The organism is Agrobacterium sp. 719_389 (genome assembly GCF_900188475.1).
Classification (GTDB): Bacteria; Pseudomonadota; Alphaproteobacteria; order Rhizobiales; family Rhizobiaceae; genus Agrobacterium; species Agrobacterium radiobacter.
On record NZ_FYEM01000005.1, the window covers coordinates 227,514 to 282,089 of the forward strand.

62 protein-coding genes (2 of these 62 running past the window's edge) are annotated in these 54,576 nt (G+C 60.6%); 30 read left to right on the forward strand and 32 right to left on the reverse strand.

What is annotated here, in order from left to right; all coding sequences use genetic code 11:
• The 3 genes from CFB10_RS11730 to CFB10_RS11740 form a co-directional block, all read right to left on the reverse strand.
• A protein-coding gene (locus CFB10_RS11730) for an FAD-binding oxidoreductase (RefSeq protein WP_026363690.1) crosses the window boundary here: on the reverse strand, window positions 1-918 show its 5' portion. It extends 516 nt beyond the left edge of the window; 918 of the gene's 1,434 nt are visible here — the first part of the coding sequence; the start codon lies at window positions 916-918; the stop codon falls past the left edge of the window.
• Between the two features lie 49 nt (window positions 919-967).
• Window positions 968-1,945: an L-threonylcarbamoyladenylate synthase gene (locus CFB10_RS11735; RefSeq protein WP_026363691.1), complete on the reverse strand. Its 978-nt coding sequence runs from the start codon at window positions 1,943-1,945 to the stop codon at window positions 968-970.
• 145 nt (window positions 1,946-2,090) lie between these two features.
• A complete protein-coding gene (locus CFB10_RS11740; protein ID WP_020010570.1) occupies window positions 2,091-2,699 on the reverse strand; it encodes a DUF6656 family protein in 609 nt (202 codons plus the stop codon).
• 332 nt (window positions 2,700-3,031) lie between these two features.
• Between CFB10_RS11740 and CFB10_RS11745 the strand changes: the two genes are divergently transcribed.
• From CFB10_RS11745 to CFB10_RS11760, 4 genes are all read left to right on the forward strand, one after another.
• Window positions 3,032-4,276, forward strand: coding sequence for an aromatic ring-hydroxylating dioxygenase subunit alpha (locus CFB10_RS11745; protein ID WP_026363692.1), 1,245 nt, complete (start codon window positions 3,032-3,034; stop codon window positions 4,274-4,276).
• 7 nt (window positions 4,277-4,283) lie between these two features.
• Window positions 4,284-5,366: a hybrid-cluster NAD(P)-dependent oxidoreductase gene (locus CFB10_RS11750; protein ID WP_020010572.1), complete on the forward strand. Its 1,083-nt coding sequence runs from the start codon at window positions 4,284-4,286 to the stop codon at window positions 5,364-5,366.
• Between the two features lie 183 nt (window positions 5,367-5,549).
• On the forward strand, window positions 5,550-6,017 hold the full coding sequence (locus CFB10_RS11755; protein WP_026363693.1) for a BA14K family protein: 468 nt from the start codon (window positions 5,550-5,552) through the stop codon (window positions 6,015-6,017).
• A gap of 225 nt (window positions 6,018-6,242) precedes the next feature.
• Complete coding sequence (locus CFB10_RS11760; RefSeq protein ID WP_026363694.1) at window positions 6,243-6,761, forward strand: BA14K family protein; 519 nt, start codon at window positions 6,243-6,245, stop codon at window positions 6,759-6,761.
• A 58-nt stretch (window positions 6,762-6,819) separates the two neighbouring features.
• Here CFB10_RS11760 and CFB10_RS11765 read toward each other — a convergent pair whose 3' ends face one another.
• Window positions 6,820-7,815: a transporter gene (locus CFB10_RS11765; RefSeq protein ID WP_020010576.1), complete on the reverse strand. Its 996-nt coding sequence runs from the start codon at window positions 7,813-7,815 to the stop codon at window positions 6,820-6,822.
• 223 nt (window positions 7,816-8,038) lie between these two features.
• On the opposite strand from CFB10_RS11765, the gene CFB10_RS11770 reads away from it, so the two are divergent.
• The 3 genes from CFB10_RS11770 to CFB10_RS11780 all read left to right on the forward strand — a co-directional run bounded on the left by CFB10_RS11770 (window position 8,039) and on the right by CFB10_RS11780 (window position 11,190).
• Entirely contained in the window at window positions 8,039-9,823 is a 1,785-nt protein-coding gene (locus CFB10_RS11770; RefSeq protein ID WP_020010577.1) for an acyl-CoA dehydrogenase, read from the forward strand.
• Window positions 9,824-9,833: 10 nt separating this feature from the next.
• On the forward strand, window positions 9,834-10,592 hold the full coding sequence (locus CFB10_RS11775; protein WP_020010578.1) for a crotonase/enoyl-CoA hydratase family protein: 759 nt from the start codon (window positions 9,834-9,836) through the stop codon (window positions 10,590-10,592).
• Window positions 10,593-10,866: 274 nt separating this feature from the next.
• On the forward strand, window positions 10,867-11,190 hold the full coding sequence (locus tag CFB10_RS11780; protein ID WP_020010579.1) for a hypothetical protein: 324 nt from the start codon (window positions 10,867-10,869) through the stop codon (window positions 11,188-11,190).
• Window positions 11,191-11,301: 111 nt separating this feature from the next.
• On the opposite strand, the gene CFB10_RS11785 is transcribed toward CFB10_RS11780, so the two are convergent.
• Together CFB10_RS11785 and CFB10_RS11790 are read right to left on the reverse strand one after the other, a co-directional pair.
• Window positions 11,302-12,552: a class I SAM-dependent RNA methyltransferase gene (locus CFB10_RS11785; protein ID WP_003503079.1), complete on the reverse strand. Its 1,251-nt coding sequence runs from the start codon at window positions 12,550-12,552 to the stop codon at window positions 11,302-11,304.
• Complete coding sequence (locus CFB10_RS11790) at window positions 12,549-13,301, reverse strand: TlyA family RNA methyltransferase (RefSeq protein ID WP_020010580.1); 753 nt, start codon at window positions 13,299-13,301, stop codon at window positions 12,549-12,551. Before CFB10_RS11790 ends, CFB10_RS11785 begins: the two co-directional genes overlap by 4 nt.
• 273 nt (window positions 13,302-13,574) lie before the next feature.
• On the opposite strand from CFB10_RS11790, the gene CFB10_RS11795 reads away from it, so the two are divergent.
• Window positions 13,575-15,596 (forward strand): methyl-accepting chemotaxis protein, encoded by a 2,022-nt coding sequence (locus CFB10_RS11795; protein ID WP_020010582.1) that lies wholly within the window; start codon window positions 13,575-13,577, stop codon window positions 15,594-15,596.
• An 82-nt stretch (window positions 15,597-15,678) separates the two neighbouring features.
• On the opposite strand, the gene CFB10_RS11800 is transcribed toward CFB10_RS11795, so the two are convergent.
• Complete coding sequence (locus CFB10_RS11800) at window positions 15,679-16,641, reverse strand: nucleoside recognition domain-containing protein (RefSeq protein ID WP_020010583.1); 963 nt, start codon at window positions 16,639-16,641, stop codon at window positions 15,679-15,681.
• Between the two features lie 120 nt (window positions 16,642-16,761).
• On the opposite strand from CFB10_RS11800, the gene CFB10_RS11805 reads away from it, so the two are divergent.
• Both CFB10_RS11805 and CFB10_RS11810 read left to right on the forward strand, forming a co-directional pair.
• Window positions 16,762-17,214 (forward strand): Lrp/AsnC family transcriptional regulator, encoded by a 453-nt coding sequence (locus CFB10_RS11805; protein WP_026363695.1) that lies wholly within the window; start codon window positions 16,762-16,764, stop codon window positions 17,212-17,214.
• 89 nt (window positions 17,215-17,303) lie between these two features.
• Window positions 17,304-17,687 (forward strand): ACT domain-containing protein, encoded by a 384-nt coding sequence (locus tag CFB10_RS11810; protein ID WP_020010585.1) that lies wholly within the window; start codon window positions 17,304-17,306, stop codon window positions 17,685-17,687.
• Here the strand turns inward: CFB10_RS11810 and CFB10_RS11815 are convergent.
• Window positions 17,684-17,998 carry a putative quinol monooxygenase gene (locus CFB10_RS11815; RefSeq protein ID WP_003503068.1) on the reverse strand — a complete coding sequence of 105 codons (315 nt, stop codon included), beginning with the start codon at window positions 17,996-17,998 and terminating at the stop codon, window positions 17,684-17,686. The genes CFB10_RS11810 and CFB10_RS11815 overlap by 4 nt on opposite strands.
• A gap of 3 nt (window positions 17,999-18,001) precedes the next feature.
• Window positions 18,002-18,793, reverse strand: a complete 792-nt coding sequence (locus CFB10_RS11820) for a helix-turn-helix domain-containing protein (protein ID WP_026363696.1) — start codon at window positions 18,791-18,793, stop codon at window positions 18,002-18,004.
• 107 nt (window positions 18,794-18,900) lie between these two features.
• Here CFB10_RS11820 and CFB10_RS11825 point away from each other — a divergent pair, with 107 nt between their 5' ends.
• Window positions 18,901-19,263, forward strand: a complete 363-nt coding sequence (locus CFB10_RS11825; RefSeq protein ID WP_020010587.1) for a nuclear transport factor 2 family protein — start codon at window positions 18,901-18,903, stop codon at window positions 19,261-19,263.
• A 42-nt stretch (window positions 19,264-19,305) separates the two neighbouring features.
• Here the strand turns inward: CFB10_RS11825 and dxs are convergent, their stop codons facing one another.
• The 7 genes from dxs to CFB10_RS11860 form a co-directional block, all read right to left on the reverse strand.
• Window positions 19,306-21,225: a 1-deoxy-D-xylulose-5-phosphate synthase gene (gene dxs, locus CFB10_RS11830; protein ID WP_026363697.1), complete on the reverse strand. Its 1,920-nt coding sequence runs from the start codon at window positions 21,223-21,225 to the stop codon at window positions 19,306-19,308.
• Window positions 21,226-21,324: 99 nt separating this feature from the next.
• On the reverse strand, window positions 21,325-22,248 hold the full coding sequence (locus CFB10_RS11835; RefSeq protein WP_003503061.1) for a pirin family protein: 924 nt from the start codon (window positions 22,246-22,248) through the stop codon (window positions 21,325-21,327).
• Between the two features lie 299 nt (window positions 22,249-22,547).
• Window positions 22,548-22,802: an exodeoxyribonuclease VII small subunit gene (locus CFB10_RS11840; RefSeq protein WP_003503059.1), complete on the reverse strand. Its 255-nt coding sequence runs from the start codon at window positions 22,800-22,802 to the stop codon at window positions 22,548-22,550.
• 2 nt (window positions 22,803-22,804) lie between these two features.
• The gene (locus CFB10_RS11845; protein WP_020010589.1) at window positions 22,805-23,740 is read right to left on the reverse strand and encodes a histone deacetylase family protein; all 936 of its coding nucleotides are present in this window, start codon (window positions 23,738-23,740) and stop codon (window positions 22,805-22,807) included.
• 25 nt (window positions 23,741-23,765) lie between these two features.
• Window positions 23,766-24,329, reverse strand: coding sequence for a biotin transporter BioY (locus CFB10_RS11850; protein ID WP_020010590.1), 564 nt, complete (start codon window positions 24,327-24,329; stop codon window positions 23,766-23,768).
• A 5-nt stretch (window positions 24,330-24,334) separates the two neighbouring features.
• Window positions 24,335-24,967: an energy-coupling factor transporter transmembrane protein EcfT gene (locus CFB10_RS11855; protein ID WP_020010591.1), complete on the reverse strand. Its 633-nt coding sequence runs from the start codon at window positions 24,965-24,967 to the stop codon at window positions 24,335-24,337.
• A complete protein-coding gene (locus CFB10_RS11860; protein ID WP_020010592.1) occupies window positions 24,964-25,644 on the reverse strand; it encodes an energy-coupling factor ABC transporter ATP-binding protein in 681 nt (226 codons plus the stop codon). Before CFB10_RS11860 ends, CFB10_RS11855 begins: the two co-directional genes overlap by 4 nt.
• A 113-nt stretch (window positions 25,645-25,757) precedes the next feature.
• Here CFB10_RS11860 and CFB10_RS11865 point away from each other — a divergent pair, with 113 nt between their 5' ends.
• Complete coding sequence (locus CFB10_RS11865) at window positions 25,758-26,972, forward strand: winged helix-turn-helix domain-containing protein (RefSeq protein WP_020010593.1); 1,215 nt, start codon at window positions 25,758-25,760, stop codon at window positions 26,970-26,972.
• Between the two features lie 253 nt (window positions 26,973-27,225).
• Here CFB10_RS11865 and ribB read toward each other — a convergent pair whose 3' ends face one another.
• From ribB to CFB10_RS24020, 3 genes are read right to left on the reverse strand one after another with little or no spacing between them, the layout of a single operon-like run.
• A complete protein-coding gene (gene ribB, locus CFB10_RS11870; RefSeq protein WP_020010594.1) occupies window positions 27,226-28,326 on the reverse strand; it encodes a 3,4-dihydroxy-2-butanone-4-phosphate synthase in 1,101 nt (366 codons plus the stop codon).
• An 11-nt stretch (window positions 28,327-28,337) separates the two neighbouring features.
• Entirely contained in the window at window positions 28,338-29,435 is a 1,098-nt protein-coding gene (gene aroC / locus CFB10_RS11875; protein ID WP_020010595.1) for a chorismate synthase, read from the reverse strand.
• Window positions 29,436-29,440: 5 nt separating this feature from the next.
• Entirely contained in the window at window positions 29,441-29,800 is a 360-nt protein-coding gene (locus CFB10_RS24020; RefSeq protein ID WP_170940900.1) for a hypothetical protein, read from the reverse strand.
• 83 nt (window positions 29,801-29,883) lie between these two features.
• Here CFB10_RS24020 and CFB10_RS11880 point away from each other — a divergent pair, with 83 nt between their 5' ends.
• Entirely contained in the window at window positions 29,884-30,144 is a 261-nt protein-coding gene (locus CFB10_RS11880) for a DUF1344 domain-containing protein (protein ID WP_006309807.1), read from the forward strand.
• A 287-nt stretch (window positions 30,145-30,431) separates the two neighbouring features.
• Here CFB10_RS11880 and CFB10_RS11885 read toward each other — a convergent pair whose 3' ends face one another.
• The 4 genes from CFB10_RS11885 to CFB10_RS11900 all read right to left on the reverse strand — a co-directional run bounded on the left by CFB10_RS11885 (window position 30,432) and on the right by CFB10_RS11900 (window position 33,783).
• Complete coding sequence (locus tag CFB10_RS11885) at window positions 30,432-31,025, reverse strand: histidine phosphatase family protein (protein WP_020010598.1); 594 nt, start codon at window positions 31,023-31,025, stop codon at window positions 30,432-30,434.
• A gap of 30 nt (window positions 31,026-31,055) precedes the next feature.
• Window positions 31,056-31,874, reverse strand: coding sequence for an enoyl-ACP reductase FabI (gene fabI, locus CFB10_RS11890; RefSeq protein ID WP_003509163.1), 819 nt, complete (start codon window positions 31,872-31,874; stop codon window positions 31,056-31,058).
• 131 nt (window positions 31,875-32,005) lie between these two features.
• Window positions 32,006-33,121 carry a DnaJ C-terminal domain-containing protein gene (locus tag CFB10_RS11895; protein ID WP_020010600.1) on the reverse strand — a complete coding sequence of 372 codons (1,116 nt, stop codon included), beginning with the start codon at window positions 33,119-33,121 and terminating at the stop codon, window positions 32,006-32,008.
• A gap of 212 nt (window positions 33,122-33,333) precedes the next feature.
• Window positions 33,334-33,783 (reverse strand): RT0821/Lpp0805 family surface protein, encoded by a 450-nt coding sequence (locus tag CFB10_RS11900; protein ID WP_026363698.1) that lies wholly within the window; start codon window positions 33,781-33,783, stop codon window positions 33,334-33,336.
• A gap of 56 nt (window positions 33,784-33,839) precedes the next feature.
• On the opposite strand from CFB10_RS11900, the gene pdxH reads away from it, so the two are divergent.
• Window positions 33,840-34,460, forward strand: a complete 621-nt coding sequence (gene pdxH, locus CFB10_RS11905) for a pyridoxamine 5'-phosphate oxidase (protein ID WP_020010602.1) — start codon at window positions 33,840-33,842, stop codon at window positions 34,458-34,460.
• 30 nt (window positions 34,461-34,490) lie between these two features.
• Here pdxH and CFB10_RS11910 read toward each other — a convergent pair whose 3' ends face one another.
• Complete coding sequence (locus CFB10_RS11910) at window positions 34,491-35,270, reverse strand: sulfite exporter TauE/SafE family protein (RefSeq protein ID WP_020010603.1); 780 nt, start codon at window positions 35,268-35,270, stop codon at window positions 34,491-34,493.
• Window positions 35,271-35,424: 154 nt separating this feature from the next.
• Here CFB10_RS11910 and CFB10_RS11915 point away from each other — a divergent pair, with 154 nt between their 5' ends.
• The gene (locus CFB10_RS11915; RefSeq protein WP_020010604.1) at window positions 35,425-35,730 is read left to right on the forward strand and encodes a MazG nucleotide pyrophosphohydrolase domain-containing protein; all 306 of its coding nucleotides are present in this window, start codon (window positions 35,425-35,427) and stop codon (window positions 35,728-35,730) included.
• A 53-nt stretch (window positions 35,731-35,783) separates the two neighbouring features.
• Here the strand turns inward: CFB10_RS11915 and CFB10_RS11920 are convergent, their stop codons facing one another.
• From CFB10_RS11920 to CFB10_RS11940, 5 genes are all read right to left on the reverse strand, one after another.
• Window positions 35,784-36,161, reverse strand: a complete 378-nt coding sequence (locus CFB10_RS11920; RefSeq protein WP_020010605.1) for a hypothetical protein — start codon at window positions 36,159-36,161, stop codon at window positions 35,784-35,786.
• 142 nt (window positions 36,162-36,303) lie between these two features.
• A complete protein-coding gene (locus CFB10_RS11925; RefSeq protein ID WP_020010606.1) occupies window positions 36,304-36,969 on the reverse strand; it encodes an HAD family phosphatase in 666 nt (221 codons plus the stop codon).
• Between the two features lie 3 nt (window positions 36,970-36,972).
• On the reverse strand, window positions 36,973-37,410 hold the full coding sequence (locus CFB10_RS11930; protein ID WP_020010607.1) for a VOC family protein: 438 nt from the start codon (window positions 37,408-37,410) through the stop codon (window positions 36,973-36,975).
• A gap of 228 nt (window positions 37,411-37,638) precedes the next feature.
• Window positions 37,639-39,054, reverse strand: coding sequence for a metalloprotease TldD (gene tldD, locus CFB10_RS11935; protein WP_020010608.1), 1,416 nt, complete (start codon window positions 39,052-39,054; stop codon window positions 37,639-37,641).
• An 81-nt stretch (window positions 39,055-39,135) separates the two neighbouring features.
• Entirely contained in the window at window positions 39,136-39,660 is a 525-nt protein-coding gene (locus CFB10_RS11940; RefSeq protein ID WP_003521101.1) for an invasion associated locus B family protein, read from the reverse strand.
• Between the two features lie 432 nt (window positions 39,661-40,092).
• Between CFB10_RS11940 and coxB the strand changes: the two genes are divergently transcribed.
• From coxB to CFB10_RS12000, 12 genes are all read left to right on the forward strand, one after another.
• Window positions 40,093-40,956 carry a cytochrome c oxidase subunit II gene (gene coxB / locus CFB10_RS11945; RefSeq protein ID WP_020010609.1) on the forward strand — a complete coding sequence of 288 codons (864 nt, stop codon included), beginning with the start codon at window positions 40,093-40,095 and terminating at the stop codon, window positions 40,954-40,956.
• Window positions 40,957-40,973: 17 nt separating this feature from the next.
• The gene (gene ctaD, locus CFB10_RS11950; RefSeq protein ID WP_020010610.1) at window positions 40,974-42,674 is read left to right on the forward strand and encodes a cytochrome c oxidase subunit I; all 1,701 of its coding nucleotides are present in this window, start codon (window positions 40,974-40,976) and stop codon (window positions 42,672-42,674) included.
• 397 nt (window positions 42,675-43,071) lie between these two features.
• Window positions 43,072-44,025 carry a heme o synthase gene (locus CFB10_RS11955; protein ID WP_026363699.1) on the forward strand — a complete coding sequence of 318 codons (954 nt, stop codon included), beginning with the start codon at window positions 43,072-43,074 and terminating at the stop codon, window positions 44,023-44,025.
• Window positions 44,025-44,156, forward strand: a complete 132-nt coding sequence (locus CFB10_RS24265) for a hypothetical protein (protein WP_003509137.1) — start codon at window positions 44,025-44,027, stop codon at window positions 44,154-44,156. The genes CFB10_RS11955 and CFB10_RS24265 overlap by 1 nt, the downstream gene beginning before the upstream one ends.
• A gap of 29 nt (window positions 44,157-44,185) precedes the next feature.
• The gene (locus CFB10_RS11965; RefSeq protein WP_020010612.1) at window positions 44,186-44,803 is read left to right on the forward strand and encodes a cytochrome c oxidase assembly protein; all 618 of its coding nucleotides are present in this window, start codon (window positions 44,186-44,188) and stop codon (window positions 44,801-44,803) included.
• Between the two features lie 61 nt (window positions 44,804-44,864).
• Entirely contained in the window at window positions 44,865-45,740 is an 876-nt protein-coding gene (locus tag CFB10_RS11970) for a cytochrome c oxidase subunit 3 (protein WP_003509131.1), read from the forward strand.
• A gap of 240 nt (window positions 45,741-45,980) precedes the next feature.
• Window positions 45,981-46,367 (forward strand): DUF983 domain-containing protein, encoded by a 387-nt coding sequence (locus tag CFB10_RS11975; RefSeq protein WP_020010613.1) that lies wholly within the window; start codon window positions 45,981-45,983, stop codon window positions 46,365-46,367.
• 10 nt (window positions 46,368-46,377) lie between these two features.
• Window positions 46,378-47,112, forward strand: a complete 735-nt coding sequence (locus tag CFB10_RS11980) for an SURF1 family protein (RefSeq protein WP_020010614.1) — start codon at window positions 46,378-46,380, stop codon at window positions 47,110-47,112.
• 75 nt (window positions 47,113-47,187) lie between these two features.
• Window positions 47,188-48,234: a 4-hydroxy-3-methylbut-2-enyl diphosphate reductase gene (gene ispH, locus CFB10_RS11985; RefSeq protein ID WP_026363700.1), complete on the forward strand. Its 1,047-nt coding sequence runs from the start codon at window positions 47,188-47,190 to the stop codon at window positions 48,232-48,234.
• Between the two features lie 89 nt (window positions 48,235-48,323).
• A complete protein-coding gene (locus CFB10_RS11990; RefSeq protein ID WP_020010616.1) occupies window positions 48,324-49,292 on the forward strand; it encodes a homoserine kinase in 969 nt (322 codons plus the stop codon).
• Entirely contained in the window at window positions 49,289-49,729 is a 441-nt protein-coding gene (gene rnhA / locus CFB10_RS11995; protein ID WP_020010617.1) for a ribonuclease HI, read from the forward strand. The genes CFB10_RS11990 and rnhA overlap by 4 nt, the downstream gene beginning before the upstream one ends.
• A gap of 144 nt (window positions 49,730-49,873) precedes the next feature.
• On the forward strand, window positions 49,874-50,182 hold the full coding sequence (locus CFB10_RS12000; RefSeq protein ID WP_003494265.1) for a Dabb family protein: 309 nt from the start codon (window positions 49,874-49,876) through the stop codon (window positions 50,180-50,182).
• Window positions 50,183-50,329: 147 nt separating this feature from the next.
• On the opposite strand, the gene CFB10_RS12005 is transcribed toward CFB10_RS12000, so the two are convergent.
• Complete coding sequence (locus CFB10_RS12005) at window positions 50,330-50,815, reverse strand: peroxiredoxin (protein ID WP_003509120.1); 486 nt, start codon at window positions 50,813-50,815, stop codon at window positions 50,330-50,332.
• 199 nt (window positions 50,816-51,014) lie between these two features.
• Complete coding sequence (locus tag CFB10_RS12010; protein WP_020010618.1) at window positions 51,015-51,863, reverse strand: protein-disulfide reductase DsbD domain-containing protein; 849 nt, start codon at window positions 51,861-51,863, stop codon at window positions 51,015-51,017.
• A gap of 161 nt (window positions 51,864-52,024) precedes the next feature.
• Here CFB10_RS12010 and CFB10_RS12015 point away from each other — a divergent pair, with 161 nt between their 5' ends.
• From CFB10_RS12015 to CFB10_RS12025, 3 genes are all read left to right on the forward strand, one after another.
• On the forward strand, window positions 52,025-52,630 hold the full coding sequence (locus CFB10_RS12015) for a YqgE/AlgH family protein (protein ID WP_003521117.1): 606 nt from the start codon (window positions 52,025-52,027) through the stop codon (window positions 52,628-52,630).
• A gap of 107 nt (window positions 52,631-52,737) precedes the next feature.
• Window positions 52,738-52,929: a CsbD family protein gene (locus CFB10_RS12020; protein ID WP_003509115.1), complete on the forward strand. Its 192-nt coding sequence runs from the start codon at window positions 52,738-52,740 to the stop codon at window positions 52,927-52,929.
• A 168-nt stretch (window positions 52,930-53,097) separates the two neighbouring features.
• Window positions 53,098-54,192, forward strand: coding sequence for a putative zinc-binding metallopeptidase (locus tag CFB10_RS12025; RefSeq protein WP_020010619.1), 1,095 nt, complete (start codon window positions 53,098-53,100; stop codon window positions 54,190-54,192).
• Window positions 54,193-54,388: 196 nt separating this feature from the next.
• Here CFB10_RS12025 and CFB10_RS12030 read toward each other — a convergent pair whose 3' ends face one another.
• Window positions 54,389-54,576: the 3' portion of an EAL domain-containing protein gene (locus tag CFB10_RS12030; RefSeq protein WP_020010620.1), read on the reverse strand. The gene runs 2,728 nt beyond the window's last position; the window shows 188 of its 2,916 coding nt (coding positions 2,729-2,916); the start codon falls outside the window, past its right edge — the gene reads right to left on this strand; its stop codon occupies window positions 54,389-54,391.

The following is a 54,576-nucleotide window of genomic DNA, read 5'->3' on the forward strand; positions in this document are numbered from 1 at the left end:
TTGCATCATCGTGTCCGCCGTCTCCGCCGAATCGGAGGTGGAGATATCGATGAGTGTGTACCAGTCGTGTGGCTGCTCCAGGGGATCGCGCACGCCGGGAATATGCCTGGCGGTGAATTCGACGCCGATTCGCGGCATGAGTTCGAAGCCGGTCAGCGCCGTGCCGCAGAGGTTTGAGGCCATTTCGAACAGCTTCAGCGCATCGTCGGTGGAGGAAAGGCCGGCAAAGGCCACCTGATGGCCGAGCGGCTTCGGGAACAGCTTCAGCACCGCGCCGGTGATGACCCCCAGCGTGCCTTCGGAACCGATGAAGAGATCACGCAGATCGTAACCGGTGTTGTCCTTCTTCAGCCGGCGCAGCCCGTTCCAGATTTCACCTGTCGGCAGCACCACTTCGAGCCCGAGGCACAGCTGGCGCATATTGCCATAGGCGAGAACCGCCGTGCCGCCGGCATTGGTGGCGAGATTGCCGCCGATGCGGCAGGACCCTTGAGAGCCGAGCGACAAAGGGAACATGCGTTCCACCGTGTCGGCGGCCTTGTGGATGTCGTCGAGAATGCAGCCGGCATCGGCGACGATGATATTGGCGACCGGATCGATATCGCGGATGCGGTTCATGCGCTCAAGAGACAGGATGATGTCGGCGCCATCAGCGCGCGGCGTCTGGCCGCCCACAAGGCCGGTATTGCCGGTCTGCGGCACGATGGCAGCGCCGGTCTCGCTGGCGAGTTTCAGGATGGCCGAGACCTCTTCCACCGAACCGGGCTTGAGCAGCAGCGGTGAGGCGCCGCGATAAAGCCCGCGATTCTCCACCAGACGCGGCGCCATTTCCGCCGGGTCGCGCACCGCGTTCTTTTCGCCGACAATGGCGGTAAAGCGGTCAAGGATGTCGGAGGAGGGGATGGCGTTGGTCGTCATGGGCGGCGTCTCGCTGTCTTTTGAAACATGGGCGAAAGGGTGGTTGCCGTCAGCCTCGCGGCGCGGCGGCGCGGGAAAGGCGGTCGTTGATCGCCTCTCCGAGACCATGGGTGGGAATGGCGGTGATGGCGATGGTGTCCGCACCGCTTGCATCGGCGGCTTTCAGATAATCGAACAGATTGGCGGCGGCCTCGGCAAGATCGCCGGAGGGGCTGAGGTCGAGAACGGTGCGCGCGGCCTCTTCGCCTGATATGGCGATGCCGCCGAAGCGGATTAGCGCTTCGCCCGGCAGAACCGAGGTGGCGTGAAGGCGCACGGCGGCGCCCGGCGCATAATGCGAGGCCAGCATTCCCGGCGCTTCAATGGCGGCGGAGGCTTTTTTCGGCCGTTCGAGGCTTTTGCCCGCAACGCGTTCTATGTCCTCGGTGACGATGCCGCCGGGACGAAGCAGCCGCACCCGGCCATCCTCTTCCACCTTGACGATGGTGGATTCGACGCCGACGGAGGCTGCGCCGCCGTCGAGAATGAGATTGATCTTCTGGCCGAGATCCGCTTCCACATGGGCGGCGCTTGTCGGGCTGATCTTGCCGGAACTATTGGCGCTGGGGGCGGCGAGCGGCCTGCCGAAGCGGCGGATGAGATCGCCGGCAAAACCCTGGGGCACACGAATGCCGACCGTATCGAGCCCGGCCGTCGCCAGCGAATGAATGTCGCTTGCCGGTTTCAGCGGTAGCACCAGTGTCAGCGGGCCGGGCCAGAAGGCCTCCGCGAGTTTCCGCGATATCGGGTCGAAAATCGCGTAACGCTCGGCCATGGAGATATCGGCCATGTGGCAGATCAGCGGGTTGAACTGCGGCCGGCCCTTGGTCTCGTAAATACGGGTTATGGCCGCCGGATTGGTGGCGTCGGCGGCAAGGCCATAAACGGTTTCCGTCGGCAGCGCGATGGGCCTGCCGTCCGCAAGCTCGGCAACGGATGCCTGCAGGGCGGTTTCCCGCTCGTTGTCTATATTGATATGACGCGCCATGATGCTGCCTTTCAGGGCGGTCAATAGCGTATTTCAGGGTGGAGTGGGAAGCGCTAATGCATGTCGCCCGAAAGTGGTCTGCGGTTTCGGGATAACGGCATGCATAAAACAAATAAAGATAAAGCGCCGCGGGCGCTTATCGCTTTTATATCGCCTTGATGATCCTGCGCATCTCCTCGGACCGCGCGCCAAGCATGAGCACGTTTTTCAGCGCCACGCGCGGATCGTGGGTCTGGAACAGCAGGCCGCCGCGATGCACGGAGGTGTCGACGGCGATTTCCTGATCCGGAAGCGCGCTGATGGCGACGGCGAAATACATACGCGAATAACGCGCATCGATATTTTCGAAGAAGTTCCCGGCCCCGCTCAGTTCGGCGAAGAAATTCGCGAAATAGAAGGACCAGAGCACATGGCGCTCGGCATCGAAACTCGTTTTCGCCGCCGTGACGTGGCAATAGCCGAGATGCGGGCGGTCATTGAGCAGATGGTGAAAAACCATCTTCGGGAAACGGATGGACTGGTGAAAGGCGTTGAGACGGTTGTGGGTGGCATCAGCGGCGGCTTCCAGCTTTCGCCCGGTCAGCGCAGCCACTTCATCATGACTGTAATAGACGCGTTCCCTCGGCAGCCAGCGCTCTTCATAACGGCTGATGCGCCCCGTCCGCAGGAAATCCGAATGCGCGGTCTTCGATCTTATCGGTGTGACCGAATGCCTGCTCGCATCGAAATAGCGTATGCGTGTCGCCTTCTCCACCGGAAGCGCCCTCGTTGCTGTCGATCCGGCAATATAGTTTAGGGCGCGTTAATACTCCGTTGCGTCGCGCCTCCCGTTTTTTAACGGGTGGGGAGTAAAGCGCGCGACATCGTGCGTCATATTGCGACGTCATTTCCGACATTGAATAGCTGTCGGATTTCCCAGCGGAATGGGCTGCGACGGCGAATTGCGCATGTCGCAATTTGTCGCCAATGCGGAAGCCGATGTCGCTGTTTGTGCTGCCGCAAATGACCGCCGGTGTTTAGATGAGCACATGCTTCCGCAACCCCGCAAATGGTGTCGGGCAGGGCGGTTTGATCGAGGATTTGGCCATGGAATTGCGTGATACCGTATTGCGCCAGCTGAAAAACCGCCGCGAAGGCTTCAGCCTGGAACAGCCCTTCTACACGGACCCGGATTATTTCAGGCTGGACATGGAAACGATCTGGTATCGCGACTGGCTGTTTGTCGGCCATGATTGCGAAGTGCAGAAGTCAGGCAGCTATTTCACCGTTCAGGTCGGGGCTTATTCCGTCGTCATCGTTCGCGGTCGCGATGGGCAGATCCGCGCCTTGCACAATTCCTGTCGCCACCGCGGCTCCCGCGTCTGCACCACGCAGAAGGGCCAGTCGGCGCGCCTTGTCTGTCCTTACCACCAGTGGACCTACGATCTCGACGGCAAGCTGCTCTTTGCACGTCACATGGGTGAAGAGTTCGACAAGGGCGATTTCGGCCTGAAGCCCGTCGCCTGCGAAACCGTCGCCGGTTACGTCTTCATCTGCCTTGCCGATCAGCCGGCGGATTTCGAGCCCATGCGCAAGGAAGTCGAGAGCTACATGGCTCCGCACCGCATCTGGGAAGCGAAGGTCGCGCATGAGAGCACGATCATCGAAAAGGGCAACTGGAAGCTCGTCTGGGAAAATAACCGCGAGTGCTACCATTGCGCCGCCAACCACCCGGAACTCTGCCGCACCTATCCCGAAAACCCGAGCGTGACGGGAACGGATGGCGGCGCGAGCGACCCCGAAATCGGCGGCCACTGGGCGCGCTGCGAGGCCGCCGGCCTGCCGAGCCGCTTCAAGATCGACCCGAAGGGCCAGTTCCGCGTCGCCCGCATGCCGCTGATCGGTGAAGCGGAAAGCTACACCATGTCTGGCAAGCGCGCCGTGCGCCGGCCGCTGTCTGACGATGTCAGCATCAGCCATATCGGCGCGCTGCTCCTGTTCCATTATCCAACGACATGGAACCATTTCCTCGGCGACCACACCATTTCCTTCCGCGTGCTGCCGCTCAGCGCCACGGAAACCATGGTCACCACCAAATGGCTGGTGCACAAGGATGCGGTTGAAGGCGTGGATTACGATCTTGAAGATCTCACCCACGTCTGGAACGAGACCAACGATCAGGACCGCCGCATCGTCGAGGAAAATGCTTTCGGCATTCGCTCGCCCGCCTATGAGCCCGGCCCCTATTCCATGGAGGATGAGGGCGGCGTGATGCAGTTCGTCAACTGGTATTCCGATTTCATGGTCGACCGGCTCTCCGGCGATAAGGCCCGGCTTTCTGCTGTAGCGTGATGCGAAGATGAATATGGTTGTGACCTACAAGCACATAGACGAGATGAAGCCGTGGAGCGACAAGCTCCAGCTGCTGGAATGCATTTCAGTGACGCCAGAGACCTCGGACGTCATGACGTTTCTGTTCCGCTCCGAGGACCAGAACTGGTTCCGGTATCTGCCGGGCCAGTTCGTCACGCTGGAATTGCCCGTGGGTGCGGAGCCGCTCTACCGCACCTACACCTTGTCCTCCAGCCCGTCTCGACCCTATGCGCTGTCGGTCACGGTCAAAGCGCAGGCCGCCAGCATCGGCACGCGCTGGATGTTCGACAATCTGAAGCCCGGCATGAAAATCCGGGCGCTCGGGCCGCTCGGCGACTTTTCCTACGTCAAGCATCCCGGCGACAAATATCTCTTCATTTCGGCGGGCTCCGGCGTCACGCCGATGATGTCGATGGTGCGCGACATGAGTGACCGCGCGCCGCAGAGCGACATTGCCTTCGTCAATTGTTCGCGCACACCCGGCGATATCGTCTTCCGTCACGAACTGGAATATCTCGCCCGTTTCATGCCGAACCTGTCGCTCGGCTTCATTGTCGAGAAATGTGGTCGCACCGACCTGTGGTCTGGCCTGAAGGGCATGGTCGACAAGGCAAAGATCGCGCTTCTGGCGCCTGATTTCATGGAGCGTACCGTCTTCTGTTGCGGGCCGGAACCGTTCATGGCCGCCGTCCGCTCCATGCTCGATGCATCCGGCTTCGATATGAGCCGTTACCATCAGGAAAGCTTCGCGCCGGCTGCGCCGGTCACCGTCGGTGAAAACGTCCTCACCGGTGCGGATGGCGAAGCGCTGTCGATGGTGGGTTTCACCCTTTCCGGCAAGGAAATGCCCTGCCAGCCCGGCCAGACGGTTCTGATGACCGCGCGCGCCGCCGGCGTCCGTATCGGTGCTGCCTGCGAATCCGGCATCTGCGGCACCTGCCGGGTGCTGAAGCTTTCGGGTGAGGTGGAGATGAACCACAATGGCGGCATTCTCGATGAGGAAATCGAGGAAGGCTATATTCTTGCCTGCTGCTCGCGGCCTCTGACTGACGTGAAGGTGGAAGCCTGATACGAGCAGGCGTTTCATTTTATCCGCCTTTCACCGGATAGTTGTCTGGAACCAAATTTCTCTAAACTCGTTTGCACGTCATCGAATTCTTTTCGGGCATAAAGGGGGCTGTCCCATATCTCCGACAAGAGCGACTGTGTGAAAAGGCGCGGTTCAACGCGTCTAAGCAAACGGAGGAAGATCATGATGAATTTCCGGACAACGAGTGTCGCCACGGCGATAGTCGTGTTCCTCACCAGCTTTACGCCATCGCAGGCGTTCCAGGCGCCAGTGCCGATGCCGAAGCCGGCGATCACGGCCGACAATAATGTTGTGCCGGTGCAGTACCGTGAATGGGACCGCAGAGGCGACCGCAGGTACGGCGACCGGATGTATCGCCCGCGCCCGCCGCGTGATGGATATTACAATGGTCACCGTGGTTATCGCGACCGCCGTCCGGGATATCGTTATCACAACGGTTACTGGTTCCCGCTTGCAGCCTTTGCCGCAGGCGCGATCATCGGCGGCGCGGTGCAGCAGCCGCGTCCGGCCTATGGCGGCAGCCATGTCGCGTGGTGTCAGAACCGTTGGCGCTCGTATCGCGCTTATGACAACAGCTACCAGCCCAATAGCGGTCCGCGCCGCATCTGTGTGTCGCCTTACAGCCGCTGATAGTGGTTTTCGAAAGCCCGGATTTTGATCCGGGCTTTTGCTTTCAGGCGGCCGGGCTGGGTAACTGAAGCGTGAATGGATCGTTAATGCTGGGTTCAGGCGAAAACGCCTAGCCTGCAACCGGTAATGTTCCGGCCAGAACCGACAAACTGGCTGAGTAAGAAGAAAAAGGTGTTATTATTCACGTCCAACGGCCTGTCGACCGTCGTGAATGGAGGAAGTCAGATGAGAGACTATATGAAGAATATCTTGGCTGTCGGTCTTTCTGCGATCGTGGTAGCAGGAGCGATTGTTCCGGCAGAAGCAGCGATGCCATTACCGATGGCGCCGAAGAGTGTGGAGACGGCGGGCAACGACGCCAGCAAGAATATCGTGAATGTTCAGTACTGGCGCGATCGTCGCGACTGGGATGGCGGACGTCGAGGCTGGTATGGCGGCCATCGCGGCTATCGTGATTACCGCCCGGGCTATCGCCACCATGACGGTTACTGGTTCCCGCTCGCAGCCTTTGCGACGGGTGCGATCATCGGCGGCGCGCTGTCGCAGCCGCGTGAAGTCTACCGTCCGGTTCCCGAATATCGTCCGCGTCCGGTCTATCGCGAATATCGTCCGGTCCGCCGCGGCGGTATGAGCCAGGCGCATGTGAACTGGTGCTATGGCCGCTATCGGTCCTACGATGCCTATAGCAACACGTTCCAGCCTTACCATGGCCCGCGTCAGCCCTGCTATTCGCCTTACAGCTGATAGAATGCCAGGCTGAAATTGACAGAGCCGTCCGGTTACGACCGGGCGGCTTTTTGCGTTACAGGATTCGTGCGCGCTTCAGGACGAACCAGGCGAGTGCAACCGAAATCACGATGAAGATGCTGGCCGACAGCGTGCCGCCGGTGCCGACGGTAAACGGCAGTTCGTCCGTATTCATGCCGAAGAAACCGGTGACCAGCGATGGCGGCAGCAGGAATGCCGTCATCAGCGACAGGATATAGAGGTGCCGGTTGGTTTCGGACGAGAGTTTGGAATCGATTTCTTCGTGCAGCAGCCTTGCACGCTCCTGCAGGGCATAAACGTCATGATCGACAGCCTCAAGGCGACCCATCAGGCGTGAAGCGACATCCTCGAAACCATCAGGCATTTCGTCATCATCGGCAGCCGAGGCCCGTCGCATCAGGGTCAGTACGGTGCGCAGATGCCGATGCAGGCGAACCACCGTGCGGCGCAGCGGGGCAAGCCGCCGCCGTTCGTCGCGTGTCTCGCTGTCATAGACCAGATCCTCGATGGTGTTCAGTTCCTCCGTCGTCTCCATCACCAGATTGATGAGCGAGCGCTGGAATTCGGCGACGAGGCCTTCGAACACATGTGATGGCGTGAGATAGCGGTTGGAATTCTTGTCGACCGCCGCCTTCAGCCGGTCCACCGAATGCAGTGGCTGCAGGCGGGTGGTGATGATGAAACGGTCGCTAACCGCAAAATGCAGCCAGCCGAAATCGCGCGTTTCCTTGTCGAATTCCCGCTGGAAATCAACGAGCGTGCCATAGAGCGACTTTTCATCGACCACGATGGACGGATGTGTCTCATGGGTGGTGAGGCTTGCGCGCGCTGCCGGATCGAGACCGTCGATGGTCTCGAGAAAACCCGCCACGCGCTGATCGGCGAGATTGAGATGCAGCCAGAAGAAGCCTTCGCACTCGGCCATCTCGTGAAAGCCGGCATCGGGTGCAAGACGGCGGCATGGGGCCGTGCCGGGGTGGAATTGATAGGCCCAGACAAGGCCCGGAATAACTGGCGTTATGAGATCCATCGTGGCAGTCCTGACCGGCTGGATGGGAGGAGGGAGGCGCCCGTCGTTCCGGTGTGGGAGCAGCGGCGTCATCGAGGCGACTTTCAGCGCATGCTGAGCAAATTCATATGACAGTTTTATAACAATCCCGTCGAAATGACGGGAATTTTCAAATTGACGTTTACGTAAAAATCATTTAGCCCGAAGCCAGTAGCAAGATGCCAGAGCTTCGGGAGGAGGCAGCATGTATAGCGCGCCGGTGGATGATATCGCCTTTACACTCAAACATGTAGCGGGTCTTGAAGACGCGCTTTCAAAGGGTGTGCTTGGCGATCTCGGTGAAGACCTTGTGGATGCCATTCTGCAGGAAGCTGGCCGTTTCGCCACGGAACAGGTCGCACCGCTTGCCGATATTGGCGACCGTCAGGGCGCGAAGCTCGCCGACGGCAAGGTGACGACGCCTGACGGTTGGGCCGATCTTTACCGCCGCTGGGCGGAAGCGGGCTGGAACAGCCTGACAGCGCCGGAGGAGTTCGGCGGCCAGAACCTGCCGCATATGCTGAATGTCGCTGCACTCGAAATGTGGAATTCCGGCTCCATGGCCTTCGCGCTGGCGCCGACGTTGACCATGGGCGCCGTCGAAGCTCTCGTCGCCCACGGCAGCAACGATCTCAAGCGTATCTATCTTCCGAAACTCGTTTCCGGTGAATGGACCGGCACCATGAACCTGACCGAGCCGCATGCGGGTTCGGATCTCGGGGTTCTGAAGACCCGGGCGGAGCGCAATGGTGACGGCGCCTACCGCATCTTCGGCCAGAAGATTTTCATCACCTGGGGCGAACACGACGCGGCTGACAACATCATCCACCTCGTTCTCGCCCGCCTTCCGGATGCACCGGCCGGCACGCGCGGCATCTCGCTGTTCCTCGTTCCGAAATTCCTGCCTGATGAAAACGGTGCGCCCGGCGGCCGCAACGACCTTTTCTGCCATTCGCTGGAGCACAAGCTCGGCATTCATGGTTCGCCCACCTGCACGATGATCTTCGGCGATGGGAAATTCGGTGACGAAAAGGGCGCTCTCGGCTGGCTGGTCGGCGAAGAGAACAAGGGCCTCGCCTGCATGTTCACCATGATGAACAATGCCCGCCTTGCCGTCGGCATGCAGGGTGTTGCGATCTGCGAAGCGGCGACCCAGAAGGCGATCGAATACGCCCGGGAGCGCACGCAGGGCAAGGCGCCCGGCTGGCAGGGCTCCGGCATGAGCCCGATCATCGAACACCCTGATATCGCCAGAACGCTTCTGACGATGAAGGCGCTGACTCAAGGATCGCGGGCGATTTCCTTCAGCTGCGCGCACGCCATCGATATGGCGCATGCCAGCGAAGACGCCCGGCAGCGCGCGCACTGGCAGGAGCGCGCTGCCCTTCTGACCCCGATCGCCAAATCCTTCTCCACCGATGCCGGCGTCGATGTCGCCTCCATGGGCATTCAGGTGCATGGCGGCATGGGCTTCATCGAGGAAACCGGCGCGGCGCGTTATCTGCGCGATGCCCGCATCGCGCCGATCTACGAGGGCACCAACGGCATCCAGGCCATCGATCTGGTGCTGCGCAAGCTGCCGCTCTCCGAAGGCGCGCAGGTGCGCGGTTTCATCGCCGAACTGCGCGAGATCGCCGCCCGGACAGCCGCATCGAACCGCGATGATCTTGGTGAGACCGCCCGTTATCTTGAAGCCAGCCTCAACGATCTGGAAACGGCGACGGATTGGCTGCTGGAGCGCATCAAGGCAGGCGAAACCGAAACGGCACTCGCGGGCGCGACACCCTATCAGCGTCTTTTCGGTCTGGCGCTGACAGGCGCTTATCTCGCCAAGGGCGCATTGGTCTCTGTTGATGATGGCAGGGGTGGACATCGCGCCGCACTTTGCCGCTTTGCGGCGGAAAACCTGCTGGCGGAAACGGCAGCGCTGAAGGATCGCGTCATATCAGGCGCGGCAAGCCTTGCCGCCGCCCGCACCGTGTTGGCTTGAGGAGGCTCATATGTCGGACGATCACATTCTCGTCGAGCGGGTCGGCCATGCGCCGGAGGTTCTGACTATCCGCTTCAACCGGCCGGACAAGAAAAACGCCATTACCGATGCCATGTATATGCGCATGGCCGAGGCGTTGCAGGCCGCCAATTCGGACCCGGACATCCGCGTCGTTGCGTTTTTCGGCACGGAAGGCTGCTTTTCCGCCGGTAACGACATGGCCGATTTCCTGGCCTTCGCCATGTCCGGCGGCAAGGGGAAACTCGCAGCCTTGGAACTTCTGAAAGCGCTCGTCGCCTTCGACAAGCCAATGGTATCAGGCGTGGACGGGCTCGCCATCGGCATCGGCACGACGCTGAACCTGCATTGCGACCTGACGGTCGCTTCCAACCGCAGCCTGTTCAAGACGCCCTTCGTGGATCTGGCGCTGGTGCCGGAAGCGGCCTCCAGCCTGCTTGTGCCGAAGCTTATGGGCCACCAGCGCGCCTTTGCGCTGCTTGCCATGGGCGAGGGTTTTTCCGCTGAGCAGGCACTGCAGGCCGGGATGATCTGGAAAGTCGTCGCATCAGAATATGTCGAAACCGAAACGCTGGCGCTCGCCACCCGGCTTGCCGCCAAACCACAGCAGGCGCTGAAGATCGCCCGCGATCTGGTTCGCGGAAACCCGGCCGATATTCTCGCCCGCATCGAAGAGGAAGGCCGCCATTTCATCGCACAGCTGCAAAGTGCTGAAGCTCGGGCTGCTTTCGAGGCATTCATGCGTCGCTGAGTGCCGCTGGAATCGGGAAGCCTGCCGCTTGTTTCTTCTCCCCGCCGGGGAGAAGTCCGCGGCAGCGGGATGAGGGGGCGAGGGTAAAGATATTAGGCAACTTAGCCCCCTCATCCGACCCTTCGGGCCACCTTCTCCCCGGCGGGGAGAAGAAGCCGGCGGCATCGTCGGAAGTTTGAAGCCACTGTGCTTGCGAAGGCGGATTATGTATGGTCGATCAAATCGGTCCGACCAAGACCGGATCGTACAAGCTCTACGCCCGAAAGCCACCCGCATGCGTCACGTCGTTTTCGCCCTGTCCGTCTTCCTCTGCGCCGCCACTGTCACCGAAGCGGCGGCGATAACGCGCCCTCCGGCGGCTTCCGCCGGCATTGTCATTCTGGCGCAATCTGTCATTACCGAAGACGATGGCTCGGATTATTATTCCGGCCGCAATCGCGACCGCCAGCGCCGTGCGCGTTTCGTCTGCGTCATCACCCCGCCGGAGAGCGCCAATCGCCGCCGGCCCTATGTCTGCCCGCTGGAACGGGGGCGTGTGGGTGGGGCTTGCCGCTGCTCGGGTGTGGTCGGCAACGGCACGGTCGATACGGCCTGGTAATAGTAATCCCTCCGCCCTTATTCCTGTGACAGCACAGGAATGAGGGTGGTGCAGTCGCAGGCATATGAAGCGCTGCGTCAGCTTCGCTGAGCGGCTCTCCGTCCGGATTGCTTATTTCTCCAGCGTCGCCACCGCTTCCACATGCGGCGACCACAGGAACTGGTCAACCGGCGTGACGCGGGTGATGCGATAGCCGCCCTCGGTCAGGATGGCGAGATCGCGCGCCAGCGTCAGCGGATTGCAGCTCACGGCAACGATCTTCTTCACCGTGCTGCGGGCCAGTTCCTTGCACTGGAATTCCGCACCGGCGCGCGGCGGATCGAACACGACTGCATCGTAATTCTTCAGTTCGCTTGTCATCAGCGGCCGGCGGAAGAGATCGCGCTTCTCGACGCTGACCGGCTTCAGGCCCTGCGTGTTGCGGGCGGCGAAATCCAGTGCCTTCAACGGCTTGTCTTCCGCTTCCACCGCATGAACTCTGCCGACGCGCGCAAGCCGCAGCGCAAAGGTGCCGGAACCGCAGAACAGATCGGCAATGCGTTTGGATTTGCCGATATGAGCAAGCACCAGCTCGGCCATGGCGTCTTCCGCCTGCTTCGTCGCCTGCGTGAAACCGCCGGCCGGCGGCGAAACGGGAACACCGCCGAATTCGATGATCGGCTTCTGCGGTTCGATCAGGATTTCGCCGGCAAGCGAGACGCGGGCAATGCCGCGCATGGCCAGCACCGTTTCCGTGAGCGTGCGCCGCTGCTTGTCATTGACCGACTTGATGCCCTCGACCGAAATATCGAGACCGGAGAGCGTTTCGAGAACGGTGATGCGGAACGGCTCGGCGTTCGCCACCATGGAAAGTCCGATGGCGCGGATGGCGTCCAGCCGCGAGACGATGCCCGGCGAGGTGACGGGACATTCCTCGATGGCGACGATGTGATGGCTGTTCGCCTGGCTGAAACCGAGCAGCAGGCCCTTTTCCGTCTTGCGGGCGGCGAACACCGCGCGGCGGCGCTCGCCGGGGCGACAGATGACGAGATCGTCCACATCAGGCGTCAGGCCCTTCGATTTCAGCGCCGAAACCACCAGCTCGCGCTTGTAGGCATGGTAAGGCTGATCGGAAAGATGCTGCAGCGAACAGCCGCCGCAGGTGCCGTTCTTGCCATCGGGACCGAAGTGGCGGCAGGCCGGTTCACGGCGCTGCGCCGAGGCTTCCGTTATCGACATGACAGTGCCGTGATCCTTGACCTTGGCGATGGCGACCGTTTCACCGGGCAGCGCGAAGGGCACATAGACCGGGCCGTCGGGACAGTGCGCGATGCCGTCGCCCTGCGCGCCGAGGCTCTTGATGGTGACGGTCTGTGTGCTCATGGCTTTTCGCCTCCGAGAAGAAATTCGATATTGCCGTCGCCGCCGGAAATCGGCGAGGGAATGAGGCCGAGGCTTTTCCAGCCCATGTCCTCCGTCAGCCAGCGCTCCAGTTCGGCCGCCACGGCGGGCGCGGTGTCCGGCTCCTTCAGAAGCCCGGCCTTGCTGATGGCATCACGCCCCGCCTCGAATTGCGGCTTCACCAGCAGAACCGCGAGAGCACCCGGCTCAGCAAGTTGAAGCGCCGGAGCAAGCGCGAGCTTCAGCGAAATGAAGGACACGTCGGAGACAATGAAGCCGATGCGCCGGTCATCGATATCTTCCGCCGTCAGGAAGCGGGCATTCAGCCCCTCCAGATTGGTGACGCGCGGATCGTTCTCGATCCTTGCATGCATCTGCCCGTGGCCGACATCGATGGCAGTGACGTGTCTGGCGCCACGTTCCAGCAGCACCTCGGTAAAACCGCCTGTGGAAGCGCCGACGTCGAGACAGTCATGGCCCGAAGGATCGAGCCGGAAATGATCGAGTGCGGCCACGAGCTTGAGGGCGGCGCGGGAGACATAGGCCTGCGCCGGGTCGCTGATGGCGATCGCGGCATTGCCGGCGACGGTCTGGCTCGGTTTGGTGATGGTCTTGCCGTTGACGCTCACGGTGCCGCGCGCAATCGCGTCGCGCGCACGCGAGCGGCTAGCAAAGTGGCCGAGCGACACAAGAAGCTGGTCAAGCCGTTCATTTTCAGATGTTTTGGACATGGCTCCGTGTCAATGACCGCCAAACTCCGCCGATGCAAGCGATTTATCGCCGAGACGGGCCGGGGAGGCCCGCTGCCGGCCATAATGGCGATGTTGCACCGCAAAGTCAGAATGTTCGATTAATCCAATATAAAGGCTTGTATAGCACTTTGTGCGCAAGGCCCGTGCGGCCACCGGAACCTGCCATGACGGCGCCTCCTCCCATCCACAAAATTGCGACCGTTGCAGCGCAGACGCTTGCTTCGAGGCATCGGGTCGCCGAGAGAGTTTGCGATGTCGCTGAAAAATCTCCCCATTAACCTGAAGCTCATAGCCACCTTCTGTGCCTTGATGAGCGTGTGTCTGCTCGCGTCTGCGGTGGTATTCTGGCAGACGCTGGGGAGCGAGCATGTCACGATCGAAAACAACCGCACCAAGGATATCATCCAGGCCGTGGATGGCGCGACAGCAGCCATGCTGGAACAGGCCGTCAACCAGCGCGGCTTCCTGCTGTTCCGCAGCGACAGCACCTATAATGACGTGTTCGCCCAGCGCGACCTGATGCTGAAGAAGCTCGATGAAGCCCGCGCGCTGGCCGCCGGCCGGCAGGACATCCTGCAATCCATCGACGACATGCAGAAATCCGCCACCGTGTTCTTCAAGGAACTGGCGGAACCGCAGATCGCCGCACGCAAGACGACCGAAGCGCCGATTTCCGAAATCATCGAGATCGGCCGCAATCAGGCGAAGGGCCAGCTCGATGGTTTCCGCGCCTCCGCCGCCAAGATCAAGGAGCAGCTGAACGGCCTGTCCACCGCTTACGCGGCGGAACAGCAGGCAGCAGCGTTGAACCTGAAATATGCGCTTCTGGGTGGCGGCGCGGTTGCCGGTCTTCTGGCCGTTGCCCTCATCTGGGCGCTGTCGCGCTCCATCGTTACGCCAATCGTCGGCATGACGGCGGCCATGAGCCGTCTCGCCGATGGCGATCTGACGACGGAAGTGCCTGCCACGGATCGTGGCGACGAAGTCGGCAAGATGGCGAAGGCCGTTCTCGTCTTCAAGGAAGCCGGGCTGGAAAAATCCCGCCTTGCCGGCGAGACCGAGCGCATGCGCTCCGCCACCGAGACAGAACGCCGCCGCAACGAGGAGGAAAAGGCGCGGGACGAAGCCGCCAGCGCCTTCGCCAGCGCCGAGCTTGGCAAGGGCCTTGCCGCTCTTGCTGATGGCGATCTTTCCTATCGCATTGAAACGCCTTTTGTGCCTGCCATCGATCCGGTGCGCCTCAATTTCAACAGCGCTGTCGACAAGCTGCAGCAGGCGCTCCAAACCGTCGGCGAGAACGCGGCCGCCATCAATTCCGGCGCTTCGGAAATGCTCTCCGCTGCCGACGATCTGTCGCGCCGCACCGAGCAGCAGGCTGCCTCCATCGAGGAAACCGCTGCCGCACTGGAAGAAGTCACCACCACCGTGCGCGACAGCGCCCGCGGCGCGGAAGATGCCGGCAATCTGGTCCAGCGCGCCCGCGCCGGTGCGGAAAAGTCCGGCGTCGTGGTCCGCAAGGCAGTCGCCGCGATGCGCGAAATCGAGAAGTCCTCGGGCGAAATCGGCAACATCATCGGTGTCATCGACGATATCGCCTTCCAGACCAACCTTTTGGCGCTGAATGCGGGCGTGGAAGCCGCCCGCGCCGGTGATGCCGGCAAGGGTTTTGCGGTGGTTGCGCAGGAAGTCCGCGAACTCGCCCAGCGTTCCGCCAATGCCGCCAAGGAAATCAAGACGCTGATCGGCGCTTCCAGCCGGCAGGTGGAAAACGGCGTCAATCTCGTCGATGAAACCGGCAAGGCGCTGGACCTCATCGTGGCGGAAGTCGAAGAGATCAATGCCCATGTCAGCGCCATCGTCGTTGCTTCCCGCGAACAGGCAACCGGCCTGCAGGAAATCAACACGGCCGTAAACACCATGGATCAGGGCACGCAGCAGAATGCCGCCATGGTGGAACAGCAGACCGCCGCCAGCCATTCTCTGGCCCGCGAAGCGGAAGCGCTGAACAGCCTGCTCGGCCAGTTCAGGATGGGTGGCGCGCGTGCTGCCGTTGCGAGCGCCGGCGGCTATTCTGCGCCGCGCCAGTCTTCGGCAAAGCCTGCCTTCCAGTCAGCACCGGCCGCACCGGTCCGCAAGGCTCCGGTAAAATCGGCCTCCGCAACCGCAAGGCCCGTCGCTTCGCCGGCCCGTGCGCTTGGCCAGAGCCTCGCCCGCGCCTTCGGCGGCGCTGCCGAAGCACCGGCCGCGAAGGATCAGGACTGGACGGAGTTCTGAGCCTGGCTTTCAGAGTGAACCTATGAATTGGGGGCCGAAAGGCCCCCTTTTTGCATCGGCGTTTTCAGGCGGGTAACGCCGCTTATGTTCCCTGCAGCCGGAACATCCGCTTAAAGAACAGCTCATCCGACAGGCGGTGAAGCAGGGCGGCAATGACGGCGGTTGCGGCAACAGCGAAAACGAGGCGTCCGGCCAGAACGCTGTAGACATCCGCGCCCAGCGACATCACCACGAGCGTGTCTTCAATCACGCTATGGGCAAAACCCATGAACACGCAGGACAGAAACACCTGACGCGGTGATATTGTCCCCGATTGCGCCTCGCGGATCAGGAAACCCGCGCCGTAGGAAATGCCGAGGAACAATCCGATGGCGGTGAGATGTTCGGCCTCGCCGCGAATGCCCGCAAGACGCAGCAGGGGCGAAAGCGCTTTCATCATCAGCGCCAGCAGGCCTGTCAGTCTGAGAATCTCAAGGCAAAAGGAAAGGGCAAGCAGGATGACAAGCATCCAGACCATGGTTTCACCGAGACCGAGGAAATAGGCGGTCCATTCAGGCGTGGCGCTCATCGCAATCCAGGCAGGGCTTACCGGGCCTGACAACCATCCCGTCGTTTCCAGGAACTGGTGCAGGAGAAAGGCATAGAGCAATCCGCCGCCGACGCGCAGCGCCGTGGTGACGATCATGCCGGGGCCTGCCTTTTCAATGATCTTCTGTTCTATGGGCAGGCCATGGGCGAACAGGATGAGCGCCGAAAAAACGGTGATATCGGCAACGGTCAGCGACGATGCGGGCACAAGCGTGAAGATGAGCGGCACCGCACCCCATATGCCGACCAGCATCGCGGTCAGCCAGGCGAGACCGAGTTCCGGCGGCAGGCCGATGAGGTTCATGACCGGCGCAAAGGCAGGCGCCACCGCCTCGATCGCGCCCATCCTCGACAATAGCTCGGTCAGAATGGCGATTGGAACCGTGATCCGCACAAGCACCCAGTAGATTGCTAGCGTTTCCCGCGTTTTTTGCCAGACGGGCAGGAAAAGTGACATGTGAAGGCTCCCTGAAGATTGTTCCCATTCACTAATCCCGGCCCGTTCGCATTTGTGGTCAAAAATTGCAGTTCCATGCAATTTTATTGCAAATGTGTCAGCCGGCGATATGCTGCCGGCATGGACAGGATCGACAGGAAACTTCTGAACCTCTTGCAGAGCGACGCCTCGCGCACCAATGTGGATATGGCCGATGAGGTCGGGCTGTCCCCGTCCAGTTGCCTGCGCCGCCTGCAGCGGCTGCGCAAGTCGGGCGTGATCGATCGCATCGTGGCGATCCTTAATCCCGCAAAGGCGGGGCGGGTGATCAAGGCTCTGGTGACTGTGGAGCTGAAATTGCACGGCGAGCAGCATATGCGCCGCTTTCTGGATATTGCCAGCGCCGAAGAGGCCGTATCGCAGGCCTATGCCGTCACCGGCGCATCCGATGTCGTGCTGATGCTGCGCCTGCGGGATATGGAAGAGTTCGATGCCCTGTGCGACCGGTTGTTCCGCGACCAGCACAATGTGGCGCGCTTTTTTACCATGGTCGTTATCAAGACGGCGAAAGAAGAAACGGCCATCAGGCTTTGAAACTGATGGCATTGCATCAGGGGAAGCGTTTAATCATCCCCTTTAACCCAAAGAAAGCCGTGTCTGGCTTTCGGGAAGGCAGTTTTCAGATGACGCCTCGCGTTAAGTTAAGACTTCTGGATGGCGCCTATGGCGTGGCCCGGCTCCATGCCGATGCATCCATTCCAGCCTGGGCCGATGGCGCAGGTTTTCTCAGCATCAGCCGGACCGATGACGAGCTTTCCGTCGTCTGCCGCCAGGAGCGAATCCCTGATGATGTTCAGGCCGATACCGGCTGGAACTGTCTCAAACTTCAGGGTCCGTTCGCCTTTGATGAGACGGGCATCGTTCTCTCGGTGATCGAACCGATATCGACCAACGACATAGGGATATTCGTGGTTTCGACTTTCGATGGCGATCACCTGCTGGTGAAATCGAAGGATCTGGAGAAAGCGCGCGAGCTGCTGGCAAATGCAGGACATTCACTCGTCTAGGATTTGTGAGCATGATCCGCGCGCATGGGGTGCCAGACGGAAATATCGCGCGGGGCATCCAGAAGATCGGGCAGGGCGTCGTGCCATGCCTGCCGATAGGGGCGGTGGATCTGAACGTCGATGACGTCCTGATGGTCGCTCCAGGTCTCATGCAGCAGGAAGCGGTTCTCGTTCTCGCCATCCCGGTGCAGGGTTGCGTTCACGAAGGTCTTTTCGTGCCGCATGGCATCAAGCAGCGCATTCAGCAATTCGAGAAAGCGGTCGCGCTGGCCGGGACGGACCTGGAAGCCGATGAGATAGGTGGTGTGCATGGTCTACTCCTTGACGCCTTGCATCAGTGCTTCGCGGGTTGCCGCGTCGGCGGGGTAAAAACATTCCAGCACGAGTTCGGACAGCGTGACATCAGTCGCCGTTCCGAAAACCGTGGTGGTTGAAATGAAGCTCAGTATTGTGCCCGAAGAGGGATCACGGAGCTGGAGCGGTATGGCCAGAGGATCGGCTCCGGCATGGCGCGAGGCCTTCGGCGCGGGATAGGCCGCAAGCTCCGCATGCAGCCGGGAAAGCACCTCGTCTCCCGTTTCCTCGACCTGACGGCGCAGGCGTTCCAGCAGGTGATGACGCCATTCGGCGAGATTGACGATGCGCGAACTCAAGCCCTTCGGATGCAGGCTCAGCCTCAAGGCGTTGAGCGGCGGGCGAAGCAGCTCTTCGGAAACATCGGCCAGAAGCGACGTGATCGCCCCATTGGCGAGAACGACGTTCCAGTGCCGGTCGACGGCAATGGCGGGGAACGGCATATGTCCGTGCACCACGGTTTCGACGGCCTGCCGGGCCGCCGCCATATCGGGCGCCTCCATCGGTCGCTCGGAATGGATAGGAGCATAACCCGCCGCCAGCATCAGCCGGTTGGCGGCGCGGGCGGGCATCGAAAGCTGCTCCGCCAGTTTCGCGAGCATGTCGCGGCTGGGGGATGATCGTCCGCTTTCCACGAAACTCAGATGGCGCGCGGATATGTCCGCCTCTATCGCCAGATCGAGCTGGCTCAACCTGCGGCGGGCACGCCATTCCTTCAGCACTTGTCCGACTTGTTCTCGATGATGTGTCATGCCCCGCAGCCTAGCAGAAGATATCGGCAATGCGATTACCTCTGAGGTAATTGTTCCGCTTCCCGGCACCCGGCATGTTTGGGCCGTCAACCACAAGGAGCGCAATCATGACGCAGCATCTCGCAATCGCCGAAACCTATCTCGCGGTTTGGAACGAGGAGGACAATGAACGCCGCAGGCATCTCGTCGGTCAGGCGTGGGCAGAAAATACGCGCTATGTCGATCCGCTGATGCAGGGCGAAGGGCAGCAGGGGATTGCCGCGATGATCGAGGCGGCGCGGCAGAAATTTCCGGGATATCGTTTCGTGCTCACAGGCACCCCGGACGGCCACGGCAACTTCACCCGTTTCTCATGGCGTCTCATTTCGCCAGACGGAGACGATGTCGCTGGCGGAACCGATGTCGTCAGCCTGAATGCCGAGGGGCGGATCGAAAATGTCGTCGGTTTTCTCGATGGCGCTGCATCATGAGGCAGAGGCGGGATAGTCCCGCCTCCTGTCCCGGCAATCGTGTCAGCCGGCGAAACCGACGCCGGCCTGACGCTGGCCGAGCGCATTGAACACGGTGGAAACGATGCCGGCCCGGTCGAGGCCGGCATTGGCATACATGGTCTCGGGTTTGGCCTGCTCCACCCACTGGTCGGGCAGGGTCAGCGTCCGGACCTTGGGGCCGTGGTCGAGCAATCCGGCGCTCGCCATGAAATGCAGCACATGTGCGCCGAAACCGCCGACGGAGCCTTCCTCGATCGTCACCAGAACCTCGTGATGGGCGGCAAGCTGGCGGATGAGATCGAGATCGAGCGGCTTGGCGAAGCGCGCATCGGCAACCGTGGTCGAAAGGCCAGCTGCATCCAGATCTTCGGCAGCCGCCAGGCATTCCGCAAGCCGGGTGCCGAAGGAGAGGAGCGCGACCTTGGTGCCTTCCTTGACGATACGGCCCTTGCCGATCTGCAGGATTTCGCCGCGCACGGGCATCTCGACGCCCACGCCTTCGCCGCGCGGATAACGGAAGGAAATCGGGCCTTCGTCATAGCTTGCCGCTGTGCGGACCATATGTTTCAGCTCGGCCTCATCTGCCGCCGCCATCACCACCATGCCGGGCAGGGTGGCGAGGAACGTCGTGTCGAAGGAGCCGGCATGGGTCGGTCCGTCAGCGCCGACGAACCCGGCGCGGTCGATCGGGAAGCGCACCGGCAGGCTCTGGATCGCCACATCATGCACCAGCTGGTCGTAACCACGTTGCAGGAAGGTGGAATAAAGCGCGCAGAACGGCTTGTAACCATCGGCCGCAAGCCCTGCCGCGAAGGTGACTGCGTGCTGTTCGGCAATGCCGACATCGAAGGTGCGGGCCGGGAAAAGCTCGGCCATCTTGTCGAGGCCGGTGCCGTTCGGCATGGCGGCGGTGACGCCGATGATCTTGTCGTCGAGGGTGGCTTCCTGAATCAGCGCTTCGGCAAAGACGCTGGTATAGCTCGGCGCATTCGGCTTGGCTTTCGCCTGCGCGCCGGTGATGACGTCGAACTTGTTGACGCCGTGATATTTGTCCGCAGCTGCTTCCGCCGGCGCATAACCCTTACCCTTCTGCGTCACCACATGGATGAGGACAGGGCCTTTCTGGTTGTCGCGCACATTGCGCAGCACCGGCAGCAGATGATCGAAGGAATGACCGTCGATCGGGCCGATGTGATAAAAACCAAGCTCCTCGAACAGCGTGCCGCCGGTCACGTAACCGCGCGCATGGGTCACGGCGCGGGTAATGGCGCGATCGATGGTCTTGCCGAGATAGGCGGTGAGTTTCTTGCCGAAATCACGGAAACCCATATAGGTGCGGCCGGAGGCGAGACGGGCGAGATAGGCGCTCATCGCGCCCGTCGGCGGCGCAATCGACATGTCGTTGTCATTGAGGATGACGATCAGCCGCGCATCGAGCGCGCCGGCATTGTTCAGCGCCTCGAACGCCATGCCTGCCGACATCGAACCATCGCCGATGACGGCGATGACCTTGCGGTCGCTTTCATCCAGTCCCGCCGCCACGGCCATGCCGAGACCGGCGGAAATGGAGGTGGAGGAATGGCCGGCGCCGAAATCGTCATATTCGCTTTCGGCCCGACGCGTGAAACCGGAAAGGCCGCCTTCCTGGCGCAGCGTGCGGATGCGTTCGCGCCGGCCGGTCAGGATTTTGTGCGGGTAACATTGATGACCGACATCGAAGATCAGCCGGTCTTCGGGCGTGTTGAACACCTTGTGGATGGCAATCGTCAATTCCACCACGCCAAGACCGGCGCCCAGATGGCCACCGGTCTTCGACACCGCGTCAATCATCTCGTCGCGCAGTTCCCGTGCCAGTTCCGGCAGGTCGCGATCATCGATCTCCTTGAGATCGGAGGGGAAATTCACCCGGTCGAGCAATGGGGTCTGGGGCATTCCGGTCAATCGTTCGGCCTTTTCTCGTGGTCAGCAGGGGGCGCCAGAGCGTCTTTCCCAGGGAAAGCCGACGGTCCATTCCTGCATGTCGTACAGTTCTATAGAATTTCAACCTTCCGGCAAAGGGACAAACTCTTCTTCGTCGCCGGGAACGATATCGAAGCGTCCGGTTCTCCACTCCTGTTTGGCCTGTTCTATGCGTTCTTTTGATGACGAAACGAAGTTCCACCAGATGTAGCGGCGCTGATTGAGCGCGGCCCCGCCAAAGATCATGATGTGACAGCCATTGCTGCCGGCCTGAAGCGTGATGTCGTCACCCGGCCTGAAGACCAGCAACTGGTCGGCCGCGAAGATATCGCCTGCCACATCGAGCGAACCGGAGAGAATATAGATCGCCCGTTCCTCATGGTCGGCGGAAAAGGGAAATTTCACTCCCGGCTCCAGCGTCAGATCCACGTAAAGCGTATCGGTAAAGGCCGAAACGGGGGAGGTAAGGCCTTCAAATTCGCCGATCACAACCCGACCGGAAGCGCCCTTGATATCGATCAGCGGCATGTCTTCCTTCGCCGTATGGGCAAAGGCCGGGGCGATTTCTTCCATATGATCAGGCAGGGCAAGCCATGTCTGCAGGCCGGACATGGAAAGCGGATGGCCGCGCAGGTTTTCCGGCGTGCGTTCCGAATGCACGATGCCGCGCCCGGCCGTCATCAGGTTGATGTCGCCGGGACGGATGACCAGCTCGGTGCCAAGGCTGTCGCGATGCTTGATTTCGCCGTCGAACAGATAGGTAACGGTGGAAAGCCCGATATGCGGATGCGGTTTGACATCCAGCGCCTCGCCGGCCTTCAGGATCGCCGGGCCCATACGGTCAAAAAAGATGAAGGGGCCGACGAGACGACGCTGCCGGGTCGGCAATGCGCGGCGCACAGCAAAACCGCCAATATCGCTGGTGCGCGGAATGATGAGGTTTTCGATGGCGTCGCAGGCAAAGGCGTCACCCGCGACGGGATCGTTACCGGGAAAAAAGGACATCGCAAGTTCCTCGTTTTGTCTGGCGGGAGTTTAGCATAACCGAGGGGGAGGGGAGCATCGCGATATCGAACGCAGCGTCAACGATCCTTGTTAACACGACATTGTGAGAACACCTTACGGCCGGAGAAGATTTTCAAACCTCTCCTCCGTCATCCTCGGGCTTGTCCCGAGGATCTAAACACGTCAAGAAAAACAATGCATTGCAGATCCTCGGGACAAGCCCGAAGATGACGTCGAGTGTTTGAATCGGGAGGTGGCTACCTTATCGAATCACGTCCAAACGCTCCCGCTAAACGCAGTCACTCCCCGTCCAGCGGCTCCACACCCTGCGGCTTGCCCGCACGATCGAGGCGAATCTTCTCGATTCGCTTTTCGGCGGCGTTCAGCAGCGTCTCGCAATGTTTCTTCAGGGCTTCGCCGCGCTCGTAAATGGCGATGGATTCGTCCAGCGCCACATCCCCGCGTTCCAGGCGTGCGACAATGCTTTCCAGCTCGGCGACGGCTTTTTCGAAGGAATAACCGCTGACATCGGCTGTGTTGGCATTTTCCGTCATGTTCAACCCTTCATCATTCTCAATATGTGCATGGCTGCCGATTCCGCCAGCCCTTCCAGATCATAGCCGCCTTCCAGCAGGCTGACGACCCGGTTCGATGTGTATTTATCGGCCATTTCCAGAAGCCGGCCCGTTGCCCAGTCGAAATCCTCGCCCACCAGATTGATCTGCGCCAAGGGATCGCGATGATGCGCGTCGAAACCGGCGGAGATGAGGATGAGGTCAGGCGAAAAATCGGCAATGGCCGGCAGGACGCGCGATTTGAAAGCCTCGCGAAAATATTCGCTGCCGGTATTGGGCGAAAGCGGGGCGTTGACGATATTGTTCTTCACGCCGGTTTCGTTTTTGTCGCCGCTCCACGGGTAAAGCGGCATCTGGTGGGTGGAACAGAACAGCACTGACGTATCGTTCCAGAAGATATCCTGCGTGCCGTTGCCGTGATGCACGTCCCAGTCGATGATGGCGACGCGCTCTGCCCCGTGCGCCTTCTGCGCATGGCGGGCGGCAATTGCCACATTGTTGAAAAGACAGAAACCCATGGCTTTTGCGGTTTCCGCATGGTGGCCGGGCGGGCGGGCGGCAACGAAGACATTGTCGGCGGCGCCGGTAAACACGTCGTCCACCGCGGCCATCGCCGCACCGATACCGGTCAGCGCCGCCTGCAGGCTTTTCGGCGAGACATAGGTGTCGGCCTCTATGCGGTTGATCTCGCCGTCCTCTTCGGGGATCTGGCGCATGACGGCAAGCAGATGCTCCTCCGGATGCGCCAGCAGCACCGCGTCTTCATTAGCCTGCGGCGCTTGCTTGCGTTCAAGGCGCTCGAAATTCGGATGTTCGAGCGCGATGTTCAGCGACCTGATGCGATCCGGCCGCTCGGGGTGGCCTTCGGGCGTGATGTGTTCGAGGAAGATCGGATGTTCGTATAAACGCGTCGCCATTCTTTTCCTCCCGAAAAAAGTGTGTTCAGGCGCGCTGCGGCAGAAGCGGATAACCCGCCATCACGGCGCGGCCGGCAAGCGCTGCAAGCACGGCCTTCAGTGCATCGCCCGGAATGAAGGCGAGCGAACCCATGAATGCCTTTTCGAAACCGAGCCCGACGACCAGCGCCAGATAGGTGATGCCGAAAGCATAAAGCACGACCACGCCGCCGATCAGGCTGGCGACGAAAAAGCCGATGCCCTGTGTGAGAGCAGACTGGCCGCGATTGACGAGTTTTTCCGAGAGCGTGCCGGTGACGAAAACCGCCGCGATCCAGCCGATCAGGAAGCCCGTCGTCGGCGTGGTGAAGATGGAAAGGCCGCCGCGTCCGCCCGAGAGCACCGGCAGGCCGATGGCGGCAATCAGGATCGTCAGCAGAACCGCGAGCGTACCGCGCTTTGCGCCGAGGACGACGCCCGCCAGCATGACGCCGAGCGACTGCGCGGTGATCGGCACCGGAATGAAACCGAGCGTGATCGGCGGCAGCAGCCCCAGTGCGATGATGATGGCGGAAAACAGCGAAATCAGCACAAGGTCGCGGGTCGTCATGACGCTCAAAACTCCGGATGGTTATCTGGCCGCAAGCTTTGGCCTCTGAAACCGCGCGCGTCAATGGCGTCGGCAATGGCATCGGCATCCTTCAACGTCATAATGACGAGCGGCACGATGATGGTGGCCATGCGCACCGGCAGGCCACGCGCCCGGTGCGCGTCACGCACCGCATGGTAACGATTGACGATCTCAGGCACGAACCGCACCACCAGCCCGACGGCAAGCCCGATATCGGCGGCCTTGACCAGCCCCAGCCGTTCCAGAGGGGCTGCGGCACGCGTAATCTCGTCCATGAATTGCGAAATGCTGACGGTGATGGTGACGGCGGTGGCGAGCAGCGCGAGCGCCGTCAGCCGCAGAAGATTGACACTCGCATCATGGGCCGGAAGCAACAGATAGCTGAAGGCCGCGACAAGGAAGATGGTCAGCATCACCGGCCGCAGCCGCAGGCCGATCTCCCGGAAGGGCAGGCGTGTCTCGCGCAGGATGGCGGCGGCGAGAACCATGGCGCATCCGAGAACCAGCAGGTCGCGGGTGAGGAACAGCACGATGCTGAAGCCCATAAGCGTCAGGAGCTTGACGCGTGGCGAGATGCGGTAGAGCCAGCCGGTGCCTTCGACATGCAGCGATTTCATCGCGATGCCACCTCCAGATAGCGCGCCACCGCTTCTTCGGGGCCGGCATCGGCAACCAGCGCGCCCTCGTGAAAAACCAGCACGCGGTCGAAGCCGGCAAGCAGCGGCAGATCATGGGTGATGACAACAAGCGCCTGCGACAGCGCCGCCATGGTTTTTTCAACGATAGTGCGGTTTTTCAGATCAAGCTGGTTGGTCGGTTCATCGAGAATGAGGATTTGCGGATCGGTGACCAGAAGGGCGGCAAGCGCTGCAAGCTGCAGTTCTCCGCCGGAAAGCTCATGCGCGCGCCGCTCTTCCAGATGGGGAATGCCGAGCCGGGAAAGCACGGCCTTCACCCGGTTTTCGGTCTCCGCCCTACCGATGCCGAGCCGCTTGAGACCGAAGGCGACATCGTCGCGCACGATCGGCAGGATGATCTGGTTCTGCGGATTCTGGAAGATGAAGCCGACCGTCTGCAAGACCGCTTTGGCGTCGCTCACGGTGTCGAGACCGTTTACCGAAACCTTGCCTGCACTCGGCTTGTTCAGCCCGTTGATCAGCCGGGCAAAGGTGGTCTTGCCGGAACCATTGAGGCCGATCACGCCGATGCGCCGTTCCGTCAATGTCACAGACAGCGGCTGCAGGGCCTGCCGGCCCTCGAAAGCGACACCGGCGGCATCGAAACGGATTTCCAAGCTTACATCCTCGCGCTCGTTTTCCGGTTCTATACCCCGTCATCAACAGAAGTGAAACAAGGAACAAAAAAAGAACATTGCAATCCTGAAAAAGCCGTCATACCTTCTGCGCCATGACGATCAAGGTTTCGAACGAAGCGGCAAGGCGGATTTTTCTGGCGCGGCAGGGGCTTTCCTCGCCGCCCGGCAAGGCGCTTTCCAAGGACGGGCTGCTGCAGCTCATCACCGATATCGGTTTTGTGCAGGTGGACAGCATCGGCACGGTGGAGCGCGCCCACCACCAGATCATCTTTTCCCGCAACCAGACCTACAGACGCGAGCACCTGACCACGCTCTTGGAAAAGGACCGGGCGCTGTTCGAGCACTGGACGCATGACGCCTCCATCGTGCCGACGGAATTTTACCCCTATTGGAAACACCGCTTCCGCCGCCGCGAGCCGATCATTCAGGACCGCTGGCGCAAATGGCATGGCGAGGGCTTCGATGCCGCTTTCGGCGAAACGCTGGAGCGCATCGCCGCCACCGGCCCGGTTCTGGCGCGGGAGCTGAAGGAGGAGGGGCACCAGTCCGGCGGCTGGTGGAACTGGCATCCTTCCAAGACGGCGCTCGAATATTTATGGCACACCGGCAAGCTCGCCATATCCGGCCGCGTCAATTTCCAGAAGGTCTATGATCTCGCCGAACGTGTCATTCCCGGCGAGCATCACGGAAGCGAAGTGGAGCATGCGGAATTCGTAGACTGGGCCTGTCGCGAGGCGCTAAAGCGGCTTGGTTTCGCCACCCATGGCGAAATCGCCGCCTTTTTCGATCTCGTCACCCCGCAGGAGGCGAGGGACTGGGTCAAGAGCCATCGTGATGAACTGTGCGAGGTCTCGCTTCTCGCAAGCGATGGAGACACTGCACGCCCGTCTTACGCCCTTGCGGGTTTCACTGCTGACCTGACGGATGTAGCGGAACCATCGTCGCGTGTCCGTGTCCTCAGCCCCTTCGACCCGCTGTTGCGCGACCGAAACCGCACGGAACGGCTGTTCGGCTTTTATTACCGCATCGAGGTCTTCGTGCCCGAGCCGAAACGGCAATATGGCTATTACGTCTTCCCGCTTCTGGAGGGCGACCGGATGATCGGCCGCATCGACATGAAGGCGGATCGCAAGCGCGGCACGCTGGATGTGCGCCGCCTGTGGCTGGAGCCTGGCGTGCGCGCCTCGGCAGGACGGCTTGAAAAGCTCGACTCGGAATTATCGCGGCTTGCGAAATTTACGGGTGTCGAGAGCGTGAATTATCTGGAGGGATGGCGGGAGGAAAACGGAGGTCCTTCCCTCGGGTGATTGCTAGCCGGGGCACGCAGGCACAACGTTGCTGATCCGTGATGCCGGATTGTCGCGCGGCGTTGCGGCATATTTCTTCTCCCCGCCGGGGAGAAGGTGGCCCGAAGGGTCGGATGAGGGGGCAACGGCAAAGATATGCGGAGAACTTGCCCCCTCATCCCGCTGCCGCGGACTTCTCCCCGACGGGGAGAAGAAATGAGCGGAACCCGCTCGCCTCACGATAGCCCTGTGAAGCTAGGCAAAAGCCCCCAAATCAGCAGATATCCGTCGCCGAAATCTTGATGCCGAAACCTTCGAGGCCAACATAGTGGCGCTCGCGCGTCGTCAGCAGCTTGATCGAGCTGATACCGAGGTCCTTAAGGATCTGCGCGCCGAGGCCGATTTCGAGCCACTCATTTTCGCGCGAGCGTGCCTGGGCATGCGCCTCGTCCGGATCACGCGCCTTGCGCCGTCCGGCCACCTGGCCGACGCCGACGGAGCCCTCACGCAGATAAACGATGACGCCGCGGCCTTCCTCGGCGATCTTCTGCATATAGTGCCGCACCGGCTGGCGGTCGCCGAACACGTCGTCGGCGACATTTTCCGGGTGCAGGCGAACGGGAATATCGACACCGTCCCTGATATCGCCGAAAATCACCGCCATATGCTGCATCCGGTCCCAGGGCAGGGAATAGGTCTGCGCCTTGGCCGGTCCGAAAGGCGTTTCGATGGTGAAGGAAGATTCCATCTCCACCAGCGTTTCCTTGCGCTGGCGATAGGCGATCAGATCGGCGACGGACACCTGCTTGAGCTGGTGTTTTTCCGCAAAGGCGGTGACCTGCGGTCCGCGCGTCACGGTGCCGTCATCATTGACGAGTTCGCAGATGACGCCGATCGGCGGCAGGCCCGCGAGCTTGCAGAGATCGACCGCCGCTTCAGTATGGCCGGAGCGCATCAGCACGCCGCCTTCACGGGCAATCAGCGGGAAGATATGGCCCGGCCGGGTAAAATCGGCCGCCCCGACATTGGGATTGGCGAGATTGCGCACGGTCAGGGTGCGGTCATCGGCGGAAATGCCCGTTGTGGTGCCGTGTTTGAAATCGACGCTGACGGTGAAGGCCGTGGTATGCGCGCTGTCATTTTCCGCCACCATGGCGTTGAGGTTCAGCCGCTTGGCTTCTTCGCGCGGCATGGGCGCGCAGACGATGCCGGAGGTGTGGCGCACGATGAAAGCCATTTTTTCCGCCGTGCAATGCACCGCCGAAATGATCAGATCGCCTTCATTCTCTCGGTCGTCATCATCGGTCACGACGACGATTTCGCCTGCTTCGAAAGCGCGAATGGCGTCGACAACGCGTTTCTGGTCATAGGCCATGGCGGTCCCCCTTATTTCAGCCGGCCGGTCTGGCCGCGGTCTCGCAGATAATGGTCGGCAACGGTGCAGGCGATCATCGCTTCGCCGATCGGCACGGCGCGGATGCCGACGCAGGGGTCGTGGCGGCCCTTGGTGCGCACATCGACATTATTGCCGTCGGTATCGATGGACAGGCGCTCCGTCAGAATGGAGGAGGTGGGCTTGATGGCAAAGCGCGCGATGACAGGTTCACCGGTCGCGATGCCGCCCAGAATGCCGCCGGCGTGGTTGGAGAGGAAGATCGGCTTGCCGTCATTGCCCATGCGCATCTCATCGGCATTTTCCTCTCCGGAAAGCTCGGCGGAGGCGAAACCTTCGCCGATCTCCACACCCTTGACGGCGTTGATCGACATCAGGTTTGAGGCGATATCTTGGTCGAGCTTGGCATAAATGGGGGCGCCAATACCGGCCGGAACGCCCTCCGCCACCACTTCGACAACGGCCCCGATGGAGGAGCCGGCCTTGCGGATGCCGTCGAGATAGTCTTCCCACACCGGCACCATGGCTGCATCCGGGCAGAAGAACGGGTTCTGATCGACCTGATCCCAATCCCAGTTGTCGCGGTTGATCTTGTGCTTGCCGATCTGCACCAGCGCGCCGCGCACATTGAGGCTCGGCACCACCTTGCGGGCGATTGCGCCGGCGGCGACACGCGCCGCCGTTTCGCGGGCGGAGGAGCGTCCACCGCCGCGATAATCGCGAATGCCGTATTTCAGGTCATAGGTGAAGTCGGCATGGCCGGGGCGAAAACGCTTGGCGATCTCGCCGTAATCCTTGGAACGCTGGTCGGTATTCTCGATCAGCATCGAAATCGGCGTGCCTGTTGTTATCATCGTCTCGCCGTCCTCATCCAGCATCACGCCGGAGAGAACCTTGACGATGTCATCTTCGCGCCGCTGGGTCACGAAGCGGCTCTGGCCGGGTTTGCGCTTGTCCATCCAGTGCTGCACCTCGGCAAGGGTGAAGCGGATGCCGGGCGGGCAGCCATCCACCACGCAGCCAAGTGCCGGCCCATGGCTTTCTCCCCAGGTGGTAACACGGAAAAGATGACCGAAACTGTTATGCGACATAGTTCTCAAAACCGGAAAACAGGGCGCCTGTGGACAGCGCCGTTTGAAACAAGCGGATTTGTCTTAGTGGAAAATCCGGGCAAGGCAAAAGCCTTTCTTTCACCGCAAGCCCGATAAGGAGGTGACGCACCGTCCACGGCGGCGCGGCCGGGGCCGGAACGGCGTGTTTCATCAGCAAATGGATCGTATCGCCTGATTGATTCGCGGGAAGACGAGGTTTTTCCGGGATGACGAAAATGTAAAAGCGCCGTCGTTTTCCACGCTAATCCCGAGTTTTCCAATATTGCCGGGAAATGCGGTGTAAAAATCACTAACGGCTTGAACGCGATCCCAAATCCGTTCATCAATTGGGCCGAAAATGTCATGGTTGCGGGCAATTTCCGCCACATTCGAAAGGCAATTCTTCATGCATGTAAGGTTTTCACGCAAATCCACGAAAGCTAGATCGATGCGTATGATGATTGCCGCCCTTCTGGCCACCGCCAACCTCCTGATGCCCATCAACAGCTTCGCGCAGAGCGTCGACGTGGAAGGCACGATCAGCAAGATCGATGCCAATGGGCTGAGCATTACGCTCAACGACGGCAAGACCTATCGCGTGCCGGAAGAGTTCAATTTCGAAGGCCTGAAAGCGGGCGTGAAGGTCGTGGTTTTCTACACGGAAGTGGATGGGAAGCGCGTGGTCGACGATCTTCAGGTCGTTGAATAAGGCTGCGGTTGCGGCTTTGCCTGTGACGGGGCGATTCTTCCCTCTGCCATTACGCTAAAACGCCCGTTGAGAAACGAGCGTTTGCATCCGTTTCTTCTCCCCGCCGGGGAGAAGTCCGCGGCAGCGGGATGAGGGGGCAAGGGTCGTGAGTTACGGCAACGTTGCCCCCTCATCCGACCCTTCGGGCCACCTTCTCCCCGGCGGGGAGAAGAAACACGCGGCGTCCGCTCTGCCAATATACAAGTATCTCTAGGAGGACGGCGCAGAGGATTACGCTCTGTGATCCCTCACCAAATCCACTCCGCACTATTCCTGTCCATCTCGACTTTCAAAATCCGGTCCTGCGGGATTTGCGTTCGCGACGCCTCATCCTTGTCCATGCCTGATACCAACCGGAAGATCGAGCGGATGACGCCGCCATGGCAGACGCATATCGTCGGAACCTCGACGGAGGAAAGCCATGCGCCGATGCGCCAGGAGAGGATTTCATAGCTTTCGGCATCCTGGCCGGGGGGAATGAAATCCCACTTGTTGGCCTTGCGCGCCTTCACCCGGTCCGGGAACTCTTTTTTCAGCTCCGGCAGGGTTTGCCCCTCCCAGTCGCCGAAGGAAACTTCGATCAGGCGGTCGTCGGTGCGATAGGCGAGCGGATCGAGGCCCATCGCCGCGCGCATCAGTTCCATGGTTTCGCGTGTGCGCCCGAGCGGGCTTGCCACATAATCGAAGTCCGTGGCCTGTTCTCCCAGCAGATGCGCAAGGAGTTTGCCGTTACCGACCGCCTGCTGGCGGCCGAAATCGTTGAGCGGAATGTCTTTCTGGCCCTGAAGCCGGCGTATCGCATTCCAGTCCGTTTGTCCGTGCCGGATCACATAGACGAGCAAGGCGATACCCCGTTTTCAAACTTCGCAGGCTTAGTCCTTCACCACCGAGATGTCAGGCGCATCCACGGCCTTCATGCCGATGGTGTGGTAACCGGAATCGACATGGTGGATTTCGCCGGTCACGCCGGTGGAAAGGTCGGACAGCAGGTAGAGCGCCGACTTGCCGACTTCCTCGATGGAAACGGTGCGCTTCAGCGGCGCATTATATTCGTTCCACTTCAGAATATAGCGGAAATCGCCGATGCCGGAAGCCGCAAGCGTCTTGATCGGGCCGGCGGAAACGGCGTTGACGCGGATGCCGCGGTTGCCGAGGTCGACAGCGAGATAACGCACGCTGGCCTCAAGGGCAGCCTTGGCCACGCCCATCACGTTGTAATTCGGCATGACCTTCTCGGCGCCGTAATAGGTCAGCGTGATGATCGAGCCGCCATCATTCATGATCGGTTCCGCGCGCTTGGCGACGGCCGCCAGCGAGAAGACGGAAATGTCCATGGTGCGGTTGAAGTTGTCGCGGCTGGTATCGAGGTAACGGCCGGTCAGCTCGTCCTTGTCGGAAAAGGCGATGGCGTGCACGACGAAGTCGATCTTGCCCCAGTGCTTTTCCAGCCCGGCAAAAACCGCATCGATCGTCTCGAGATCGGTCACGTCGCAGTGTCCGGCCATGAAGGCGCCAAGTTCCTGCGCCAGCGGCTCGACGCGCTTCTTCAATGCGTCGCCCTGCCAGGTGAGTGCGATTTCCGCGCCTGCGTCTGCGCAAGCCTTGGCAATGCCCCAAGCGATGGAACGATTATTGGCGACACCCATGATGAGGCCGCGTTTGCCAGCCATAAGACCGGATGCCTGAGCCATTTTGTGCTCCCTAATACTTTTGATCGGTCCTGCCTATGGCATAGGCTGCAATCCTGTTCAAGATTGCCAAAGATCATCAACTGTTAGGGAACGTAACAAAGGGTGCGTTGTCCCGGCTATTCGCAAAACTTTCACAAATAAAGGCCTTCGCGCATGTGCCGCATCAGGTCGGTCACCTTCTCATCCGGCTTTTCGAGCAGGACGATGCGCAATTCGATGACGAGATCGCCCTGTCCGCCCTTGCCGTCGGCAAGGCCCTTGCCGGCGAGGCGCAGCACGCGGTCCGAACCGGACCAGGCCGGAATGGTGATGTTTTCCTCGCCGAGCGGTGTCGCGACTTTCGTTTCGCAACCCAGAACCGCGTCGCTGAGCGATATCGGCAGCGTTGTGTGAATATCGAAACCACGAAGGGAGAATGCGTCCTCACGTGCGGTCAGCAATGTCACGGCAAGGTCGCCGCGGGCCATGTTGGGAAGCTTCAGCCCCTGTCCCTTCAGCCGCACCACATGCCCGTCCGTCATACCGGCTTCGAGCTGGAAACGAACGTCGCGTTCATCGGCAAGCGGCACGGTAATCCACTTGTGCTCCAGCAGATCGGCGACCGTGACGGTGGCTTCCGCGGTAATATCGGGCGCTTTTTCGGGAGCCGGCTGCGGGGTGCGAAACCGGCGCACGAGAGCATTGAAGAGATTGACGGCAAGCGAGGCGGGTGCGGTCCTGTCATCGCCGGCACCTGGCTGCGTGGTCTCGCCGGCCGCAGGCATTTCGCCTTTTGCAGTGCTTGCAGCAGCCTTTGCCGCTTCCGCCGCCTGCTGCACCTTGGGATCGTTCTGCGCCTCGGCGCCAAAAATCCGCTCGACGATGTCTTCGGCGGTTTCCGCCTTGGCGTCGGTTTTCTGGCCGGTCTGCGCCCGGTTGCGGGCATCGGCGCGGGCCAGTTCCTCCATCAGCTTTTCAGCCGCCTTGGCGCGCTCGGCGGCCTCGCGCGCGGCTTCCCGCTGCTGCATGATGGTTTCGCCGCGCTGCTTCTTCTCGGCCGCCCTGCGGGCCTGATCGTAGAGATCGCGCTTTTTGGGATCCTTGAGAAGATCATAGGCCTGGCCGATCTCGGCGAATCGCGCCGAGGCATCGGGATCGTCGCGATTGGCGTCCGGATGGACGGTTTTCGCCTTCGTGCGCCAGGCGGCCTTGATTTCCTCGTGGCGGGCGTCACGTTTTACGCCGAGGATCGAATACGGATCGCGCATGCGAAACACCAGTTTACGTTGGCTCAGGCGCTGCCGCCCTTCATGGCGCAATCCTGAAACTAACCCCTCCGAAAAGGGCTGCCCGCGATCATTCGCCTGCACGCCCTCTGTCTAATCAACGTCGACTGTTGCAATAAGTTGCTAATCACTCCTTTACGGAGGAAGCGCGCCGCACGCAGGCCGGCTCTATTCCCTGTGGAAGGGTAAACAGATTATTTCTGCTCGAAGCGGGTCAGCAGCCATTCGCCGGTTTCCGACAGGCAGGCCTGTCCGGCATAGCTCGCAACACCCTCGAAGGAGTGACGCGTCGTTTTGAAATCGCGGCAGACGAAGCCGCTCGATTTGTCTTCGTGAATGGCGGTGACGACGCCGGCGCTGCCGGTGGCCGCATTGGCCCAGGGCAGCGGCTGGTCGGCGAGCTTGGCGAGATCGGCCGAGGTTACCGCATTGCGGATCGTCGCATCGTCCGTCTGCGGCGCATTGTTCGGCTGGTTGGGAACGGAGGCCGTGGAAAGTGAGCGGTCGACTTTGTCGCCGCCGAACAGATCGAGGCTGACGCAGCCGCTCAGCACCACGAGCATTGACACGACGGCGGAAACTTCCGCTACCGACGAAAGGAGGCCCTTTGTTCGACTGTTCGACTTTGCTATGACGGTCACCATCTTTCACCAGAGATCATCTCTGGGGTCCAAATCAGCTCGGGAGCATTTTAGTCAATATGTCGGAAACGGGGTTAACATCCAGTGACTTCACGGAAGAAAATGAACCGTTCACGCTTTTTGCCGAATGGCTGAAGGACGCAACGGCTTCCGAAATCAACGATCCGAACGCGGTGGCGCTTGCCACCGTGGACGAAAATGGCCTGCCGAATGTGCGCATGGTGCTGCTGAAAGGCGTCGATGATCGCGGCTTTGTCTTCTACACGAATTTCGAAAGCCAGAAGGGCCGTGAGATCCTTGGTCAGAAAAAAGCGGCCATGTGTTTCCACTGGAAAAGTCTCCGCCGGCAGGTGCGCCTGCGCGGCGAGGTGGAGATCGTGAGTGATGAGGAGGCGGATGTCTACTACGCCTCGCGCCCGCGCGGCAGCCGCATCGGCGCCTGGGCTTCCAAGCAGTCTCGGCCGCTGGAGGGCCGTTTCGCGCTGGAGAAGGCGGTCGCCGAATATACCGCCAGATATGCCATCGGCGATATTCCGCGCCCGTCCCACTGGTCCGGTTTCCGCATTCGCCCGCTCAGCATCGAATTCTGGCACGACCGCAAGTTCCGCCTGCACGACCGCATCGAATTCCGCCGCGAGACGCCTGATGGTGCATGGTCCAAGGTTCGCATGTATCCGTAACCGCCCTGAGGGCAGGCCATCGCGGCCTGCCTATTTCAGCAGCGAATCAAACAGCGGCAGGCCGATGACGGCGGAAATGGCGATCAGCCCATAGCAGATGCGCCGGAACGACGCTTCGTCCGCAAGCGCGTGCAGCCGCGCCCCGGCATAAAGACCCGCGCCGTAAAAAGGCAATGCCAGCAGGAAAAACACGAAGACATCAACGGTGAACAGGCCGCCGACAAAATAGCTGGCGATGGAAAACACCGTGGAAACCGCGAAATAAAGAATGACATTGGCGCGCACGAAAGCGCCTTTCAGCGCTCCGCCCAGCCAATAGGCGACGACGGGCGGACCGCCCAGTTGTGCAGCCCCCGAAAACAGCCCGGCCAGAAGCCCGGTGAAGAGGGTGAGCGGCGTTTTCGGCCGGCCGCTGTAACGCCAGCCGGACACCAGAAATAAGAGCAGCACCACGACCACGCCGGAGATGAGCCAGCGCAGGGTCAATGGATCACCCTTGGAAAGCAGCAGGGTTCCAACCGGTACGCCAACAAAGGCGCCGGCCGCCATGATGAAGACCTCGCGCCGGTCCGCCATGCGAAAGGCGGGCGGTATCATGCCGAGCGTCAGGACGCCGTCCACCACCAACAGCACCGCCGAGGCGATACGCGGCCCGACGATGGCGCTGGCAAGCGGGATAAAGATGAGCGCCGCCCCAAAGCCGGAAAAACCGCGGGCAAGGCCGGCAAGAAACGCGGCTCCCGCAAACATGGCGAGCAGCGCCGGACTATGCGCGGTGACGAGTGACGACAGGAAGTCGAGGTGGGACATGGGTGATGGCACGTTTGTTCGAATATCTTTTCTCTATCTCGCTTGCATGCGCATGTCCCGGAAATTTCCGTTCATGGCTGCATGACGCACTGACGGGTCGACGCGGTCAGAGAATCATGGTTAGAGTTGTAGTGCGTGAACAAAGGATGAACAAATGTTTTCTGACATGATGCGTCGGTTTGACGAGGCTTCGCAAAAATATGCCGCTGAAAACGGAATATTCCGCGATCCGGACTGGTACATGCTGAAGCTTCAGGAAGAGGTTGGCGAGATGACGCAGGCCTGGAATCGGCTGACAGGACGGGCGCGCGTTAAGGGCAGGAACAAAGAGGAGATGAAGCGGGATCTGGCCGACGAAACCGCCGATCTCCTCGGCCATGTGCTGTTGCTGGCCTATTATAACGGTCTCGATATCGAGGGATCGATCGAGCGTAAGTGGCGTTTCAAGCCGGGAGCCTGACGACCGGCCGAACGGCGGCTTGATCCTTCGGGTATCTCACCGCTTTGATACAGCTAGGAGAAAGCGACGATAAAGAACAGGATCGCAAGAGCCGCAGCCACAGGCGTCATCACCAGCCGCTCCGGGCGGCTTTTCGACATGGCGTTCAATCCAACGCTCACTGCCAGATAACAGGCGATGATCCAGATGCCGGGTTCGATCCAGCCGGATGGCCAGACGTCCACATAGCCCGTCTTTTGCAGCGGAAAGGACGCGAAAAAGGCATAAATGAGTGGAGCCGCCGCGCTGGCAATTCTTTGCCGGACCGGCAATAGCCGGTGCGCGCCGCCCCAGGCAAGGCGACCGAAGGGCGCGCCGGCTGCAAGCGCGATCTGGAATACGCACAGAACCAGCAGTATCAGCGTCGCGAGCGACACGGCAACAGGCGGCATGATCACCCCGGTTATGAATACGCCGACAAAGGCGCTCGACCTATAGCGGCATTCAAGCCGGCATGTGCTTCATCATGACGCCAAATGGCTAAGGACATGTGACGGCCGCCCGCGCTTTCAGCCCGCCCGATTTTCATCTCAATCAGGCCTTTGCCTTTTGCAGAAGGCTTGCCACGGCGTGAAGGTCGCTTGCAACGGCTATGCACTTCTCCCGCATTTCCTCGGTCGGCGGCGCGACATCGGGCACCATGATCGTCAACATGCCCGCCGATGTGGCCGAGCGTACGCCTGAATAGGAATCCTCCAGCGCAAGGCAGCGGCCCGGATCGAGCGAAAGACGCCGGGCTGCGGTCAGATAGGGCATGGGCGCGGGTTTGGGTTCGGTATAGTCGCCGCGTGCGACGATGGTGTCGAAACGTCTGAGAAGATCGTGGGGGCCGAGATGGCGCGTCACCGAATCGTGCCGCGACGAGGTGGCGATGGCGCGGCGGATATCGAGCCGGTCGAGAAGATCGAGAATGTCGATGACGCCCGGTTTCAGCGACACGCCATCAGCCATCATCACACCGAGGTGCCGGAGCCAGGCGTCGCGGAAGCTGTCGATCGGAAAATCCGCGCCATAATCGGCAAAGATGGTGCCGGTAATGACATCCCACGGGCTGCCGCACACCTTCTGGTAGGTTTCGACCTTCATGCCATGGCCGCCTTCATCCGAGGCCGCCAGAAATGAATCGCGATAAAGCGTCTCGCTCTCGATCAGCAATCCGTCCATGTCGAACACCACGGCGTGCGGAAGAAAGGGCAACATGGCTTAACCGAACCGGAAAGGGCGTTCGCCGAGGCTCTCGAAAGGGCGGATCAGGTAACCATCGGGATCGGCGACGATGAATTGCCGGTTGCCCACTTCGACCGTGCCGCGCCTGTACCATTTTTCCTCCAGCGGCATGACGAGGTCGATTGAGGATCGCTCCAGCCGGAAAAGAATGGGTTGCAGGGAGGGAACGGCGAGCTGCAGGTTCATGCCGCGGCCGAGCGGAAATTCAAGCGCGGCATTATCAGTCACGAATGTCCGGGTTGCGCCGATCTGGTCGATCATCAGCTGGGCATCCCCCAGCGCCAGATAGGTAAAGCCCTCTTCGGGGCGCTCATAGACCACATGAAAACCGATCAGGTCGCAATAAAAGGCGCGGCTTTTCTGCCAGTCGCTGACGGAAAGTTCAGGAACGAGGGCATTTCGTATGATGGTCATGGTCTCCTTTGCCGCGCAGGCCCGGGATGGGAGATGGCCTGCGGCAGGGGCTGATCTTACCGTCTTCCCGGCTGCACGCCAGAGGAAACCTCATCATGGCAGCCATGTGTGAGGCTGCGGGCTGAGATTGTCGCGGCAGGCTCAGCCTCCGGTGTCCCGCAATTTTCCTCCGGTCATTCCTGTGCCCGTCACAGGAACCCAGCCGACCCAAGTTCCCGGGCGTGAGATTTACGCTTTCGTACCGCCGACGGTGATCTGATCCATGCGCAGATGCGGCTGACCGACGCCGACAGGCACCCATTGTCCGGCCTTGCCGCAATTGCCGATGCCGGTGTCGAGTTTGGAATCATTGCCGATCATCGAGACACGCTTCATCGCGTCCGGTCCGTTGCCGATCAGCATTGCACCCTTGACCGGCGCGCCGATCCTGCCGTTCTCGATGAGATAGGCCTCGGTGCAGCCGAACACGAACTTGCCCGAGGTGATGTCCACCTGTCCGCCGCCGAAGGAAACGGCATAGATACCCTTTTTGACCGAGGCGATGATCTCTTCCGGCGTCTTGTCGCCTGATAGCATGTAGGTATTGGTCATGCGCGGCATCGGCACATAGGCATAACCCTGCCGGCGGCCGTTGCCGGTGGGCGTCGCACCCATCAGCCGGGCGTTCTGCCGGTCCTGCATGTAGCCGACCAGCCTGCCGTTCTCGATCAGCACATTATATCCCGATGGCGTGCCCTCGTCGTCGATCGTCAGCGAGCCGCGGCGGCTGTCGATGGTGCCGTCATCCACCACGGTCACGCCGGGCGCGGCGACCATTTCGCCCATCAGGCCGGCAAAGGCCGAGGTCTTCTTGCGGTTGAAGTCGCCTTCGAGGCCATGGCCCACCGCCTCGTGCAGCATCACGCCCGGCCAGCCGGAGCCAAGCACCACATCCATTGTGCCGGCCGGCGCATCGATGGCGGTGAGATTGACGAGCGCCTGACGCAGCGCCTCATCCGCGCCGCGCTGCCAGTTTTCCGTGGTGATGAAATCGCCAAAGCCGACGCGGCCGCCAATGCCGTAGGAGCCGCTTTCCTGCCGGTCGCCTTCACCCGCAACGACGGAGATGTTGATGCGCGTCATCGGCCTGATATCGCTGACGCGATGACCATCGGCGCGCAGGATGTCCACCACCTGCCAGCTCGCGGAAATGGTCGCCGTCACCTGCCGGACATTCGGGTCCTTGTCGCGCAGATAGGCGTCGATATCGGTGAGAAGTTTCACCTTCTCCTCGAAACTCGGGCTGCCGATCGGGTTCTCGTCGCCATAGAGCTTTTTGTTGGTGCGCTGCGGTGCTGCGGCGTAGGAGCCGGAATAACCTCTTGTCACCGCACCCACCGCATCCGACGCGCGCTTCAGTGCGCTTTGAGAAAGCTCGCCCGCATGGGCATAACCCACCGTTTCGCCGGCAACGGCGCGCAGGCCGAAACCCTGATCGGTATTGAAGGAGCCGCCCTTCAGCCGGCCATTGTCGAAGGTCAGCGATTCGGCCTGGGCATGTTCGATGAAGAGTTCGCCATCGTCAGCGCCCGCGAGCGCCTCGCCGACGAGCTTGCGCAATTGCGTTTCGTCGCAATCGAAGAGTTTTACAAGATCGTCGGTCATGGGAGGCTCCAGTCATTATCGTTCATGACCGATTTAGGCACTGGAGCCGGCGGACGCAAGGCTGTCGCGTAATGGCAGGCGTCAGGGAAGCGCGTCGTAGCCCTCGGCAAAGCCGGAAAGCTCGATCGGAATACCCACGCGATCCTGATCAACGGCTTCGCGCAGCGCAAAAACCGCATTCTTGCCGGCGCGCAGAACCTTCAAGAGCTCGTCGTCAATATCCACTTCCACATAGCAGCCTTCGGAGAAGCAGCGGGTGAAATAGGCGCGGCCGATATTATTATTGTCGATATAAAGCTCCATGCCATCCTTCAAAAGCACGCCGAGCGGCGCGAGGATGCGCAGGATGCGCGACTTGCGGTCGGCGGTTTTCAGCACCACCACCGAAAGGCCGACTTCCGGGCGGTCATCGGCAATCACGTTTTGCATGAGGGCGCATTGTTCTTCGGATGCACCCGCCGGCTTGTCGCAGATGACAGACCATGCGCCATGCGTCGACTTCGGCGTGCCGGGCGGCTGCTGTTGCGCCAGCGCTGCGGCAGCGGGGGCGATGATGGCAAGACCGGCGGCGGCAAGAAAAGTGCGCGCGAGCGGGGAAAGACGCATGGATACCTCTGGGATTCGAATCAGTGCGGCTATTTTGACGCCATAATCCGGAAAAAAAAGCCTCAGGGCTTCAATTCCAGCGGAGTTGGGCGGAAATAGGACCTGACCGTCTGTATGGGCGTCTGATTTGCCCGGCACGTCATTCGTTATCCGGCGGTCAAACCGGCTGGGAGACGGGGCTTTGTCGCATTTGGGCTGTTCGAAATCGCGTTCGGCGGGGCAGCTCAGACACAGGGTGCGGGAAAGTCGCCCATGGATTGATCAATGGCAAAATTGGGGCGCATCCGTGTCCCGACGCATATTGCGGCAGAGGACAAACTGTGGTTTGAAGTTAGTACCATTAGCATGGATTCTGCGTCTGTGATTGATCTAGATCAGACGCGTGAGGGAGAGGGTACCGTGAGGAATAGGATTTACGCAGCACTGGCGGGGATGACCTGTCTGCTCACGGCTGTCGGCGCCCACGCCGATCAGCCGGTGCATTGGCAAATGGGCATGCAGGAGGCCGCCACGCCGATCATGCACGAAATACGCTGGTTCGAACAATATACGCTCTGGTTCATTGTTCCGGTTACGCTTTTCGTTCTTGCGCTGCTCATCATCGTTGCCTTGAAATTCCGCGCCGCGAAAAATCCGGTGGCTTCCAAGACCAGCCATAACACGGCGATCGAGGTTGTCTGGACGCTGGCGCCGGTTCTCATTCTCCTGTTCCTCGCTTTCCCCTCGTTCAATCTTCTGAACGCGCAGCTGACGCAGCCGGAAAACCCGGACCTGACGCTGAAGGCGACCGCCACGCAATGGCTGTGGAGCTATGAATATGCCGCCGCAGAGGGCGCCGAGCCGCTCTCCTTCGACAGCTATCTGCTGAAAGAGCAGGATCGCGCTGCTGCGGGCAAGGAGGACAAGGCCCGCTATCCGCGTCTTCTTGCGGTAGACAATGAAATGGTCGTTCCTGTCGGCAAGACCGTTCGCCTTCTGGTGACGGCGGCTCCGACTGATGTCATCCACGCCTTCGCCATGCCCGCTTTCGGCGTCAAGATCGACGCCGTTCCGGGCCGCCTCAACGAGACATGGTTCAAGCCGGAGAAGGAAGGCCTTTATTACGGCCAATGTTCCGAGCTTTGCGGCAAGGACCACGCCTTCATGCCGATCGCCATTCGGGTGGTTTCCGAAGAGCAGTACAACGCCTGGCACGCCGCCGCCGCTTCAGACCTGAACGGCGCGAACCGGGCGCTGATGGCCTCCGTCGACGGCGCTCCGCGCACCGTTGACGTTGCCGCCAACGAAGCCAACTGAGACCTGGAGTGACGACAATGGCTGGACCTTCCGCACACGACGATCATCACTCGCATGGTCATTCCGCACATGACGATCATTCGCATGATGCGCATCATTCCCATACGCCGGGCTTTTTCGCCCGCTGGTTCCTGTCCACCAACCATAAGGACATCGGCACGCTCTACCTGATCTTCGCCATCATGGCGGGTATCATCGGCGGCGGTCTGTCGGTTGTCATGCGCATGGAGCTGCAGGAGCCTGGCATTCAGATCTTCCACGGTCTGGCTTCCATGGTTTACGGCTTCGAGGGCGACGCCGCCATCGACGGCGGCAAGCACATGTTCAACGTGTTTACGACAGCGCACGCGCTCATCATGATCTTCTTCATGGTCATGCCGGCGATGATCGGCGGCTTTGCCAACTGGATGATCCCGATCATGATCGGCGCTCCTGACATGGCTTTCCCGCGCCTCAACAATATTTCCTTCTGGCTGATCGTTCCCGCCTTCATCCTGCTGCTCCTGTCGCTCTTCGTCGAAGGCCCGGCTGGCGCTTATGGTGTCGGCGGCGGCTGGACCATGTATCCGCCGCTATCGACCAGCGGCATGCCCGGACCGGCGGTGGATCTTGCGATCTTCTCGCTGCACGTTGCCGGCGCATCCTCGATCCTCGGCGCGATCAACTTCATCACCACCATCCTGAACATGCGCGCTCCGGGCATGACGCTGCACAAGATGCCGCTGTTTGCCTGGTCGGTTCTGGTCACCGCATTCCTACTACTGCTTTCCCTGCCGGTTCTGGCGGGTGGCATCACCATGCTTCTGACGGACCGCAATTTCGGCACGGCATTCTTCTCGCCGGAAGGCGGCGGTGATCCGATCCTCTACCAGCACCTGTTCTGGTTCTTCGGTCACCCGGAAGTGTATATCCTGATCCTGCCCGGCTTCGGCATCATCAGCCACATCGTGTCCACCTTCTCCAAGAAGCCGGTCTTCGGTTATCTCGGCATGGCCTATGCCATGGTGGCCATCGGCGCAGTCGGCTTCATCGTCTGGGCCCACCACATGTATACGGTCGGCCTGTCGCTCGAAGCGCAACGTTATTTCGTCTTCGCCACCATGGTCATCGCGGTGCCGACGGGTATCAAGATCTTCTCGTGGATCGCGACCATGTGGGGCGGTTCGCTGACCTTCTCGACCCCGATGGTCTGGGCGATCGGCTTCATCTTCCTGTTCACCGTCGGTGGCGTCACCGGCGTGCAGCTCGCCAATGCTGGTCTCGACCGTTCGCTGCACGACACCTATTACGTCGTCGCCCACTTCCACTACGTGCTGTCGCTCGGTGCGGTCTTCGCGATTTTCGCCGGCTGGTATTACTGGTTCCCGAAGATCACCGGCTACATGTACAGCGAGTTCATCGGCAAGCTGCATTTCTGGGTCATGTTCGTTGGCGTGAACCTGATCTTCTTCCCGCAGCACTTCCTTGGTCTCGCTGGCATGCCGCGCCGCTACATCGATTATCCCGATGCCTATGCCGGCTGGAACCTGGTGTCTTCTTACGGTTCGTATATCTCGGCCGTCGCCGTGGGTATCTTCCTCTTCGGCGTCTGGGAAGCCTTCGCCAAGAAGCGGATCGCCGGCAACAATCCCTGGGGTGAGGGTGCGACCACGCTCGAATGGCAGCTGTCTTCGCCGCCGCCTTACCACCAGTGGGAACAGCTGCCGCGCATTCGCTGATGCGCGGCCCCGGAAGGCGCGGGCAGGACTCGCAAATTCCGGACGCTCAAAAACAAGGGACGGTACGGCCTTGGTCAGCGCCGTTTCCTTGAGGCGGGAATGCCCGTTGCCGCGTGACATTTTGTCCAAGCGAAGCATATCGTCCGACATGATACATGCCCCGGACGTGATAAATGCCAAGTCTGGCCTTTATGTATGAGCAGCGCAGACGAATGGCGGGATGGGCGCGGTCACAGGCCGGGCAAATGAATGGTATCGGTTCTTCCTGATGCCGCCCATGCCGGAACGTTCGGACCAATGAATTGACGCATCGCGCATGCCGGAAATCACATTCGTTTTTCGAGCCGGTGCAGGGGGTGTCGCGACAGGCGGCGCCTGAAGGAAAACAGGACAGGAAATGAGCATTATCGACAATCGCGACATGCTGGGCGTGAAGGGCTCCGAACTTTCGGAAGCCGGCGCGCGCGATTATTTCGAATTGCTGAAGCCGCGCGTCATGTCGCTCGTCGTCTTCACGGCCTTTGCCGGCCTCGTGCTGGCGCCGGGCGAAATCAACCCGGTGCTCGGCATCATCGCCATTCTCTGCATCGCCGTCGGCGCCGGCGCGTCCGGCGCGCTCAACATGTGGTACGATGCCGATATCGACGCCGTGATGAGCCGCACCGCCAAGCGGCCGATCCCCTCGGGCCGTATCGCGCCGCGCGAAGCCTTGGCATTCGGGTTGACGCTGTCGGCCTTCTCCGTCGTCATTCTCGGTCTTGCGGTCAACTGGTTCTCGGCCGGCCTGCTCGCCTTCACCATCTTCTTTTACGCCGTCGTCTACACGATGTGGCTGAAGCGCTCGACGCCGCAGAACATCGTCATCGGCGGCGCCGCCGGCGCTTTCCCGCCCATGCTCGGCTGGGCCTGCGTCACCGGCGGCGTTTCGCTTGACAGCATCATCCTGTTCCTCATCATCTTCCTGTGGACCCCGGCGCATTTCTGGGCGCTGGCGCTCTTCAAGATGCGGGATTACGGCGCTGTCGGCATTCCGATGATGCCGAATGTGGCTGGCGAACGCTCCACCAAGAACCAGATGATCGTTTACGCGGTACTGACGGCTGCGGCGGCCGTTGCGCCTTATTTCACCGGTCTGGCGAGCGCCGGTTACGGCATTTTCGCAGCGGTGCTGAGCGCAATCTTCGTCTACTGTTCGCTCGATGTCCGGCGCATGCCTGAGGGCGACGAGAAAATGCTGCCGGCCAAGAAGATGTTCGCCTATTCGGTGCTTTATCTCTTCGCCATCTTCTCCGGCCTTCTGGCCGATCATTTCGCGCCGGCCCTCAAGGCCGTCATGTCGGGAGTCCTGTGATGGAAACGGTGGAACTGAGCGCAGCTCAGAAAAAATCGAGACGCGGGCGCAATATTGCGCTCGGTGTTTTGCTCGCCGGCCTTGTGGTGCTGTTCTACGTCATCACCATCATCAAGATCGGCTCGCACTGACGGGCTGATTGAGGGGAGAGGAGGAGGAGATGGCAAATATGGAAACGCAGGCGGCAGCGACCGGCAGGCAGAAGGTGAGCAATCGCTCCATTCTCGTGCTCTGTCTGGTGTTTTTCTGCGCCATGATCGGCATGGCCTATGCCGCCGTGCCGCTCTACACCCTGTTCTGCCGCGTCACCGGCTATAACGGCACGACCCAGCGCGTCGAGCAATATTCCGACGTCATTCTCGACAAGACCATCAACGTCACCTTCGACGCGAATACGTCGAACGGCCTCAACTGGGATTTCCAGCCGGTCGACAGGAAGGTCACGCCGAAGATCGGCGAAACGGTGCAGGTGACTTTCAAGGCGACGAACCGTTCACCCGTGGCGACCACGGGCACGGCGGTCTTCAACGTCACGCCGATGGAGGCCGGGGCCTATTTCAACAAGGTGGAGTGTTTCTGCTTCACCGAAACGACGCTGCAGCCGGGTGAAACGCTGGAAATGCCAGTGGTATTTTTCGTCGATCCTGACATCGCCACGGCGCGTGAGACCAAGAGCATTCATACGTTAACGCTGTCCTATACGTTTTATCCGGCCAAAACCGAAAAACCGGTTGCGTCCTTGCCGGTAAAAACTGAATCTGGCGAAAGCAAATTGTGAGAGGAGATCTGGCCTTTTGCTTAAGGCCGGATCAGGGAAGAGATACCAGGGGATTGTCGCAATGGCAGATACGCATCAGAAGAACCACGATTACCACATCATCGATCCAAGCCCCTGGCCGCTTCTGGCCTCGATCGGCGCCTTCATCCTGACATTTGGCGGCGTCTGCTACATGCGTTACCTGTCGGGCGGCTCCTTCAAGCTGTTCGGCGCGGAACTCGCCAATCCCTGGCTGTTCTATATCGGTCTCGTCATCGTGCTCTACACCATGTATGCGTGGTGGGCGGATACGATCAAGGAAGCCAATGAGGGCAGCCATACCCGCGTCGTTTCGCTTCACCTGCGCTACGGCATGATCATGTTCATCGCCTCAGAAGTGATGTTCTTCGTCGCGTGGTTCTGGGCCTATTTCGATGCCAGCCTCTTCCCGCACGAGGCCATTCAGGCGTCCCGCCTCGAATATACCGGCGGGCAATGGCCGCCAAAGGGCATCGAGGTCATCGATCCCTGGCATCTGCCGCTCTACAACACCGTCATCCTGCTTCTGTCGGGCACCTGCGTCACCTGGGCCCACCATTCCCTGCTGCACAATGACCGCAAGGGCCTGATCACCGGTCTGGTGCTCACCGTTGCGCTCGGCATCCTGTTCTCCACCGTGCAGGTTTACGAATACATGCATGCGCCGTTCGACTTCAAGAATTCGATCTATGGCGCGACCTTCTTCATGGCCACCGGTTTCCACGGTTTCCACGTCTTCGTCGGCACGGTCTTCCTGCTTGTCTGCCTGTTCCGCGCCATTGCCGGCGGTTTCACGCCCAAGCAGCATTTCGGTTTCGAAGCGGCCGCCTGGTACTGGCATTTCGTTGACGTCGTCTGGCTGTTCCTGTTCTTCGCCATCTATATCTGGGGTGGCTGGGGCGCGCCGGTGCACGGCTGATCGCACCGATAATGGAGGGGCGGCAATCGCCGCCCTGATGTCCAGGGCGAGCTTCCCGCACGCCCGGCGCCATTCTCGGGTTCGAGCCGAGAGTCCAGATCGGTGGTGTGCAAATCCTCGGGTCACGCCCGGGGATGACGGAGGAGGGAGCCTCCGTCGACACTTCACGGGCGGCGGTTGCTGCCCTCGTGCCTGAACCCCCTCCAGCAGGGCGGTTTGCAGGCGGAAGCGGGAGGTCATATGTCAGAACCCGGAAACGGCAATTTTGCGCCGGTCGATCCCATCAAGGTCGGGCTCAAAGGCTGCTGCCCGCGTTGCGGCAACGGCAGGCTGTTCGATGGTTTCCTGACCATAAAGCCCGCCTGCAGCGCCTGCGGGCTGGACTACGGTTTTGCCGATGCGGGTGATGGCCCGGCCGTTTTCGTCATGCTGATCGTGGGTTTTCTGGTCGTCGGGCTGGCGCTCTGGGTCGATCAGCGTTTTGCGCCGCCCGTCTGGGTGCATGTCATGCTGTGGTTGCCGTTTACGGTAATTGTCTCTCTGGTGCTGCTGCGCAAGCTGAAAGGGATCATGATTGCGCTGCAATATAGGAACAATGCAAGCGAAGGCAGGCTTGATCGTGAATGACGTTTCCCACATGAAGGCGGCGGAAAGGCGCGTCTGGTTCGCCGCACCGCTGGTGCTGCTGGCGCTTGCCATTCTTCTCGGGCTCGGAACCTGGCAGGTGAAGCGGCTCTATTGGAAAGAGGCGCTGATGGCCGATATCGAGGAGCGGCGCAGTGCAAATCCGGTGACGCTTGCCGATATCGAGGCGATAGCAAAAAGCGGCGGCGATATCGAATATCGCAAGGTCAGCCTTTCCGGCACCTTCGATCATGCCCATGAGCGGCATTTCTTCGCCACCCATCAGGGCCGAACCGGTTATTATATCTATACGCCGCTGACGCTTGCCGGCGGCCGCATTCTCTTCGTCAATCGCGGCTTCGTGCCTTTCGAGATGAAAGAGCCTGCGAAAAGGCCCGACGGGCAGGTAACGGGCGAGGTGACTATAACAGGGCTGGCGCGCGCGCCGCTCGTTGCAAAGCCATCGTCGCTGCTGCCTGATAATGATATCGCCAAGAATATCTTCTACTGGAAAGATCTGGCGGCCATGGCTTCCAGCGCCGAAATTCCGTCCGAGCGGTTGGTCAATCTCTTCGTGGATGCCGATGCCGCGCCTAATCCGGGTGGCTGGCCTGAGGGCGGCGTAACACTGATAGATTTGCCCAACAATCACCTGCAATATGCGATAACGTGGTATGGCTTGGCGGCGGCCCTTGTCATCGTCGCCGGTTTTGCCTATTTCCGGAACGGCAAGGCGCAGGGTGAATAAAGCGCGCCGCGTCCGGTAGGGCAGTTGATCGGGCAAGACCACGGTGCCGGCCAAGGAGCTGGCCAAGGAGCTGGAATGAACATCGCCGTTTCCAAACCCCCTTTGACGATAAGGCTGTGCGGACCGCGCGGCTTTTGCGCGGGCGTGGACCGGGCGATCCAGATCGTCGTGCTGGCGCTGAAAGCCTATGGCGCGCCTGTCTATGTCCGGCACGAAATCGTGCATAACCGTTATGTGGTGGAGGGGCTGGAGGCCAAGGGTGCGGTTTTCGTCGAGGAACTGCATGAAATTCCTGCCGAGCATCGCGAGCAGCCCGTGGTCTTCTCGGCTCACGGCGTGCCGAAGTCAGTGCCTGAGGATGCGCAGGCGCGTAACCTGTTTTATCTCGATGCCACTTGCCCGCTCGTCTCCAAGGTCCACAAGCAGGCCATGCGCCACCAGCGGCTCGGCCGCCATGTGGTGCTGATCGGCCATGCCGGCCATCCTGAGGTCATCGGCACCATGGGCCAGCTTCCCGAAGGCACTGTCTCGCTGATCGAGACGGTGGAGGATGCCGGCCGTTACGAACCGCTGGACCGTGAAAATCTCGGCTTCGTCACCCAGACCACATTGTCGGTTGATGACACCGCCGGTGTCATCGCGAAGCTGCAGGAACGTTTCCCGGCCATTCAGGCGCCCGCCGCCGACAGCATCTGTTACGCAACCACCAATCGTCAGGATGCGGTGAAGCAGGCGGCCCCCGGCTGCGACCTCTTCATTGTCGTCGGTGCGCCCAATTCCTCCAATTCCAAGCGGCTGGTGGAAGTGGCGCTGCGCGCCGGCGCCAAGCGCTCGGTGCTGGTGCAGCGTGCCTCGGAAATCGACTGGGATGAAATTGGCGATATCAGCACCGTCGGCCTTTCGGCCGGTGCTTCCGCACCTGAGGTTATCGTCGACGAGATCATCGAGGCCTTCAAGGCGCGTTTCGACACGACGCTTGATCTTGCCGTAACGGTTGAGGAAACGGAGCATTTCCTCGTCAATCGCGAGCTGCGCAGCATTGAGCTGACGACCGATGACATGGCCTTCGTCAACGGCAATGCCAGCAATGCGCTGCCGCCGAAAACCGCCGCCGGCATTTAAAGCTGGATGATGCTGCCTGTGAGCGGTTTCCGTCTCACAGGCGTCATCCATCGAGATTTCCACTCCGTCCTTCATCAAGAGATTTGAAATTGGCAGTTTATACTGATATCACCGAAGATGATCTGAGGAATTTCCTCACGCAGTACGACGTCGGCAGCCTCACCTCTTACAAGGGCATTGCCGAGGGCGTCGAAAACTCCAATTTCCTGCTGCATACCACCAAGGACCCGCTGATCCTGACGCTTTATGAAAAGCGCGTGGAGAAAAACGATCTGCCCTTCTTCCTCGGCCTCATGCAGCATCTGGCAGCCAAGGGCCTGTCCTGCCCCTTGCCGCTGCCGCGCAAGGATGGCGAATTGCTGGGAGAATTGTCGGGCCGGCCGGCGGCGCTGATTTCCTTCCTCGAAGGCATGTGGCTGAGAAAGCCGGAGGCGAAACATTGCCGGGAAGTCGGCAAGGCGCTCGCCGCCATGCATCTGGCCGGTGAAGGCTTCGAGATCAAGCGTCCGAATGCGCTCTCCGTCGAGGGCTGGAAGGTGCTTTGGGACAAGTCCGAAGCGCGCGCCGACGAGGTGGAGAAGGGCCTGAAAGACGAGATTCGCCCCGAGATCGATTATCTCGCCGCCCATTGGCCGAAAGATCTGCCGGCCGGCGTCATCCATGCCGATCTGTTTCAGGACAATGTGTTTTTCCTCGGCGACGAACTGTCCGGCCTGATCGACTTTTATTTCGCCTGCAATGACCTGCTCGCTTATGACGTGTCGATCTGCCTCAATGCCTGGTGCTTCGAGAAGGATGGCGCTTACAACGTCACCAAGGGCAAGGCGCTGCTGGAAGGCTATCAGTCGGTGCGTCCGCTGAGTGAAGCGGAACTGGACGCGCTGCCGCTTCTGGCGCGCGGTTCGGCGCTGCGTTTCTTCCTGACGCGGCTTTACGACTGGCTGACGACGCCCGAGGGCGCGCTGGTGGTGAAGAAGGACCCGCTGGAATATCTGCGCAAACTGCGGTTCCACCGTTCCATCGCCAATGTCGCCGAATACGGGCTGGCGGGCGAATGAAACATGTCGATATTTTCACCGATGGCGCCTGCTCCGGCAATCCCGGTCCGGGCGGCTGGGGCGCCGTGCTGCGTTACGGCGAGGTGGAGAAGGAACTCTGCGGCGGCGAGGCCGAGACCACCAATAACCGCATGGAATTGATGGCGGCGATTTCGGCGCTCAATGCGCTGAAGAGCCCTTGCGAGGTCGATCTTTATACCGACAGCGCCTATGTCAAGGACGGCATCACCAAGTGGATTTTCGGCTGGAAAAAGAAAGGCTGGAAGACAGCCGATAACAAGCCGGTCAAGAATGTCGAGCTATGGCAGGCGCTGGAAGCGGCGCAGCAACGCCACAAGGTCACCCTGCACTGGGTCAAGGGCCATGCGGGCCATCCTGAAAACGAACGCGCCGATGAACTGGCGCGAAAGGGCATGGAGCCCTTCAAACGGCGGTAATGGAAGCCTGCTCTATTTTGGGTCGGCGAAAATGGAGCCGACTTGATCTCGGGCCCCATTATACGGGGTTGTGAAAACCGAAACCCGACCTATCTTGTCGTCAAGGGGTGCTCCGGTGGTGCCCAACGGAGGAGAGAAATCCGGATGATCCTGCATTGTGTATTTTTACGCTTCAAGGCCGCAACGGCGTCTTCTGAAAAACAGGCAATATTCGAGGCGATCGCTGCCCTGAAGGATGTCATCCCCGGCATCATCGATGTGAAATATGGTCAGAATGTCTCGCCCGAAGGGCTGAATGGCGGTTTTGTCGATGGTTTCATCGTGACGCTGGAAAGCCCGGAGGCTCGCGACGACTATCTCGCCCATCCGCAGCATATGGAAGTGGGGGAGCGTCTCGTGTCGCTCACCGATGGCGGTCTCGCCGGGCTTCTGGTGTTCGATATGAATGTTTGAGAGAGCGGCTTCTCGTCGCTCTCTTCCGTCACGCTCGAGCTTGTCCCGAGCATCTGCAACGTGTCGATTGAATTGGACGTGAATAGATCCTCGGCACAGGGCCGAGGATGACGTCTTATCTAGGGCCAAGAGGCCTTCTTCTTAATGTCAAAGCTGCTCGATCATCGCCGCAGCGGCAGAGACCGTTGCCTGGCCGGGGTTCTCTTCCACGTTGAGCGACTTCACCACGCCGTCTTCCACCAGCATCGAATAACGCTTGGAGCGCACGCCAAGGCCGCCGCCGGACAGATCGGCATCGAGGCCGAGCGCCTTGGTGAAGGACGCATCCCAGTCGGCGAGGAAGTGAATTTTGCCCTGACCGCCTGATGATTGCGCCCATGCGCCCATGACGTGCCAGTCATTGACGGCGACGACGGCGATATCGTCCACGCCCTTGGAAAGAATGGCGTCGCGATTTTCGAGATAGCCCGGCAGGTGGTTCAGCGAGCAGGTGGGGGTGAAAGCGCCGGGAACGGCGAAGAGAACCACCTTCTTGCCACCGAAGAGCGCGTCCGTGGTGGTTTCCACCGGGCCGTCGGCCGTCTTTTCCTTGAAGGTTGCGGAAGGCAGTTTTTCGCCGATCTTGATGGTCATGTCCGTGCTCCTGTAGCCGTTCGGTTCGCGCGACTATAGAGTTTGGCAGGGAAAAGTGGAACCCGGTTTTCCCGGGAAGACAAACGAAAACAAGGTGTCTCAATCCTGTCAGGTTCGGAATGAACCCGACAGGATCCCGAGCACGGAAATGAAAGCTGTCATGCAGTTTTCGAGGTAAATCCCATTGCAGGAACGCGGCTCACGGCTTCGGGAAATTCAGCACGGTCTCCATGGCCCGGTCGCCTGACTTGACCAGAATGGGCCAGCTGTTGCCCGGCACCTGATAGGTTTTCGGCAGGCCCTTGATGTTCATGTAGAAGGAGAGCTTGCGCTTGTCGCGCACCAGGTTCTGCGGCTCGTAATAGGCAAAACCGGAGGGACCGGCGATAAATATTTCGGTCTCCTTCGGCGCGTTTTCCGGAAGCTGCAACTGCACGCCGAGCATGGTCTTGTCGGGCGTGATGTGGAAATCGATCACCTTGAAATCGTCGGACGCCGCCTCGGGCAGCGTTTCGCGCGCCTCTTCGAGAAGGCGGCGTTCCTCGCTGTCATCGTCACCCGCATTGCCGCGGTCGATGGAGAACTTCGCCTCGAAGGGAATGCAGATATTCTGGCACACGCCGATGAAGGCGGTGAGATCTATCTTCCCGCTCGCTGCCGGGTCGGCGGCTTTCAGCTGAAAGGGAAGGCTGACGGCGTGGTCATAGCCGATATCGGTGATGTCGCCGTTTTCGATCAGCTTCGGAACCGGATAGGCCATGGTGGTGAGGGTGACGCCGCTTGCCGGGTCGGGGGTGATCTGCGGCGGTATGCCTGCTTCGCCCGGTTCGCGCCAATAGGTAATCCAGCCGTCCTTCGGCTCGATCTGCAGCACGCCGCGCACCACGCCGTCCGCATCCATGGCAAGGCTTGCCACGCGCATCAGGCCGCCCTCGCTTCTGGCCCAGTCGGTAATTTCGGCCTTGGCGGCTTGCACGCCGCCAAGGAGGGCGGCAAATGCGGCCGCGAGACGAAGATGTGAAAATCGAAAGAATATCCTGACGCTCATGCTTCCCGTCTAACCCAACATCGCCCGACGGACCAGTTACGAATTCGTGCGGTTCATCATTTTCGGTTGATTGATCGGGCGCGATGCCGCATCCTGTCCTTTGTCGAAGTGCGAACGCCGTTTTCCGTTGAGCGACGGAATTCGGTCTGCTGGAGGCGCCGGTGAGCTTTTCAACCCTGATGGACAAACGCGAACGTGGCTTTCTCGATGGCCAGTTCCTCATCGCGATGCCGGGGCTGGACGACGGCAATTTTGCCCGTTCGGTGATCTATATCTGCGCCCATTCGGACGCCGGGGCCATGGGCTTCATCATCAACCGGCCGCAGCAGATCACGTTTACGGATATTCTGCTGCATCTGAAGCTGGTAGATAGCAACGACGCCATCATGCTGCCTAACCGCACCCGCGAATTTCCGATCCAGTGCGGCGGCCCGGTGGAATCCGGCCGGGGGTTTGTGCTGCATTCGGATGATTACCTCAGCGAATCAAGCATTCCGGTCAGCGATGACATTTCGCTCACCGCAACGCTTGATATCGTCCGCGCCATTTCCAATGGCCGCGGCCCGCAAAGGGCGACCATGATGCTCGGTTATGCCGGCTGGGGTCCGGGCCAGCTGGAAAACGAGATCGCCAATAATGGCTGGCTGAATTGCCCCGCTGCGGAAGAGTTGATCTTCGACCGTGGACTGGACAATAAATACGAGCGGGCGCTGGCCCTGATGGGCGTCGATGCGCGCATGCTCTCCACGGATGCCGGGCACGCCTGAGCCCCAGCAGAATTCCTGCCCCTTTCGGCTGGAACCAAATCCTGACCCCTGACGTTACCCACCCGGAAAGCCGGACAGACAGTACGGCTAAACTAGGGAGCAGTAATATGGGTAGCACATCTGACAAGATCGCCGGTAAAGCCAATGAAGTTGCTGGCAAGGTGAAGAAGAGCGTCGGCGAAGCGACGGGCAATAATGAATTGCGCGCCAAGGGTGCCGCCCAGGAAACCAAGGGCAAGGTTCAGAGCTCCGTCGGCAAGGCGAAGGACGCCGTCAAGGGCGCCGTCGACCGCATGTAATTCTGCATGAAACATTGCGCCTCTCCCACGATGCGGCGCATGGAGCGCATGTGTTATCGCACATGCGCTCTTGTCATGTGAGGGCCATGACGACCGGGCCGCTACGCCTGCGCCTTCACATCTTATCTCTGCTTTTCTTTCACCCGTCCCATCGCAAGGGTTTCATACATGAAGCTTTTCTCCTGCGCATCCTGCGGCCAGCCTGTCCATTTCGACAATCGCTTCTGTGTCTCCTGCGGCCATCGTCTGGCTTTCGTGCCGGAGCGGCTTTCCATGGAAGCGCTGGCGCCTGCGGGTGAACCGAACTGGCAGATCGTCGCCCAGCCGGAAAAGCAGGTGCGGTTTTGCGCCAATGAGGTGAATGATATCTGCAACTGGTCTGTGCCGGCGGAAAGCGCCAATGCCTTTTGCCCGGCCTGCAGCCACAATCGCCTGGTGCCTGATATGGCCACAGAGCAGGGGATTGGACAATGGCACCGCATCAGCCAGGCGCAGCGGCACCTGTTTTATTCGATCCTGCGGCTTGGCCTGCCGCATCCCAATCGTGATGCTGACCCCGCAGGCGGCCTCGTCTTCGACTTTCTGGTGGATGAGGTGGCGCTCGATGGTTCCGTCATTCCCGCCATGACCGGCCACGACGAAGGCCTGATCGCCATCCGCGCGGCCGAGGCCGATGACGCGACGCGCGAACAGGTGCGCGCCAACATGAACGAGCCATACCGCACCATGCTTGGCCACTTCCGCCACGAGGTCGGGCACTTCATCTGGAACAAGCTGGTGCGGGACGAAAACCGGCTGGAGGCCTGCCGCGCCGTCTTTGGTGACGAGCGCGAGGATTATGGCGCCGCCCTGCAACGCAATTATGATGGCGGGCCGCGCCGCGACTGGCAGGAGAATTTCATCAGTTCCTATGCCTCGGTCCACCCCTGGGAGGATTTCGCCGAATGTTTCGCCCATTATCTGCATATCGTCGATACGCTCGAAACCGCACGCGCCTTCGGTGTGGCGATCGATCCTGACGGGCACGAGGAAATGGCGGCGGAAGTGACGTTCGATCCCTATAAGGCCCGCAGCGCCGCGCAGCTGGTGAAAGCCTGGATCCCGCTCAGCGTCGCCATCAATTCCATCCAGCGCAGCATGGGGGAGGCGGACCTTTATCCCTTCGTGCTGACGCCGCCGGTGGTGGCGAAGATGGAGTTCATTCACGACCTCCTGCATGGGAAGGTGGCGGCGGATGCGCAGCCGGTGATGATGGTTCAGTAAATAGTCGGCGTGCAGGTTGAAAATCCGAGACGTTCCGGGGAGCATTAGCCCTCTCCGTCGTCATCCTCTGGCTTGTCCCGAGGATCTGCCGTCGGTGGTTTTAGCATGCGTGATTAGATCCTCGGGACAAGCCCGAGGATGACGTGGAATTTGAGGAGGAGACTGCGCCCCCTCGCTTCCATGTACGCAATACCCCTTACGATGCCCGCTTCGTCGGCTGGAACCGCTCCCGCAGAAGCTTCAGCGCCGCATCGCCGGAGACCGGTGTGCCGAACAGGAAGCTCTGGCCGAAATGGCAGTTCATGCGGGCCAGTTCGGCCGCATCCTCGGGCGTTTCGATGCCTTCCGCCACCACCTGCATGTCGAGCGCGCGCGCCATGGCGA

Bases quoted from the DNA above. Each gene is read 5' to 3' on its own strand.
- CFB10_RS11800 (WP_020010583.1), bottom strand. From the start codon at position 16,641: ATGTCACTTTTCCTGCCCGTCTGGCAAAAAACGCGGGAAACGCTAGCA.
- CFB10_RS11745 (WP_026363692.1), top strand. From the start codon at position 3,032: ATGGAATTGCGTGATACCGTATTGCGCCAGCTGAAAAACCGCCGCGAA.
- CFB10_RS11910 (WP_020010603.1), bottom strand. From the start codon at position 35,270: ATGTCCCACCTCGACTTCCTGTCGTCACTCGTCACCGCGCATAGTCCG.
- CFB10_RS11815 (WP_003503068.1), bottom strand. From the start codon at position 17,998: ATGCACACCACCTATCTCATCGGCTTCCAGGTCCGTCCCGGCCAGCGC.
- CFB10_RS11940 (WP_003521101.1), bottom strand. From the start codon at position 39,660: ATGCGTCTTTCCCCGCTCGCGCGCACTTTTCTTGCCGCCGCCGGTCTT.
- CFB10_RS11825 (WP_020010587.1), top strand. From the start codon at position 18,901: ATGACGCAGCATCTCGCAATCGCCGAAACCTATCTCGCGGTTTGGAAC.
- CFB10_RS11975 (WP_020010613.1), top strand. From the start codon at position 45,981: ATGTCAGAACCCGGAAACGGCAATTTTGCGCCGGTCGATCCCATCAAG.
- CFB10_RS12005 (WP_003509120.1), bottom strand. From the start codon at position 50,815: ATGACCATCAAGATCGGCGAAAAACTGCCTTCCGCAACCTTCAAGGAA.
- CFB10_RS12010 (WP_020010618.1), bottom strand. From the start codon at position 51,863: ATGAGCGTCAGGATATTCTTTCGATTTTCACATCTTCGTCTCGCGGCC.
- pdxH (WP_020010602.1), top strand. From the start codon at position 33,840: ATGTCGGAAACGGGGTTAACATCCAGTGACTTCACGGAAGAAAATGAA.
- CFB10_RS11785 (WP_003503079.1), bottom strand. From the start codon at position 12,552: ATGAGCACACAGACCGTCACCATCAAGAGCCTCGGCGCGCAGGGCGAC.
- CFB10_RS11880 (WP_006309807.1), top strand. From the start codon at position 29,884: ATGCGTATGATGATTGCCGCCCTTCTGGCCACCGCCAACCTCCTGATG.
- CFB10_RS11835 (WP_003503061.1), bottom strand. From the start codon at position 22,248: ATGTCCTTTTTTCCCGGTAACGATCCCGTCGCGGGTGACGCCTTTGCC.
- CFB10_RS11780 (WP_020010579.1), top strand. From the start codon at position 10,867: ATGCGTCACGTCGTTTTCGCCCTGTCCGTCTTCCTCTGCGCCGCCACT.
- CFB10_RS11840 (WP_003503059.1), bottom strand. From the start codon at position 22,802: ATGACGGAAAATGCCAACACAGCCGATGTCAGCGGTTATTCCTTCGAA.
- CFB10_RS11915 (WP_020010604.1), top strand. From the start codon at position 35,425: ATGTTTTCTGACATGATGCGTCGGTTTGACGAGGCTTCGCAAAAATAT.
- CFB10_RS11765 (WP_020010576.1), bottom strand. From the start codon at position 7,815: ATGGATCTCATAACGCCAGTTATTCCGGGCCTTGTCTGGGCCTATCAA.
- CFB10_RS24020 (WP_170940900.1), bottom strand. From the start codon at position 29,800: ATGACATTTTCGGCCCAATTGATGAACGGATTTGGGATCGCGTTCAAG.
- aroC (WP_020010595.1), bottom strand. From the start codon at position 29,435: ATGTCGCATAACAGTTTCGGTCATCTTTTCCGTGTTACCACCTGGGGA.
- tldD (WP_020010608.1), bottom strand. From the start codon at position 39,054: ATGACCGACGATCTTGTAAAACTCTTCGATTGCGACGAAACGCAATTG.
- CFB10_RS12000 (WP_003494265.1), top strand. From the start codon at position 49,874: ATGATCCTGCATTGTGTATTTTTACGCTTCAAGGCCGCAACGGCGTCT.
- ribB (WP_020010594.1), bottom strand. From the start codon at position 28,326: ATGGCCTATGACCAGAAACGCGTTGTCGACGCCATTCGCGCTTTCGAA.
- CFB10_RS11810 (WP_020010585.1), top strand. From the start codon at position 17,304: ATGACGCCTCGCGTTAAGTTAAGACTTCTGGATGGCGCCTATGGCGTG.
- CFB10_RS11970 (WP_003509131.1), top strand. From the start codon at position 44,865: ATGGCAGATACGCATCAGAAGAACCACGATTACCACATCATCGATCCA.
- CFB10_RS11865 (WP_020010593.1), top strand. From the start codon at position 25,758: ATGACGATCAAGGTTTCGAACGAAGCGGCAAGGCGGATTTTTCTGGCG.
- CFB10_RS12020 (WP_003509115.1), top strand. From the start codon at position 52,738: ATGGGTAGCACATCTGACAAGATCGCCGGTAAAGCCAATGAAGTTGCT.
- CFB10_RS11900 (WP_026363698.1), bottom strand. From the start codon at position 33,783: ATGGTGACCGTCATAGCAAAGTCGAACAGTCGAACAAAGGGCCTCCTT.
- CFB10_RS11755 (WP_026363693.1), top strand. From the start codon at position 5,550: ATGATGAATTTCCGGACAACGAGTGTCGCCACGGCGATAGTCGTGTTC.
- CFB10_RS11735 (WP_026363691.1), bottom strand. From the start codon at position 1,945: ATGGCGCGTCATATCAATATAGACAACGAGCGGGAAACCGCCCTGCAG.
- CFB10_RS11855 (WP_020010591.1), bottom strand. From the start codon at position 24,967: ATGAAATCGCTGCATGTCGAAGGCACCGGCTGGCTCTACCGCATCTCG.
- CFB10_RS12025 (WP_020010619.1), top strand. From the start codon at position 53,098: ATGAAGCTTTTCTCCTGCGCATCCTGCGGCCAGCCTGTCCATTTCGAC.
- CFB10_RS11980 (WP_020010614.1), top strand. From the start codon at position 46,378: ATGAAGGCGGCGGAAAGGCGCGTCTGGTTCGCCGCACCGCTGGTGCTG.
- rnhA (WP_020010617.1), top strand. From the start codon at position 49,289: ATGAAACATGTCGATATTTTCACCGATGGCGCCTGCTCCGGCAATCCC.
- CFB10_RS11850 (WP_020010590.1), bottom strand. From the start codon at position 24,329: ATGACGACCCGCGACCTTGTGCTGATTTCGCTGTTTTCCGCCATCATC.
- ispH (WP_026363700.1), top strand. From the start codon at position 47,188: ATGAACATCGCCGTTTCCAAACCCCCTTTGACGATAAGGCTGTGCGGA.
- CFB10_RS11930 (WP_020010607.1), bottom strand. From the start codon at position 37,410: ATGACCATCATACGAAATGCCCTCGTTCCTGAACTTTCCGTCAGCGAC.
- CFB10_RS11795 (WP_020010582.1), top strand. From the start codon at position 13,575: ATGTCGCTGAAAAATCTCCCCATTAACCTGAAGCTCATAGCCACCTTC.
- CFB10_RS11820 (WP_026363696.1), bottom strand. From the start codon at position 18,793: ATGACACATCATCGAGAACAAGTCGGACAAGTGCTGAAGGAATGGCGT.
- CFB10_RS11750 (WP_020010572.1), top strand. From the start codon at position 4,284: ATGAATATGGTTGTGACCTACAAGCACATAGACGAGATGAAGCCGTGG.
- coxB (WP_020010609.1), top strand. From the start codon at position 40,093: ATGACCTGTCTGCTCACGGCTGTCGGCGCCCACGCCGATCAGCCGGTG.
- fabI (WP_003509163.1), bottom strand. From the start codon at position 31,874: ATGGCTCAGGCATCCGGTCTTATGGCTGGCAAACGCGGCCTCATCATG.
- CFB10_RS11955 (WP_026363699.1), top strand. From the start codon at position 43,072: ATGAGCATTATCGACAATCGCGACATGCTGGGCGTGAAGGGCTCCGAA.
- CFB10_RS11895 (WP_020010600.1), bottom strand. From the start codon at position 33,121: ATGCGCGATCCGTATTCGATCCTCGGCGTAAAACGTGACGCCCGCCAC.
- CFB10_RS11965 (WP_020010612.1), top strand. From the start codon at position 44,186: ATGGCAAATATGGAAACGCAGGCGGCAGCGACCGGCAGGCAGAAGGTG.
- CFB10_RS11760 (WP_026363694.1), top strand. From the start codon at position 6,243: ATGAGAGACTATATGAAGAATATCTTGGCTGTCGGTCTTTCTGCGATC.
- CFB10_RS11845 (WP_020010589.1), bottom strand. From the start codon at position 23,740: ATGGCGACGCGTTTATACGAACATCCGATCTTCCTCGAACACATCACG.
- CFB10_RS24265 (WP_003509137.1), top strand. From the start codon at position 44,025: ATGGAAACGGTGGAACTGAGCGCAGCTCAGAAAAAATCGAGACGCGGG.
- CFB10_RS11770 (WP_020010577.1), top strand. From the start codon at position 8,039: ATGTATAGCGCGCCGGTGGATGATATCGCCTTTACACTCAAACATGTA.
- CFB10_RS11775 (WP_020010578.1), top strand. From the start codon at position 9,834: ATGTCGGACGATCACATTCTCGTCGAGCGGGTCGGCCATGCGCCGGAG.
- CFB10_RS11805 (WP_026363695.1), top strand. From the start codon at position 16,762: ATGGACAGGATCGACAGGAAACTTCTGAACCTCTTGCAGAGCGACGCC.
- CFB10_RS11925 (WP_020010606.1), bottom strand. From the start codon at position 36,969: ATGTTGCCCTTTCTTCCGCACGCCGTGGTGTTCGACATGGACGGATTG.
- CFB10_RS11790 (WP_020010580.1), bottom strand. From the start codon at position 13,301: ATGTCCAAAACATCTGAAAATGAACGGCTTGACCAGCTTCTTGTGTCG.
- CFB10_RS11920 (WP_020010605.1), bottom strand. From the start codon at position 36,161: ATGCCGCCTGTTGCCGTGTCGCTCGCGACGCTGATACTGCTGGTTCTG.
- ctaD (WP_020010610.1), top strand. From the start codon at position 40,974: ATGGCTGGACCTTCCGCACACGACGATCATCACTCGCATGGTCATTCC.